Genomic DNA, 57,671 nt, shown 5'->3' with positions numbered 1-57,671 from the left:
GCGGTGGTGGTGGTGTGCGTGCCCTGGCCGGACAGTTCCGACAGCGGGCCGACGCGGGTTTCGACTTCCGGCAGCAGGCTGTTGACCAGCGACGACTTGCCCACGCCCGACTGACCGACGAACACGCTGATACGCCCGTCCAACTGCTGTTGCAGCTGTTCCATACCATTGCCATGGTGCGCCGAGACTTCCAGCACCGGGTAACCCAACTGCCGATAAACCGCGAGCAATGCATTGAGCGCTGGCGCGTTCTGTTCGTCGATCAGGTCGAATTTATTCAATAGCAGCAGCGGGCGGATGCCGGCGTGTTCGGCCGCCACCAGATAGCGGTCGATCAGGTTGGCGTGCGGCTCGGGCAGCGGGGCGAAGACGATGACAATCATGTCGACGTTGGCCGCTACCGGCTTGAGTTGGCCGCGGCTGTCCGGGCGACGCAGTTCGGTGGTGCGCGGCAGCTGCGCGACGATCACCCCGATGCCCTGGTTGCCGGCACGCCAGACGACTTTATCGCCGGTTACCAGTGCCGGCAGGTTGGCGCGCAAGTGGCAGCGGAAAACCTGGCCCGCCAGTTCGCCTTCCAGCGCCTCGACTTCGACCTGCACGCCAAAGTGCGCGATCACCAGGCCCGTTTGCTCGGGGCCCAGGTCGCCACCCTCCAGCGCTTCCACGGCAGAGGATTCACGTTTGGCGGCGCGGGCAGCGCGTTCACCCTGGATCTTTTCGATGCGCCAGTTTTGGCGACGGTTGAGCTGGCGTTTGGCCATTGGTGTTCCGTGTCGATAATGCAAAAGGTTGGGTAAAACGGTCGCGAGTCTAGCACGCCGCCGCCTGCTAAACTGCGCAGCTACGCCAAGGTGCCAAGGAACCACGACATGCAAAACCCACAGAACCTGATTTGGATCGATCTGGAAATGACCGGTCTGAACCCTGACACCGACGTCATCATCGAGATGGCGACCATCGTCACCGACAGCAACCTCAACACCTTGGCCGAAGGTCCGGTGATCGCCATCCACCATAGCGATGCGGTCCTGGCCACCATGGACGAGTGGAACACCCGCACCCACGGCAACTCGGGCCTGACCCAGCGCGTGCGCGATAGCCGTATCAGCATGGCCGAGGCTGAAGCCCAGACCATTGCCTTCCTGGAAAAGTGGGTGCCCAAGGGCAAGTCGCCGATCTGTGGCAACAGCATCTGCCAGGACCGGCGCTTCCTTTATACCCATATGAAGGGGTTGGAGAGCTATTTCCACTATCGCAACCTGGACGTATCGACCTTGAAAGAACTGGCCGCGCGCTGGGCACCGGAGGTCAAGGACAGCTTCCACAAGGGCAGCACCCACCTGGCCCTGGACGATATTCGTGAGTCGATTGCCGAGTTGCAGCATTACCGCAAGCATTTCATCAAGGCTTGATTCTATGGTGTTCGCGATTGGGTGCGACGGGGTCTTTCGCCGCGCGCCCCCTTTTGGTGCCTGCGCCAAATGATTAGACTGCGCGCCTCATTGCAAGGATCGCCATCATGCTGTTGATGCTCTACCTCATTGCCATCACCGCTGAAGCCATGACCGGTGCCTTGTCGGCCGGCCGTCGTGGCATGGACTGGTTTGGCGTGGTGCTGATCGCGTGCGTCACGGCCCTTGGCGGCGGCTCGGTGCGTGATGTGCTGCTCGGCCACTACCCGCTGACCTGGGTCAAACACCCGGAATACCTGGTGCTGACCTCGGTTGCAGCGTTGGTCACGATCTTTATCGCCCCACTGATGCGCCATCTGCGCTCGTTGTTCCTGGCGCTGGACGCCGTGGGTTTGGTGGCGTTTACCCTGATCGGCTGTATGACGGCCCTGGAAATGGGGCACGGCATGCTGGTGGCTTCGGTCAGTGGGGTGATTACCGGTGTGTTTGGTGGAATCCTGCGGGATATCTTCTGTAACGATATCCCGCTGATCTTCCGTCGCGAGTTATATGCCAGCGTGTCGTTCCTGGCCGCCTGGTGCTACATGCTGTGCATCTACCTGGAACTGCCCAGTGAGCAAGCGATCCTGCTCACCCTGTTCAGCGGTTTTCTATTGCGCCTGCTGGCGATCCGCTTTCACTGGGAAATGCCCAAGTTCGTCTACAACGACGAACACTGACGCGTTGCGTGCTGGTTCAGCGCCCACTCCACATGTTCGCGAACCAGCTCCGAAGGGTAATCCCGACGGGCCTTCAAGGCTTCCAGCACTGGAATACTGGAGGGCGCATTGCCCAGGCCCACCGCCAGGTTGCGCAGCCAGCGCTCATAACCGGCACGGCGCAGCGGTGAACCTTCGGTGCTGCTGAGGAATTTATCCTCATCCCACATGAATAACGCGGCCAGTTCGGCGTTATCCAGGTTGTGGCGCGGCTTGAAATCGCTTTCTCCTGAAGGCCGCGCGAAACGATTCCACGGGCAAACGATCTGACAGTCATCGCAGCCAAATACGCGGTTGCCAATCAACGGCCGCAGGTCTTCGGGGATCGCGCTCTTGAGTTCAATGGTCAGGTAGGAAATACAGCGCCGGGCGTCCAGCACATAAGGCCCGACGAACGCATTGGTCGGGCAGATATCCAGGCAGGCGGTGCAGCGTCCGCAGTGTTCGGTGGTGTGGGGCGGGTCGACGGGCAGTGGCAGGTCGACAAACAGCTCGCTGAGGAAAAAGTAGCTGCCGGCCTTGCGGTTGAGGACCAGGGTGTTTTTGCCGATCCAGCCCAGGCCTGCCTGTTCAGCGATGGCCTTTTCCAACACCGGGGCGCTGTCGACAAAGGCGCGAAAGCCAAACGGGCCAATCTGCGCCTGGATGCGATCGGCCAGTTGCTGCACGCGCTTGCGGATCAGCTTGTGGTAGTCGCGGCCCAGAGCGTAGCGGGAGATGTAGGCTTTTTCGGGTTGGGCCAGCAATTGCGCCATTTGCGTGTCGCCGGGCAGGTAATCCATGCGCAGCGAGACCACGCGCAAGGTGCCGGGTACCAGTTCGTCGGGGTGCGAGCGCTTGCTGCCGTGGGCGCCCATGTAGTCCATTTCGCCGTGATAGCCCGCGTCGAGCCAGCGTTGCAGGTGCTGCTCATGCTCGGCCAGGTCCAGGCCGCTGATGCCGACTTGTTGGAAGCCCAGCTCGCGGCCCCAGTCTTTGATCGATTGGGCGAGGGCGGGCAGATCGGTGGTAATAGCAGGCATGAGACGAGAGAAACCGCAGGTTAGATGCGTATAATTCTGCCAGACATCGGAGCTTGAAGACGTATGCCGCAGACAAAACACGAAATAACCGACGTTCAGCCCCTGTTGCCTGGCCATTTGCCGCAACTGGCTGGCCGTTCCCCGGACGCCCACAAGGGCCAGTTCGGCCATGTCCTGGTGATTGGCGGCGACCAGGGTTTTGGCGGCGCGGCCCTGCTTGCTGCCGAAAGCGCGCTGCGCAGCGGTGCGGGCCTGGTGTCCCTGGCGACACGCAGTGAACATATTCCAGCGGCTTTGGCCCGCTTGCCGGAAGTCATGGCGCGTGGCGTGCACTCAGCCAATCAGTTGATGGGCTTGCTGGAAAAAGTCTCGGTGATCGTTATCGGCCCTGGGCTGGGGGACATGGCCTGGGGCAAAAGCCTGCTGTCGGTGGCCGCCAACGCCCGGCAACCTCAGGTCTGGGATGCTGATGCACTGAACCTGCTGGCCGCAGGCCATGTAGACCTGCCAGCCGATTGCGTGATCACTCCCCATCCGGGCGAGGCGGCGCGGTTGATGGGCATCTCGACAGCCGAGGTTCAGGCCGACCGGCTTAAGGTGGCGCGCGCGCTGAGCCAGAAATTCAATGCGGTCACCGTGCTCAAGGGCGCGGGCAGCCTGATCGCCAGCCCGGATGGGCGGGTATCGCGTTGTGATCAGGGGCATCCGGCAATGGCCTCGGCGGGTCTGGGCGATGTGCTTGCCGGCCTGATCGGCGCGTTGCTGGCCCAGGGCATGTCGGCGTTCGAAGCAGCCAGCCTGGCGGTGTGGCTGCACGCCACGGCGGGTGATCGCCAGGGCAGCTTTGGTCGTGGCCTGGCGGCCAGCGACCTGATTCCGGTCATTCGTCAGTTGTTGGAGGAGCAGTCACCGTGTCTGAAGTAACACTGTTTATGGCGGATGAAGAGGCCATGGTGGCTTTTGGTAAACGTATTGCCGAGGTGACTCGCGGCACGGGCCTGATCTTTTTGCACGGCGACCTGGGGGCCGGTAAAACCACGCTGTCGCGCGGCATTATTCGTGGGCTCGGCCATACCGGCGCAGTGAAAAGTCCGACGTTTACGTTGGTAGAACCTTACGAGATCGGTGACGTGCGGGCGTTCCATTTCGACCTGTATCGCCTGGTGGATCCGGAGGAGCTGGAGTACATGGGCATCCGCGATTACTTCGATGGCGACGCTTTATGCCTGATCGAGTGGCCGGACAAGGGCACAGGCTTTTTGCCAAAGCCCGACCTGACCATTACCATTACCCCGCATAACCATGGACGTCAGTTGAAATTGTTGTCCCAGAGCGCGCGCAGTGAGTCCTGGTGCGCCGCTTTGGCTTTGGAATTCTAATAATGGGTGGGTTAGGTATGCGCTTTCGCGCGTTGGTTGCTGTCGTGGGGGTGTTGCTTGCGGCAATGACTGTCAATGCTCTGGCCGCTTCACAGGTAAAAAGTGTGCGCCTGTGGCGAGCGCCGGATAACACGCGACTGGTGTTCGACCTGTCTGGCCCGGTCCAGCACAGTGTCTTTACCCTGACGGCGCCCGATCGCCTGGTGATCGACATCAACGGTGCGACCCTGGCGGCGCCCTTAAAGGTTTCCACCGCCAACACGCCGATTACCGCGATGCGCTCGGCCCAGCGTACGCCGACCGACCTGCGGGTGGTCATCGACCTGAAGAAGGTCGTCACGCCCAAGAGCTTTTCCCTTGCGCCGAACGCCCAGTATGGCAACCGCCTGGTGGTCGACCTGTTTGACAACCCGGCCGACGCCGCGCCAGCCCCAGCGCCGACACCGGCTGTCGCCACGACCCCTGCGGTGCCGGTCAACCCGGCGCAACCCCAGGTCAAGTTGCCACCGCTGCCGCCTGCACCTGCCGGCAAACGCGATATTATCGTAGTGATCGATGCCGGCCACGGCGGCGAAGACCCGGGTGCCTCTGGTTCCCGTGGTCAGCATGAAAAGGACGTGGTCCTGGCCATCGCCCGTGAATTGCAGCGCCAGATCAACGGGATGAAAGGCTATCGCGCCGAATTGACCCGTACCGGTGACTACTTCATTCCATTGCGTGGACGTACCGAAATCGCTCGTAAGAAGGGCGCCGACCTGTTCGTTTCGATCCACGCCGACGCCGCACCGTCGAAGGCCGCCTTTGGTGCCTCGGTATTTGCCCTGTCGGATCGCGGCGCCACGTCCGAGACCGCCCGCTGGCTGGCTGACAGTGAAAACCGTTCCGACTTGATCGGTGGCGCGGGCAACGTGTCCCTGGATGACAAGGACCGCATGCTCGCCGGTGTGTTGCTGGACCTGTCGATGACCGCCTCGTTGACCTCCAGCCTGAACGTCGGGCAGAAAGTCCTGAGCAACATGGGCCGGGTCACGCCGTTGCACAAGCAGCGCGTGGAACAGGCCGGCTTTATGGTGCTCAAGTCGCCGGATATCCCGTCGATCCTGGTGGAAACCGGCTTTATCTCCAACGCCAACGAAGCCAACAAGCTGGCCAGTGCCAGCCACCAGCAGGCCCTGGCGCGCTCCATCAGCTCTGGCGTGCGTCAGTTCTTCCAGCAGAATCCGCCACCGGGCACCTATATCGCCTGGCTGCGCGACTCCGGGAAAATTGCCCAGGGCCCGCGTGACCACCGGGTGCAGCCCGGCGACACACTGGCCATGCTGGCCGTACGCTTCCAGGTGTCGGCCGCCACGCTGCGCAGCGCCAACAGCCTGAAAACCGACGAGCTGAAAGTCGGCCAGGTGTTGACCATCCCCGGCACTGAATTGGCAGCCCAGTAATGAGTGAATCGGTATTGAACAGCGCCTCGCGCATCGAACTGCTCAGCCCGCGACTGGCCAACCAGATCGCTGCGGGCGAGGTAGTTGAGCGCCCGGCTTCGGTGATCAAGGAGCTGCTGGAAAACAGCCTCGACTCCGGCGCCAAGCGCATTGACGTGGATGTCGAGCAGGGCGGCGTCAAGCTGCTGCGGGTGCGCGACGACGGCAGCGGGATTTCTTCCGATGACCTGCCACTGGCCTTGGCGCGACATGCCACCAGCAAGATTCGTGACTTGGAAGACCTTGAGCGGGTGATGAGCCTGGGTTTCCGGGGTGAGGCCCTGGCGTCGATCAGCTCCGTGGCGCGCCTGACCCTGACGTCCCGCACCCGTGGCGCCGAACAGGCCTGGCAAGTAGAGACCGAAGGCCGTGACATGGCGCCGCGGGTCCAGCCGGCGGCTCATCCGGTGGGCACCTCGGTGGAAGTGCGCGACCTGTTCTTCAATACTCCGGCGCGCCGCAAGTTCCTCAAGGCCGAAAAAACCGAATTCGATCACCTGCAAGAAGTCATCAAGCGCCTGGCCCTGGCCCGTTTCGACGTGGCCTTCCATTTGCGCCACAACGGCAAGACCATCCTCAGTCTGCACGAGGCCAACGACGATGCCGCGCGCGCCCGACGCGTATCGGCGATCTGTGGCGCGGGCTTCCTGGAGCAGGCGCTGCCGATTGAAATCGAGCGCAATGGCCTGCATTTGTGGGGTTGGGTCGGCTTGCCGACGTTCTCCCGCAGCCAAGCGGACTTGCAGTATTTCTTTGTGAATGGGCGGGCGGTACGCGACAAACTGGTGGCCCATGCGGTACGCCAGGCGTATCGCGACGTGCTGTTCAATGGCCGGCACCCGACCTTTGTGCTGTTTTTTGAAGTGGACCCGGCGGTAGTCGACGTCAACGTGCACCCGACCAAGCATGAAGTGCGCTTTCGTGATGGGCGCATGGTTCATGACTTCCTCTACGGCACCTTGCACCGTGCTTTGGGCGACGTGCGCCCGGATGATCAACTGGGCGCGCCGATTGTCACGGCCGTCGTCCGCCCGACGGGGCCAGAGGCCGGTGAATTCGGGCCCCAGGGCGAAATGAGCCTGGCGGCCAACCTGCTGCAATCGCCGCAAGCCCAGCCGAGTTACCCGGCGCCGGGTTCTGGCGCGGGTGCGGGTTATCAATATCAGTACACCCCGCGCCCGCAATCGGCTGTGCCGGTGGCCGAGGCCCAGGCGGCCTATCGCGAATTCTTTGCGCCGCTGCCCGGTGCCGAGCCGGGCGCAGTGGCTTTACCCGAAGGTGGCGGTGATGTCCCGCCCCTGGGTTATGCCCTGGCCCAGCTCAAGGGCATCTATATCCTCGCGGAAAACGCCCACGGCCTGGTGCTGGTGGACATGCACGCGGCCCATGAGCGAATCATGTACGAGCGCCTGAAGATCGCCATGGCCAGCGAAGGCCTGAGCGGCCAGCCGTTGCTGGTGCCGGAGTCCCTGGCGGTCAGTCAGCGTGAAGCCGATTGTGCTGAAGAGCATCTGGCGGTGTTCCAGAAGCTGGGCTTTGAATTGCAGCGCCTGGGGCCGGAAACCCTGGCGATCCGTCAGATCCCGGCTTTGCTCAAGCAGGCCGAAGCCAATCGGCTGGTGGCTGACGTGCTGGCGGACCTGATGGAGTACGGCACCAGTGACCGGATCCAGGCGCATATCAACGAACTGCTTGGCACCATGGCCTGCCACGGTGCGATCCGCGCCAACCGGCGCCTGGCCCTGCCGGAAATGAACGGCCTGCTGCGGGACATGGAAAACACCGAGCGCAGCGGCCAATGCAACCACGGCCGACCGACCTGGACCCAAATGGGCCTGGACGATCTGGACAAACTGTTCTTGCGCGGCCGCTGATGAGCTCTCTACCTCCCGCCATCTTCCTGATGGGCCCGACGGCCGCCGGCAAGACCGACCTGGCTATCGAGCTGACCAAGGTCCTGCCCTGCGAGTTGATCAGCGTCGATTCGGCCCTGGTTTACCGGGACATGGACATCGGCACCGCCAAACCGTCCAAAGAACTGTTGGCCGCCCATCCCCATCGTCTGATCGACATTATCGATCCGTCGCAAAGCTACTCGGCGGCGGATTTTCGTACCGACGCCCTCGCGGCCATGGCGCAAATCACTGCGCGGGGCAATATCCCGCTGCTGGTGGGCGGCACGATGCTCTACTACAAGGCATTGCAGGAAGGCCTGGCAGACATGCCACCGGCCGATCCACAGGTGCGCGCCGGCATTGAAGAAGAGGCTGCACGCCTTGGCTGGCAGGCCCTGCACGAGCAATTGGCGGCGATTGACCCGGTGTCTGCGGCACGTATTCACCCCAACGACCCCCAGCGCCTGAGCCGGGCCCTGGAAGTCTGGCGCGTGAGCGGCCAGACCATGACAGCCCACCGCCTCAGACAATCTGCGCAAAGTACTGATGCAGGCACCTCTGGACCGGGACAATTGCCCTATACTGTCGCAAATCTGGCTATCGCTCCGGCGAATCGGCAGGTGCTACATGAGCGAATTGCACAAAGATTCACAATTATGTTGGAACAGGGGTTCGTGGACGAGGTCGTAGCACTGCGTTCAAGAGGTGATCTGCATCCGGGATTGCCTTCGATACGTGCTGTAGGCTACCGCCAAGTCTGGGATCATCTGGATGGCAAGCTGACGTCAGCCGAAATGCAGGAGCGCGGCATTATTGCCACGCGCCAATTGGCAAAGCGCCAGTTCACTTGGCTGCGCAGCTGGACTGACTTGCATTGGCTGGACAGTCTGGATTGCGACAATCTGTCACGCGCCTTGAAATACTTGGGAACGGTCTCCATATTGAGCTGAGTCCTTGCAATTGCCGTCTATCCTTGGGGGTGTGACGGTCACAAACTATCTATTTTTCCGATTTTTTATTATTGATCCTTAAAGGAGTGCGGCACATGTCAAAAGGGCATTCGCTACAAGACCCTTACTTGAATACTTTACGTAAAGAGAAAGTTGGGGTTTCCATCTATCTGGTCAACGGCATCAAGCTGCAAGGTACGATCGAGTCTTTCGACCAGTTCGTTATCCTGCTGAAAAACACCGTCAGCCAGATGGTCTACAAGCACGCTATCTCGACAGTAGTGCCGGTTCGTCCAATTCGTCTGCCTAGCGCAACCGAATCCGAACAGGGTGACGCTGAGCCAGGTAACGCCTGATAGGAGTCTCCTTTGTTCTTTGAGCGCCACGGTGGTGGTGAGCGAGTGATCCTCGTTCACTTGGATGGACAGGACCCTGAGGCGCGCGAAGATCCGCAGGAGTTTCAGGAGCTGGCAAATTCGGCCGGCGCCGAGACCGTCGCGTTTTTTAACGTGCCGCGTCATCGGCCAACCGCCAAATTTCTGATTGGCAGCGGCAAGGTCGAAGAGCTACGCGACCTGGTTCATGCCGAAGAAGCCGATCTGGTGATCTTCAATCACATCCTCACGCCCAGTCAGGAACGTAACCTCGAACGTGTTTTCGAGTGTCGCGTGATTGACCGCACCGGTCTGATTCTCGATATTTTCGCCCAGCGCGCTCGTACCCATGAAGGCAAGCTCCAGGTCGAACTGGCCCAGCTTGACCACATGAGCACCCGCCTGGTTCGCGGCTGGACGCACCTTGAACGTCAGGGTGGCGGTATCGGCATGCGTGGCCCGGGTGAAACCCAGCTCGAAACCGACCGGCGCCTGCTGCGGGTTCGCCTGCGCCAGATCAAGGGCCGCCTGGAAAAAGTACGCAGCCAGCGTGAGCAGTCGCGCCGTGGCCGTACGCGTGCGGATATCCCGACCGTGTCCCTGGTGGGCTATACCAACGCCGGTAAATCCACGCTGTTCAACAACGTGACCAAGTCGGACGTGTACGCGGCGGATCAACTGTTCGCCACCCTCGACCCGACCTTGCGCCGTCTGGAGCTCGACGACCTGGGGCCGATTGTGCTGGCCGACACCGTGGGCTTCATTCGCCACTTGCCCCACAAGCTGGTCGAGGCGTTTCGGTCTACGCTCGAAGAGTCGAGCAACTCCGACCTGCTGCTGCACGTCATCGATGCGGCCGAGCCTGACCGGATGTTGCAGATCGAACAGGTCATGGTGGTACTGGGCGAGATTGGTGCCCAGGACTTGCCGATCCTTGAGGTCTATAACAAACTCGATTTGCTTGAGGGTGTAGAGCCGCAAATCCAGCGCGACGAAAACGGCAGGCCCCAGCGGGTCTGGCTCTCGGCGCGGGACGGTAGCGGTCTGGAACTGCTCGAACAGGCGATTGCCGAGTTGCTGGGCGGCGATTTGTTTGTCGGCACCTTGCGCTTGCCGCAGCGTTTTGCTCGACTGCGTGCTCAGTTTTTTGAGTTGGGCGCCGTACAGAAAGAAGAACACGACGAAGAAGGTGTCAGCCTGCTGGCTGTTCGTTTGCCTCGTTCGGAGCTCAATCGGCTGGTGAGCCGTGAGGGTGTTGTACCGACAGAGTTCCTCGAACAACACACTTTGCAATAAAAGCCTGAGAAAGCGGTTGTGCCGCTGTGGCAGGCATTCTGTAGCATTGGTCGGCGCGCCGTGGGTGCGTCTTTGCTTTATCAGATGGAGAGCGCTATGGCTTGGAATGAGCCGGGTGGCAACTCGAATAATCAGGATCCTTGGGGTGGTAAACGCCGCAATAATGGCGACCGCAAGGGGCCACCAGATCTCGACGAGGCCTTCCGAAAGCTGCAGGAAAGCCTGAATGGGTTGTTCGGTGGTGGAAAAAAACGTGGTGGTGACGACGGCGGTCGCACGAGCAAGGGCGGCGGCTACGGCCTGCTTGGCCTCGGCCTCGTGGCGCTGGCGGCTGTCTGGCTGTACAGCGCGGTCTATGTAGTTGACGAGCAGGAGCAAGCCGTGGTGCTGCGCTTCGGCAAGTACTACGAGACTGTCGGCCCCGGCCTGAATATCTACTTCCCGCCGATCGACAAGAAGTACATGGAGAACGTCACGCGTGAGCGTGCCTACACCAAGCAGGGCCAGATGCTGACCGAAGACGAGAATATCGTCGAAGTGCCGCTGACCGTGCAGTACAAGATCAGCAACCTGCAGGACTTCGTGCTTAACGTCGACCAGCCGGAAATCAGCTTGCAGCACGCGACCGAAAGCGCCCTGCGCCACGTCGTGGGCTCCACTGCGATGGACCAGGTGCTGACCGAAGGTCGTGAATTGATGGCCAGCGAGATCAAGGAGCGCCTGCAACGGTTCCTCGATACCTATCGCACCGGTATCACCGTTACCCAGGTCAACGTACAGAGCGCAGCGGCACCGCGTGAAGTGCAGGAAGCCTTCGATGACGTGATCCGTGCCCGTGAAGACGAGCAGCGTTCGCGCAACCAGGCTGAAACCTACGCCAACGGCGTCGTGCCGGAAGCCCGTGGTCAGGCCCAGCGCATCATCGAAGATGCCAACGGTTACCGCGACGAAGTCGTGTCCCGCGCCAAGGGTGAGGCTGACCGCTTCACCAAGCTGGTGGCCGAGTACCGCAAGGCACCGGAAGTCACCCGTGAGCGTCTGTACCTGGACACCATGCAGGAAGTCTTCAGTAACACCAGCAAGGTTCTCGTGACCGGCAACAAGGGTGGGCAGAACAACCTGCTGTACCTGCCGCTGGACAAGATGATCGAAGGTGGTCGTAGTGCCGGCAGTACTTCGTCTTCCGCCAGTTCGACTGCCGCTGCCAACGAAGCGAGCGCCCGTGCGGCCGCTGACTTGCAGCAACAGCAAACACGTTCCAGGGAGAGTCGTTGATGAGCAATAAATCGCTGACCGCCCTGATTGTGGGTGTCGTCGTGGTCATCGCTGCCTGGAACTGCTTCTACATCGTGGCTCAGACCGAGCGTGCGGTGTTGCTGCAATTCGGTCGCGTGGTCCAGGCGGATGTCCAGCCAGGTCTGCATGTGAAGGTCCCTTACGTCAACCAGGTGCGCAAGTTCGACGCCCGCCTGATGACCCTGGATGCACCGACACAGCGTTTCCTGACCCTGGAAAAGAAAGCCGTGATGGTTGACGCCTACGCCAAGTGGCGCGTCAAGGATGCCGAGCGCTTCTACACCGCAACTTCCGGCCTCAAGCAGATTGCCGACGAGCGTTTGTCCCGTCGTCTGGAATCGGGCCTGCGTGACCAGTTTGGTAAACGCACCCTGCACGAGGTGGTATCGGGTGAACGTGATGCGCTGATGGCTGACATCACGCGTTCGTTGAACACCATGGCGGAAAAAGAGCTGGGCATCGAAGTAGTCGATGTTCGGGTCAAGGCCATTGACCTGCCCAAGGAAGTGAACCGCAGCGTGTTCGAGCGTATGAGCACCGAGCGTGAGCGTGAGGCTCGTGAGCACCGCGCCAAGGGTAACGAACTGGCTGAAGGTATCCGTGCGGATGCCGACCGTCAGCGTCGCGTACTGTTGGCAGAAGCCTATCGTGAGTCTGAAGAGGCTCGCGGTGACGGTGATGCTCAAGCCGCATCGATCTACGCCAAGGCTTATGGCCAGGACCAGGAGTTCTACGCGTTCTACCGTAGCCTGCGCGCCTACCGTGAAAGCTTTGCGAACAAAACCGACGTCATGGTGCTGGACCCAAGTAGCGATTTCTTCCGCTACCTGGAAAAGTCCAAGTAACCCGCTGACTGGCTGGTTCCACTCCGTCGGGCGGCTAAAACGCTCGGCGGGGTGATCCTTTCGGAAAACGGGTGTATGATGCGGCAGCCGGGAAATTCCCGGCTTTTTTGCGTCTGCATGTTTGATTGTTGTTGTGCGATGCAGGCGTGACAGGTTTTTCGAGGAAAGTGCCCGACGAGGCCGTTTACAGGCCATTCGTCACGTCGCTCTTGCGCGTGGTTTATGCAGGGGCCGGGTATTTTCTGCTTCACTCAAGGCTCGCCCAAGGGCTGGCCGGGTCATAGGGGAATGGCGTAATGGCAACGGTAGACCGCTGGCTGCTGCCAGATGGCATCGAAGAAGTACTGCCACCAGAGGCTGCGCGTATTGAAATCGCGCGCCGCCAGGTGTTGGATCTGTTCCAGAGCTGGGGTTACGAGTTTGTCGTGACTCCCCATATCGAGTACCTGGAATCCTTGCTGACCGGCGCGGGCCAGGACCTGGATCTGCGCACCTTCAAGGTCATCGACCCGCAGTCGGGCCGGCAAATGGGCTTTCGCGCCGACATCACGCCGCAAGTGGCGCGCATCGATGCGCATACCCTGCGTCGTGAAGGGCCGAGCCGCCTGTGCTACGCCGGCAGCGTGCTGCATGCCCAGCCGCGCGCCTTGTCGTCGTCCCGTAGCCCGATCCAGCTGGGTGCCGAGTTGTACGGCGATGCGAGCCCGAGCAGCGACGTCGAAGTCATCAGCCTGATGCTGGCGATGCTGCAATTGGCCGATGTGCCGGATGTGCACATGGACCTGGGACATGTCGGTATCTACCGTGGTCTGGCCCGTGCGGCTGGTTTGTCCGGTGAAGTGGAACAACAGTTGTTCGATGCCCTGCAACGCAAGGCCATCGATGAAGTGATCGCCCTGACCGAAGGTGTGCCTGCCGACCTGGCTGGCATGCTGCGTGCGCTGGTGGATCTGTGTGGTGGTCGTGAAGTGCTGGCCGCCGCCCGTGATCGCCTGGCCAAAGCGCCAGCGCCTGTATTGGCGGCGCTGGACGACGTGCTGGCGATTGCCGAGCAGCTGTCGGCGCGCTTCCCGCAGTTGCCGCTGTATTTTGACCTGGGTGAGTTGCGCGGCTACCACTACCACACCGGTGTGGTGTTCGCGGTGTTTGTGCCGGGTGTTGGCCAAGCCATCGCCCAGGGCGGTCGTTATGACGATATTGGCGCCGACTTCGGTCGTGCCCGTCCGGCGACTGGTTTTTCTACCGATTTGAAAACCCTGGTGACCCTGGGGCGTGCTGAAGTCGAGTTACCGTCTGGCGGTATCTGGATGCCAGACAGTACGGACGCGGCACTCTGGCAGCAGGTCTGCCAGTTGCGCAGCGAGGGTCAGCGTGTCGTCCAGGCCTTGCCTGGGCAGCCATTGGCCGCCGCCCGTGAAGCGGACTGCGACCGGCAATTGATTCAGCAGAACGGGCTTTGGCAAGTATCGCCACTGGCTTCTTGAGTTTTCCTGCCGGCCAACGCCGGCACCAAGTTTGCGCGAATGAGGACAAGTGTTATGGGTAAGAATGTCGTAGTCCTGGGCACCCAATGGGGTGATGAGGGCAAAGGCAAGATCGTTGATCTGCTGACCGAACATGCTGCCGCCGTAGTGCGCTACCAAGGTGGCCACAACGCTGGCCACACCCTGGTCATCGATGGCGAAAAAACCGTCTTGCACCTGATTCCGTCGGGCGTCCTGCGCGAAGGCGTGCAGTGCCTGATCGGCAACGGCGTGGTGGTTGCACCTGACGCCCTGCTGCGCGAGATCATCAAGCTGGAAGAGAAAGGCGTACCGGTGCGCGAGCGCCTGCGTATCAGCCCATCCTGCCCGCTGATCCTGTCCTTCCACGTGGCGCTGGACCAGGCCCGTGAAAAGGCCCGTGGTGAGCTGAAGATCGGTACTACCGGTCGCGGCATCGGCCCGGCCTACGAAGACAAGGTTGCACGTCGTGGCCTGCGTGTGGGCGACCTGCTCAACATGCCGCGCTTTGAAGACAAGCTGCGTGAACTGGTGGATTACCACAACTTCATGCTGGTCGGTTACTACAAAGAGCCTGCCATTGAGTTCGACAAGACCCTGGCTGAGTGCAAAGAGTACGCTGAACTGCTCAAGCCGCTGATGCTGGACGTGACTGCCGAGCTGCACGACCTGCGTCGCGCTGGCAAAGACATCATGTTCGAAGGCGCCCAGGGTTCGTTGCTGGACATCGACCACGGCACCTACCCGTACGTGACCAGCTCCAACACCACCGCTGGTGGCGTGGCGACCGGTTCGGGCGTTGGCCCGATGTTCCTGGACTACATCCTGGGCATCACCAAGGCCTACACCACTCGCGTTGGTTCGGGTCCGTTCCCGACTGAACTGTTCGACGAAGTTGGTGCGCACCTGGCCAAACAAGGTCACGAGTTCGGCGCGACTACCGGCCGTGCTCGTCGTTGTGGCTGGTTCGACGCCGTTATCCTGCGTCGCGCTATCGATGTGAACAGCATCTCGGGCATCTGCCTGACCAAGCTGGACGTACTCGATGGCCTCGAAACCATCAACATCTGCGTCGGCTACAAAGATGCAAATGGCAATGATGTCGCCCCGACTGATGCTGACAGCTACGTCGGCCTGCAGCCGGTTTACGAAGAAGTGCCTGGCTGGACCGAATCGACCGTGGGTGCCAAGACCCTGGAAGAGCTGCCAGCCAACGCCCGTGCTTACATCAAGCGCGTGGAAGAGCTGATCGGCGCGCCAATCGACATTATTTCGACAGGCCCGGACCGCAACGAGACCATCGTTCTGCGTCACCCGTTCGCTTAATAAGCTGTTGATGTAAAAAGCAAAGGGCCCCTTCGGGGGCCCTTTGTCGTTTCTGTCTCGGGCACGGCACGACCCTTGCTATGTTTCTCTCTTTCGCGGTGCTATCAATTTAATGGCACCCGTGGTGGAGGGATTCCCGATGTCTGCCGTTCTCTCATTGTTACAAAGCCGTCTATTGCGGCCGGTGTTCGTTACCCTTGGTATCGCTCTTTTGGTGCAAGTGCTGGTGGCGGTCGCCCTGACCCGGAGCACCGTCACGGCCCTGGAAGCCGATTTGGGCAAGCGCCTGGGTGTGGACAGCCAGAAACTGTCGGGCGAATTGACCCAGGCGGGCAAGGAAGTGACCTCCAGCCTGGACAGCCTGTCGACCAGCACCCGTGACCGCCTGACTGCCGGGCTTTCTGCGCGGTTGAAGCAAGAGCAGCAGCAACTGCGTACGACCCTGGAAAAGGACCTGAAGGACTCCGCCAACGACATGGCGCAGTTGCTGGCCTCGGTTGCCCCGCGTGCGATGTGGGACAGTGATGTTCCGGCGCTGTCGGAATTCGCCCGGCGCGCCCAGCGCAATCCTAATGTGCTGTTTGTGGTGTATGACGATGCCGCCGGCCAGCACCTGACCCGCTATTTGAATCGGGAAAATCCGATCAACAAGGCGCTGTTGGAAAAGGGTGAGGGCGAACGTGCGCTGGACAAAGTGTTGAGCGCCGCGAAAAACGACCCTTCGGTGTACTACGTTGAGGCGTCCATCAGCCCCAATGGCGTAGAGATCGGCAAGGTCCTCATGGGCGTTTCGACCGCGGCGGTGGAGGCTGACCTGACGGCGCTGGACCAGCGCTTTGCCGCGTTGATCGCCAGTGGCGGTCAATTGGTCGGGGACAGCCTCAAGGGCGCTGCGGCTGACAGTGCGGCGGCCATGGGGGCTCGTTTGCAGTCAGCACAGGTCACGGCCACCGAAATGACCGCCAATACCTCCAGCGCCGTACAAGAGGCTGCGCAAGCCCTGCGCTGGCGCATCGGCCTGGGCCTGGCGGTGGTTGGCCTGGGCGTGTTGTTGCTGATTGCCGTGGTGCTTGGGCGGCGTGTGGTCAACCGCTTGAAACTGCTGATTGCGGCCATGGATGATCTGGCGGCGGGTGAGGGCGACCTGACCAAGCGCGTACAGATCAACAGCCAGGATGAAATCGGCGCCATGGCTTCGGCGGTCAATCGCTTTGTGGATAAGTTGCAGCCGATTGTGCGTGAGGCGGGCGATGTGGCCCAGCGAACCGGGGTGGAAATCGGCGCGATGACCCTGCGCAATGCCGGTGCCGATGCGGCGGCGGGGTTGCAGCGCGATGAAGTGGCCGAAAGCCTGCGGGCCCTGTCGCAAATGGCCGATGAGGCTCAGGCCGAAAGTCATGCCATGCAGGCCGCGTTGCAGCAGGTGGTGGATATCCGCCAGGCCACCGATGAAAATTCCCGCACCTCGGCCGAGGTCGGCAGTCTGATCGAGGCATTGGCAGGCCAGGTGCAGGCCGGCTCCAAGGTGATTGAGCGTCTGGCCCAGCAAAGTGAGCAGATTGAAGTGGTGCTGACAGTTATCCACGGCATTGCCGAGCAGACCAACCTGCTGGCGTTGAATGCGGCCATCGAAGCGGCACGTGCCGGCGAGACCGGGCGTGGTTTTGCGGTGGTGGCGGACGAAGTGCGGGCGCTGGCCAGTAAAACCCAAAGCTCCACTGGCGACATCCAGGCGCATATCGTGGCGTTGCAGCAGGGCGCGCGTGAGGCGGTGGAAACCATCGGCAAGGCCGGGCGCCAGGCTAGCGAAGGTTTGTTGGTGCTGCGTGACAGCGTGCGTCTGCAGCAAACGGTGCAGGCCTCGGTGGAGCAGGTGCATGCGGCGATTGGCCTGGCGACTCGGGCTGCCGAGCATCAGGCCCAGGGCGCGCATGCGGTGCGTGGTCGGGTCGAGGTGATCCACGCCCAGGCCGAGCGTGCGGCGCAGGCGGTGGTGGAGACTACGGCCAGTGGCAAGGTGCTGGATGGGTTGGCGGCGCAGTTGAAGGCCAGCCTGGGGCAGTTTCGGGCTTAGTGTTGTCTGATCTGGTGTTATCGCGAGCAAGCCTGCTCCTACAAGAGATCGCACACACCTGTAGGAGCGGGCTTGCCCGCGATTGCGGTCTCAGCGGCTCAGATACATCCGCGTCGTGAGCAGATACACGGGCAACCCCGACACCACAATCAATAACGCCGCATAAGGCGCCGCCGCCGCAAACTCCACATTCGAGGTATGCGCCCATACGGCAGTGGCCAAGGTGTTCAGCCCGGTCGGGCTCAGCAGCAGTGTTGCCGTCAACTCCTTCATCGCATCCAGGAACACCAGCGCAAACGCCGCCCCCAATGCGGGAAAGATAATCGGCAGGGTCACCCGGCAGAACGCGCTGAACGAAGACGCCCCCAATGTCCGCGCAGCTTCCTCCAGTTGTGGCGCCGCCTTGTTCAGCGCGGTCCGGATCGGCGCCTGGGCCAGCGGCAAGAACAGCAATGCATACGCGATCAACAGCAGTGCCGAGGTCTGATACAGCGCCGGCACGTAATGCAGGGCGAAATACACCAGGGTCAAGGCAATCACCAGGCCGGGCAGGGCGTGCAGCAGGTAGGGCAGGCGTTCAGCCCAGAGCGCCAGTTGGCCCTTGTAGCGCACCACCAGCAAGCCGACGGGCACTGCCAGCGCCAGGCAGAGTGCGGCGCCGCCCAGGGACAAGGCCAGGGAGGACAGCAACGCCTCACTGATTTGCGCAACCGGGAAGGCGGCCGAAGACCCCACGGCCAGCCAGTAACCGAGCATCCCCAGTGGAATGCCGCTGCCAATGATCGCCAGCATCAAGCAATAAAGCTGACCCAGTGGTGCCCATTTACCCAGTCGAACCTGCTCGGCATGCCGCGCCGCGCCTTGCCCGGTGCGCACATGGCGGCCCTTGCCGCGCACGCGCAATTCCAGCCAGAGCAGAGTCAGGCACATCATCAGCAACACCGCAGACAGCATCGCCGCATTGGCATTGCTGAACTCCAGCTCGAACTGCTGGTAGATCGCCGTTGTGAAGGTTTGCAGGCCGATGATCGACAGGGCGCCGAACTCCACCAGCATATGCAAGGCAATCAACAGGGCGCCAGCCAGCAGCGATGGCCATAGCAGCGGCAGGGTAATGCGAAAGAACACGCTCCAGCGATTCAGGCCCAGGGTGCGCGCCGACTCTTCCAGGGACGGATCCAGGTTGCGCAGGGTGGCTGCCACCGGCAGGAACACCAGTGGGTACTTGGACAGGGTCATCACCAGGATCGCCCCGCCAAGGCCTTCGAACTGGGCGCTCAATGACACCCAGGTGAAGCTGCTGACAAATGCCGGTACGGCAAACGGCAGGCACAGAATGACCCCCCAGATCCGCCGTCCCGGCAGATTGCTGCGTTCCAGCAGCCAGGCCAGGGACAGGCCGATCACGGCGCAGGCCACGGTTACGCCGATCATCAGTGCCAAAGTGTTGCGCAGCAATCCGAACACATACGGTCGCCACAGCAGATGCACTGCCTCGGCCCACCCGGCTTGCCAGGCCTTGAGGCCGACATACACCAATGGCAACAGGCTCAGGCCCACCAATAGCAAAACCGGCAACAGCAACCAGATTGACGGGCGCTTGCGCCTTGGACTAAAACCCCCGCGCAAGGCGGGGGTTGGTAGCGGCGGGTTCATCAGTTCAGGCCAACCTCACGTTCCAGCTCCAGGGCTTCTTCGGCATTGCCCAGGTCGGCAGGGGTGATTTTCGGTGGTTGCAGTTCGCTGAAAGGCTTGAGGCCGCGATTGGATTCCATGCCTTTGCGCAACGGGTATTCGGCGGACGTGTTGGTAATCACGCGCTGGCCTTCTTCGCTGGCCATGAACGCCAGCAACTGCTGGGCTTCCTTGGGATGTTTGCTGGACTTCAGTGCTGCCGCTGCGGATACGGTAATCAGACCGCCAGCATCGCCATCGGTGAAGTAGTGCAGTTGCGAATCCAGGTTGGTCTTTTCCTTTTTCAGGGCAAACCAGTAGTAGTTGTTCACCAGCACTGTGGCTACTTCGCCATTTTCCACGGCTTTTAGCGCAACCATATTGTTGCTGTAGACCTTGCCGAACGCGCGCAGGCCGGTCAGCCATTCTTCGGCGGCGTCGCGCCCGTGCATCTTGAGGATGGCGACGGCTTGTTCCTGGAAGGCACCGCTGGTGGGAACGAAGCCAACCTTGCCTTGCCACTCTGGCCCGGCAAAATCCAGTACCGACTTGGGCAGCTCTTCTTCCTTGATCAGTTTCGGGTTGAAGGCCACGACGCGGGTACGTGCGGTTACGCCCATCCAGGCGCCGTCGGCGGCTACGTATTCCTTGGGCAGGACATCAAGCGTGCTGGCATCGATGGTCGCGAGCAGGCCTTGTTCGCCGAGCTTGTTCAGTGGTGGCGATTCTTCGGTGTAGATCACATCGGCGGGGGAGCGTTCGCCTTCTTCGACGACCTGGCTGGCCAGCTGATTGCTGCTGCCCTTGCGCACATTGATGTGAATGCCGGTCTTGGCTTCGAAGGCCTTGGCGAGTTCATCGCCGACCTCCTTGTGCTGGCCGTTGTACAGGGTCAGTTCAACCTTGTCGGCGGAATAGGCGGTGGGCGAGAGCAGGCTCAGGCCGAGCAGAGTGATGGTCAGGCCACGCAGAAGGGATGTCTTGAGACGGGTATCGCGGATCATCATCCGGGGTGTTCCTCACTTGTATGCAACAAATTCTTACAAGGATAAACGATAAACCTTCTCAAGTCCGGTAGGGCTGGAATGGCTGGCGGGGTTTTTAAACCCCGGAAACGAAAAAACCCGCTTTCGCGGGTTTGATCTGAATTTGGTGCCCAGGAGAAGACTCGAACTTCCACGACCTTGCGATCACCAGCACCTGAAGCTGGCGTGTCTACCAATTTCACCACCTGGGCATTATCAAGCAACGTTGCCGCTGTTGATGGGACGAACTATACGGAGGGCTTTTTGATCTGTAAACCCCTGATTTGATTTTATAAATCAACTTTTCAGTTAAAAATCAAAGGCCTGTAACGCAAAAACCCGCTTTCGCGGGTTTTTGTGAAACTCAAGGATGACCTTGAGTTTTGAATTGGTGCCCAGAAGAAGACTCGAACTTCCACGGCCTTGCGGCCACCAGCACCTGAAGCTGGCGTGTCTACCAATTTCACCATCTGGGCAGTATCTTCAACGTTGCCGTCGTCGATGGCGCGCACTATACGGAGTGCCTTTTGAGCTGTAAACCCCCGTCATCAAAAAAGCCTGGAAAAATTCGCAGGCGGTCGCGCAAGGTGGTTTCCCGGGGCTATAAAACGCATTTCCCGGCTAGTTATTGCTGGAAATTTCCCGTTTCAATACGCGTATGCCAAACTAACCCGCATATAGACAAGGTGAAAACTCTCTAATGGCCGATTGGCAGTCCCTCGATCCCGAGGCCGCTCGTGAAGCGGAAAAATATGAAAACCCTATTCCTAGCCGTGAACTGATCCTGGCGCACCTCGCCGATCGGGGTTCGCCTGCTAGCCGCGAGCAGCTGGTTGAAGAATTCGGTCTGACCACCGAAGACCAACTCGAAGCACTGCGCCGCCGCCTGCGCGCCATGGAGCGCGATGCACAGTTGATCTACACCCGTCGCGGTACTTACGCGCCGGTGGACAAGCTCGACCTGATCCTTGGCCGCATTGCCGGTCACCGTGATGGTTTCGGCTTCCTGATCCCTGACGATGGCAGCGATGACCTGTTCATGAGCCCGGCGCAAATGCGCCTGGTGTTCGATGGCGACCGTGCCCTGGCGCGCGTGTCGGGCCTGGACCGTCGCGGTCGCCGTGAAGGCGTGATCGTCGAAGTGGTGTCCCGTGCCCACGAGTCCATCGTCGGTCGTTACTTCGAAGAAGGCGGCATCGGCTTTGTGATTCCGGACAACCCGAAGGTCCAGCAGGAAGTGCTGGTAACCCCGGGCCGTAATGGCGCCGCCAAGGTCGGTCAGTTCGTCGAGGTGAAAATCACCCACTGGCCAACCCCGCGCTTCCAGCCGCAGGGCGATATCGTCGAAGTGGTCGGCAACTACATGGCGCCGGGCATGGAAATCGACGTTGCGCTGCGCACCTACGATATCCCCCACGTCTGGCCTGAGGCCGTGCTTAAAGAAGCCGCCAAACTCAAGCCGGAAGTCGAAGAAAAAGACAAAGAAAAACGCATCGACCTGCGCCATCTGCCGTTCGTCACCATTGACGGCGAAGATGCCCGCGACTTCGACGATGCGGTCTACTGCGAAGCCAAGCCTGGCAAGCTGCGCCTGTTCTCCGGCGGCTGGAAGTTGTTCGTCGCGATTGCCGACGTATCCAGCTACGTGAAGATCGGTTCGGCCCTGGATAACGAAGCCCAGGTGCGCGGCAACTCCGTGTACTTCCCTGAGCGCGTGATCCCGATGCTGCCTGAGCAGCTGTCCAACGGCCTGTGCTCCCTGAACCCGAAAGTCGACCGTTTGGCCATGGTGTGCGAGATGACTATCTCGAAAACCGGCGAAATGACCGATTACCAGTTCTACGAAGCGGTGATCCACTCCCAGGCGCGCCTGACCTACAACAAGGTCAGCACCATCCTGGAAACGCCGAAAACCAGCGAAGCCAAGGCTTTGCGCACCCAGTATGCAGACGTAGTTCCGCACCTCAAGCAGCTCTACTCGCTGTACAAGGTGCTGTTGGGCGCACGTCATGTGCGTGGCGCGATCGATTTTGAAACCCAGGAAACCCGGATCATCTTCGGTTCCGAGCGCAAAATCGCCGAGATCACGCCGACTACCCGTAATGACGCGCACAAGCTGATCGAGGAATGCATGCTGGCGGCCAACGTGGCCACCGCCGAGTTCCTGAAAAAGCACGAGATTCCTGCGCTGTATCGGGTCCACGATGGCCCGCCGCCGGAGCGCCTGGAAAAACTGCGCGCCTTCCTCGGTGAGCTCGGCCTGTCCCTGCACAAAGGCAAGGACGGTCCGTCGCCGAAGGACTACCAGGCTCTGTTGGCCAGCATCAAGGACCGTCCGGATTTCCACCTGATCCAGACCGTGATGCTGCGCTCCTTGAGCCAGGCGGTGTACAGCGCCGATAACCAGGGCCACTTCGGCCTGAATTACGAGGCGTACACCCACTTCACCTCGCCGATTCGCCGTTACCCGGACCTGCTCACGCACCGCGCAATCCGCAGCGTGATCCACTCCAAGCAAAACACCCCGCACGTCAAGCGCGCCGGTGCCATGACCATTCCGAAGGCGCGGATCTATCCGTACGACGAAGCGGCCCTGGAACAGTTGGGCGAGCAGTGCTCCATGAGCGAACGCCGTGCCGACGAAGCCACCCGTGACGTGGTGAACTGGCTCAAGTGCGAGTTCATGAAGGATCGCGTGGGCGAGTCGTTCCCGGGCGTGATCACCGCCGTGACCGGTTTTGGCCTGTTCGTCGAGCTGACCGACATCTACGTCGAAGGCCTGGTGCATGTCACCGCCTTGCCGGGTGACTACTACCACTTCGACCCTGTGCATCACCGCCTTGCGGGCGAGCGCACTGGTCGTAGCTTCCGTTTGGGCGATACCGTGGAAGTACGGGTCATGCGCGTCGATCTCGACGAGCGCAAGATCGACTTCGAGATGGCCGAAAAAACCATCGAGGCGCCGATTGGTCGCAAAAAGCGCGGCGCTGAAACCACCGCTCCGGCAAAAAAAGGCGCGCCTGCAAAGGCTGCCGCCGCCGAGCCTGCAGCTGCCAAGCCTGCTCGTCGTTCTTCGACCAAGGAAAAAGCCAGCGACGCCTACCGTCCTAGCGATGCCGCGGCGAAAAACGCCGAGCTGCGCAAAAGCCGTGAGTTGAAGCAACAGTTGCTCAACGAAGCCAAAAGCGGTGGTAAAGCGGCGTCTGGGGGAAAGTCCCAGGGCGCCGACAAGCCGTCGAGCAAACCGAGTAAACACCGTAAAGGCCCGCCTAAAGCGGGTTCGGCCCCCGCGAAAAGCGGCGGGTCGCGCAAACCTAAGGCCAAGTCATGAGTCTGGAAAAAATCTACGGCGTGCACGCCGTAGAAGCGTTGCTGCGTCACCACCCTAAGCGCGTCAAGCAGGTATGGCTGGCGGAAGGTCGCAGTGAGCCGCGCGTGCAAGCGCTGGTCGAACTGGCCAACCAAAACAAGGTTGCCATCGGCCAGGCCGAGCGTCGTGAAATGGACGTCTGGGTCGAAGGCGTGCACCAGGGTGTGGTTGCGGACGTGAGTCCGAGCCAGGTCTGGGGCGAGGCGATGCTCGACGAGCTGCTCGACCGTACCGAAGGCGCGCCGCTGTTGCTGGTGCTGGACGGCGTGACCGACCCACACAACCTCGGCGCCTGCCTGCGTTCGGCAGATGCTGCCGGCGCGTTGGCGGTGATCGTGCCTAAAGACAAGTCGGCTACCTTGACGCCGGTTGTACGTAAAGTTGCCTGCGGCGCGGCGGAAGTAATTCCGCTGGTGGCCGTGACCAACCTGGCGCGCACCCTGGAAAAACTCCAGCAGCGCGGTTTGTGGGTCGTGGGCACGGCGGGGGAGGCTGAGGTCAGCATTTATGACCAGGACCTCACCGGCCCGACCATCCTGATCATGGGCGCCGAAGGTAAGGGCATGCGTCGCCTGACCCGCGAGCATTGCGACTACCTGGTGCACTTGCCGATGGCCGGTAGCGTCAGCAGCCTCAACGTTTCAGTCGCAACGGGCGTCTGCCTGTTCGAAGCCCAGCGCCAGCGTGGCGCCAAGGCCAAGACCAAGAAGTAATCCGGTCTGGCGCAGGTCCAAATGTGGGAGCGGGCTTGCTCGCGAATGCGCAGTGTCAGTCGCCATAAATGTTGGCTGGCCTAACGTATTCGCGAGCAAACCCGCTCCCACACTGGTTTTGCAGTGTTTGAAAGATTGTTCAAATAATCACCAATTGCCTTGCGCCCTTTCTCCCCCTTCTCTACAATTGCGCCCCTTGCCTTCCCGGCGGGCACGCATGTGCCTCCCAGTGGCAAGATTCCTAAGTGTCATTCACTCCTTGTCTGACCGTTTTTGAGCGGCAGGCTACAACCCGTAAGGAGCATTCATGCGTCATTACGAAATCATCTTTTTGGTCCACCCGGATCAAAGCGAGCAAGTCGGCGGCATGGTTGAGCGTTACACCAAGCTGATCGAAGAAGACGGCGGCAAAATCCACCGTCTGGAAGATTGGGGCCGTCGTCAACTGGCCTACGCAATCAACAATGTTCACAAGGCTCACTACGTGATGCTGAACGTTGAGTGCACTGGCAAGGCCCTGGCCGAGCTGGAAGACAACTTCCGCTACAACGATGCAGTGATCCGTAACCTGGTCATCCGTCGCGAAGAAGCCGTTACCGGCCAATCCGAGATGCTCAAGGCTGAAGAAAACCGCAGTGAGCGCCGTGAGCGTCGCGACCGTCCTGAGCACGAAGGCGCTGAAAGCGCTGATAGTGATGACAGCGACAACAGCGATAACGCTGACGAGTAATCCACGGACCTTATTAAGGAGCCTATCAAATGGCACGTTTCTTCCGTCGTCGTAAGTTTTGCCGCTTCACCGCTGAAGAAGTGAAGGAGATCGACTACAAAGATCTCAACACTCTGAAAGCCTACGTATCCGAGACCGGCAAAATTGTTCCAAGCCGTATCACCGGTACCAAAGCTCGTTATCAGCGTCAGCTGGCCACCGCTATCAAGCGCGCCCGCTTCCTGGCCCTGCTGGCCTACACCGACAGCCACGGCCGCTGAGACCGGGCAGTCGACAAGTAGTAAGGGATTGAATGCATGCGCGCCTTAGCTGAGTTCATCATGCGCGGTCGTGTGCAGGCCACTCTGGTAGTGGCTGGATGTGCAGCGTTACCGTTGTTGTATTGGTTGGGTGCTGCCGCAGGAAGCCTTGTGCTGCTGCGGCGCGGTTTGAAGGACGCCTTGGGCGTCCTTGCCCTGGGGTTGCTGCCGGCCTTGATCTGGTGGCTGCAATTCGACGATCCACGGGTACTTCTGGTACTGCTGGGGTCGTCGAGCCTTGCGTTGGTTCTGCGCGCAAGTGAGTCCTGGGTCCGTACGCTGCTGGTCAGCGTGGCATTGGGAGTGGTGTATTCAGTGGTGCTTGGCGCGGCTTTCCGCCCGCAAATCGAGGCGCTGTCGCAGGATTTGGTAAAAATCCTGCCACTGGCCCTCGGGGATCTCTACCAGCAATTGTCGGTAGATGAGCGAGCGCGCATGGCCACACTGATTGCCCCGGTCCTGACCGGCCTGATAGCGGCACTGTTGCAGATCGTCAGTGTGCTGAGCCTGATTCTTGGGCGCTACTGGCAGGCGTTGTTGTATAACCCGGGTGGTTTTGGTCGCGAGTTTCGCAGTATCAGAATCCCCGCAGGCCCAGCGATGTTGCTGCTGGCGTGCATGCTTGTAGGGCCGAACTTCGGCCCGCAAATGGCCATGTTGACGCCGTTGTGCAGCGTACCGCTGGTGATTGCCGGGCTGGCCCTGATACACGGGCTGGTGGCGCAGAAGCGCCTGGCCAAGTTCTGGCTGGTGGGGTTGTACGTGACGCTGTTGCTGTTTATGCAACTGATCTATCCGTTACTCGTGGTCTTGGCCATTGTCGACGGCCTGATTGATTTTCGCGGTCGTCTGGCGCCGAAAGACGCCGATAACGCGAACGGTGAAGGTTAAAAGTTAGAGGATTTTCACATGCAACTGATCCTTCTGGAAAAAGTCGCCAACCTGGGCAACCTGGGCGACAAAGTAAACGTTAAGGCCGGCTACGGTCGTAACTACCTGCTGCCATACGGCAAAGCCACCGCTGCAACCGCTGCCAACCTGGCCGCGTTTGAAGAGCGTCGCGCTGAGCTGGAAAAAGCTGCAGCAGACAAGAAAGCTTCGGCTGAAACCCGTGCTGCCCAACTGGCCGAGCTGGAAGTGACTATCACTGCCACCGCTGGCGACGAAGGCAAGCTGTTCGGTTCGATCGGTACTCACGACATCGCTGATGCACTGACCGCCTCCGGCGTTGAAGTGCAGAAGAGCGAAGTTCGTCTGCCGAACGGCACCATCCGCAACGTAGGCGAATTCGACGTAGCCGTGCACCTGCACGCTGAAGTTGAAGCCACCGTACGCGTTGTCGTGGTAGCAGCTTAAGAAGCACCTAACTGACTGGCACCTCGCGTGTCAGCCAGTTAACATCGGGCACGATCCTGTTTACAGGTCGTGCCTTTTGTTTTTTCAGACCCCCTAATTTCAAGTGGCCATGAACGATATCTCCGCTCCTGAGCAATACGATCTGCAAACCGCTGCCCTGAAGGTGCCGCCGCATTCCATCGAGGCCGAACAGGCCGTGCTCGGTGGCTTGATGCTGGACAACAACGCCTGGGAACGTGTGCTCGATCAAGTCTCGGACGGTGACTTCTATCGCCATGACCACCGCCTGATCTTCCGTGCCATTGCCAAGCTGGCCGATCTGAACTCCCCCATCGACGTCGTGACCCTTGCCGAGCAATTGGACAAGGAAGGTCAGACCTCACAGGTGGGCGGTCTCGGCTACCTTGGTGAACTGGCGAAAAACACACCGTCCGTCGCCAACATCAAGGCCTATGCGCAGATCGTCCGTGCACGGGCCACCTTGCGGCAGTTGATTGGCATCGCTACGGAAATCGCCGACAGCGCCTTCAACCCTGAAGGGCGTACGGCAGAAGAGATTCTCGATGAGGCCGAACGGCAGATCTTCCAGATCGCCGAAGCGCGACCGAAGACTGGCGGCCCTGTCAGCGTCAACGACCTGTTGACCAAGGCCATCGACCGAATCGATACCCTGTTCAACACCGACAACGCCATTACCGGCCTGTCCACTGGCTACACCGACCTCGACGGCATGACCAGTGGCCTGCAACCGGCTGACTTGATCATCGTCGCCGGTCGTCCGTCCATGGGTAAGACCACCTTTGCCATGAACCTGGTGGAAAACGCGGTACTGCGCAGCGAGAAAGCCGTACTGGTGTACTCCCTGGAGATGCCAGGTGAATCGCTGATCATGCGGATGCTCTCGTCCCTGGGCCGCATCGACCAGACCAAGGTGCGTGCCGGTCGCCTCGAAGACGACGATTGGCCGCGCCTGACCTCGGCGGTCAACCTACTCAACGACCGTAAGCTGTTCATCGACGACACCGCTGGCATCAGCCCGTCGGAAATGCGCGCGCGTACTCGGCGCCTGGTCCGTGAACACGGCGACGTCGGCCTGATCATGATCGACTACCTGCAATTGATGCAGATCCCTGGCTCTGGCGGCGACAACCGGACCAACGAGATTTCTGAAATCTCGCGCTCCCTCAAAGCCCTGGCCAAGGAATTCAACTGCCCTGTGGTTGCGCTCTCGCAGCTCAACCGCTCCCTGGAGCAACGCCCGAACAAGCGCCCGATCAACTCTGACTTGCGCGAATCCGGAGCGATCGAGCAGGATGCTGACGTAATTATGTTCGTTTACCGGGATGAGGTTTATCACCCGGAGACCGAGCATAAAGGCATCGCCGAGATCATTATCGGCAAGCAGCGGAACGGCCCGATCGGCACCACGCGCCTGGCGTTTATCGGCAAGTACACGCGTTTCGAAAACCTTGCGCCGGGCAGCTATAACTTCGACGACGAATAAGCGCCATCCAATGTGGGAGCGGGCTTGCTCGCGAAGGCGGCGGATCAGTCAATAGATGTATTGACTGACACACCGCTTTCGCGAGCAAGCCCGCTCCCACATTTCAAATGTATTCACAATTCAGGGCACTCCACAATTCCGACCATTACCGTCGGAATTGGTCAAAATTTGTGCTATATTCCGCGCCCGCGATTTTTCATCTCAACACCGGTCACCGTCATGCAAACAGCCAAGCCGTTATTTGACTATCCCAAGTACTGGGCCGAATGTTTCGGTCCAGCGCCATTCCTGCCGATGAGCAGGGAGGAGATGGATCAGCTTGGCTGGGATTCATGCGACATCATCATCGTCACCGGTGATGCGTACGTTGACCATCCGTCGTTCGGCATGGCAATCATCGGCCGGCTGCTGGAGTCCCAGGGCTTTCGCGTCGGGATCATTGCCCAGCCCAACTGGCAGTCCAAAGACGATTTCATGAAGCTCGGCGAGCCGAACCTGTTCTTCGGCGTCGCGGCCGGCAACATGGACTCGATGATCAACCGCTACACCGCCGACAAGAAAATCCGTTCCGACGACGCCTACACCCCGGGCGGCATGGCCGGCAAGCGTCCGGACCGCGCCAGCCTGGTGTACAGCCAGCGCTGCAAGGAAGCCTACAAGAACGTGCCGATCGTACTCGGCGGCATCGAGGCTTCCCTGCGCCGCATCGCCCATTACGACTACTGGCAGGACCGGGTGCGCAACTCGATCCTGATCGACGCCACCGCCGATATCCTGCTGTACGGTAACGCCGAGCGGGCGATTGTCGAAGTCGCCCAGCGCCTGTCGTGGGGCCACAAGATCGAAGACATCACCGACGTGCGCGGCACTGCGTTCATTCGCCGTGATACGCCTGAAGGCTGGTACGAGGTGGACTCCACCCGTATCGACCGTCCGGGCAAGATCGACAAGATCATCAACCCGTACGTGAATACCCAGGACACCCAGGCCTGTGCCATCGAGCAGGAAAAGGGACCGGTTGAAGATCCGGAGGAGGCCAAGGTCGTACAGATCCTGGCCAGCCCGCGCATGACCCGTGACAAGACGGTCATTCGTCTACCCTCCGTGGAAAAAGTCCGTGGCGACTCCGTGCTGTATGCCCACGCCAACCGTGTGCTCCACCTGGAAACCAACCCTGGCAACGCCCGCGCCCTGGTGCAGAAGCATGGTGAAGTGGACGTGTGGTTCAACCCGCCGCCCATTCCCATGACCACCGAAGAAATGGACTACGTGTTTGGCATGCCTTACGCGCGTGTCCCGCATCCTGTGTACGGCAAGGAGAAAATCCCGGCCTACGACATGATCCGCTTCTCGGTGAACATCATGCGTGGCTGCTTCGGCGGCTGCACCTTCTGCTCGATCACCGAGCACGAAGGCCGGATCATCCAGAACCGTTCCGAAGAGTCGATCATTCGCGAGATCGAAGAGATCCGTGACAAGGTCCCGGGTTTCACCGGTGTGATTTCCGACCTCGGCGGCCCGACCGCGAACATGTACCGCATCGCCTGCAAGAGCCCGGAAATCGAATCTGCGTGCCGCAAGCCATCCTGCGTGTTCCCGGGCATCTGCCCGAACCTGAACACCGACCACTCCTCCTTGATCCAGCTGTACCGCAGCGCCCGTGCGTTGCCGGGTGTGAAGAAGATTTTGATCGCTTCCGGCCTGCGCTATGACCTGGCTGTCGAGTCGCCGGAGTACGTCAAGGAGCTGGTGACCCACCACGTCGGTGGCTACCTGAAGATCGCCCCGGAACACACCGAGGAAGGTCCGCTCAACCAGATGATGAAGCCGGGCATTGGCAGCTATGACAAGTTCAAGCGCATGTTCGAGAAGTACACCAAGGAAGCGGGCAAGGAACAGTATCTGATCCCGTACTTCATCGCCGCCCACCCGGGCACCACCGATGAAGACATGATGAACCTGGCCCTGTGGCTCAAGGGCAATGGCTTCCGTGCCGACCAGGTGCAGGCGTTCTACCCCTCGCCGATGGCCACCGCCACCGCGATGTACCACTCGGGCAAGAACCCGCTGCGCAAGGTCACCTACAAGAGCGATGCGGTGACCATCGTCAAGAGCGAAGACCAGCGCCGCCTGCACAAGGCCTTCCTGCGCTACCACGACCCGAAGGGCTGGCCGATGCTGCGTGAAGCACTGACCCGCATGGGCCGCGCCGACCTGATCGGGCCGGGCAAGGACCAGTTGATCCCGCTGCACCAGCCGAGCACTGACAGCTACCAGAGCGCCCGTCGCAAGAACTCGACGCCGGTGGGCAGCCATAAGGTCGCCAAGGAAACCACCACCAAGATCCTCACCCAGCACACCGGCCTGCCACCCCGTGGCAGCGACGGTAGCAACCCGTGGGACAAGCGCGAACAGGCCAAGGCCGCAGCTCAGGCGCGTAACAAGCAGGCGGCCAAGGAGCGCGCTGATGCGGCCAAGGGCAAGGGCGGCAAGCCTGCGCGCAAGCCGGTAGTGCCGCGTTGATTGCAGCCTGAAATGCCAAACGCCAGCCTCCGTGCTGGCGTTTTGCTTTCTAGCGGCAGGGAAACCTGTTTGTTAAGGTGGCGCCCGTTAAACCGCCATACCTGTAGGAGCGAGCTTGCTCGCGAAAAACGTCAACAATAACGCGAGCTGCCTGGACAAACGCGGCGCTTGTGAGTTTTTCGCGAGCAAGCTCGCTCCTACAGGAATGAGGCCTCTGCGGCCACTCGAACCCGTCAAGGAAGAACACCCCATGAGCAACCCCCTGCTCAACATCGGCATGGACTCCAACCGCTCCCAGTTCATGGCGCGCCAGCGCATCGAAAGCCAGATCAACCTGCCCCGCCTGTTCGCCGCCATCGACGCCGACCCCGGCATCGTCGGTGCGGGCGTGGTGTATATCGATGCGGACTTCAATGTCGTGACTCTGCGCGAGTTCAAGCCGATCTGCAGCATCAAGCCCAAGCGCATCATTTTACGTGAGGCGCAGAGGTACATTGCGCCGGCGCAGTTTGCCCAGCAGGTGACAAACAACCCGCGTGAGTCTCGGTTGGTGGGGGAAGCGGTCAATACGACCCTGTCTTGTGCGGGTGCAATCCTCGGTTGGATTGTCGTGTTCAGCGGCACAGTCGCCGTGCCTTTCACGGGGGGCGCGAGCCTGGTGGTGACGGGCATCGGCGCGACTGCTGCAGCGGCCAGTACTGCGCAATGTGTAGTCGGGGGCATGAGAACTATCAACGAACTAAATGACCCGGCAGCCAACGACGATATGGATAGCGAAGACTGGTATCGCTATGCAATGCCGGTATTGGACGCCGCTTCACTGCTGGGTGCCGGCGCCTCAACTCTGACGACTCTTCGGCTGCTGCAGGCTCGAAAGGTGACGACTGGCAGAAGTTGGTACGAGTTGTCCAAGGGGTTGACCCGTCAGCAACGCAAGGCGCTCACCAAGGAGTTGCTAAGCCTGAAAGATCCAAGCTTGAGCAATAAGCTCTTGAAACTGCGCCAGCGCTCCGGTGAGTTGAGCAAGCGCTATTCGGCGACCGAGATCAATCACGCTACTGTGACGCAGATCAGAGATTCCCTGGGCGCTGCCATTGGTTTTACCGGGAGCGCCTTATCAGGCAACATTCGAACTGTTGCAGTTGGCCTGTATGAGGAGCTTGAGTGATGGATCGCCAAGGTTCGCTGAAAGCTTTTTTAGCCCAGTATTTTCCAGCGTTTATATGCGCATTTTTCCTTGCCTGCTTCTCTCTCTCTGTCGCAATTTCACTGGCATCAAGTACATTTTTTCGCAGTGACCCAGAGCGGGCGCGCTATTCTTTTCTGGCGGCAGTTTTCTTGGGATTGCTCTTGGCGTTCAGCCATTTCGTCATGATTAGAGGGCGAGAGTGGGGGGCTTGGGCCATCGCAGCCTTCTACGTTGTCTGTTTTCTGGTCGTGCTGCCGACCTATAGCTATCGGCCACATATGGCTGCGTATGTAATAGGGCTGTTGTTTCCGTTGCTGGGGCTGTTGTTGTTCAATAGTCAACGTCATAGGGAAATGCGCCGTCAGCTTCTGGAGATCCGTCGTCTGCGCCAATCCTTGAAATCACAGCGCAAAAAATGATGCCCCCTCACAACCTCAACATTATTCAGAAGGTAGCAACTGCTGTGGCCTGCACTAGGAACGCGAGCAATGAATGAGCTGCCCAGCATTCGTAGTTTTCTGTCGAAGTATTTTCCGGTCTTTATGGGGGCTATATTCGCGTCCATTTTTACTCTGGTGTTTGCGGTCCCGTTGTTTTTCGACAGCTATTTGCCAAGCCTTTCCATGGCAGACAACACCAAGTATTCCTTCCTGGGGGGCATAGCGCTCACTCTGTTCATCGTGCACTGCAACTTTATGATTGCGCGCGGGCGTCCACAATGGGTGTGGCCGCTGGTGGTGCTTTTGGGGCTGTGTTTCCTGGGTGTGTTACCCGCCATCAGTGATCGGCAGCATTCGTTAATCTATGGTTTGAGCCTACTGTTTCCATTGCTGGCGCTACTGCTGCTCAATAGCAAGCTCCATCGCGTAATGCGTCAGAAGTTTTTCGACATTCGTCAATTGCGCAAGGCTGCAATCGCCAGGCAAAAAACACGGTAGGCAAGACCAACTGAGGGGGGGCAAACACCTTGGCTCATACCTTCAGATTTTGATGTTTTCGCGAATATTCCAGCCGAACTTGATAGCCCCACCATCCTTGCCGCCATCGGACTTCTGCGGCTGATAGCTGACTTCGATCTTGGCGAAGTTCAGGTTGATCATTTCGCTCAGTACATCCTTGGTGGTGACCGCGTCGCTCTGATAGGACGCGATCATGACTTCTTTCATCGTGATCACCAGATACTCCACAGCGCTGGCCCCGCCGGCCTTGCGCACGGTTAATCTGGCCTCTGGATAATGCTTTCCGGTGGCGCAGGCCATCATCAGGTTGGGCGAGGATTTGTCCACGGTTTTGGTGATGGACAGGTTCTGCATGTTGACCTTGCCCGCGCCACCACCGGTTCCGCTGTGCATGGATCCGGATTGCGACATCCCCCAGCTCCATTCGCTGACGTCGATTTCATCGCGATGCGCCTGGTCCCCGGATTCACCCTTGATGTCCCCCAGTTTCAAAAACATATCCGTTGCCATCGTTGCTCCCTGCCTCAGTATTTGTCGTTAAGGACGCGCACTTTTTCCCATCCTCGGTAAGGCCCGCAAGGCCTTGAGGTACGTTCAGGAAGTGGCTGTCTGAAGAAAGGAAAAAATCCGACATTCTTGAGCGATGCACTGTCTTTACGCTCGGCGCTCTTGTGTACTCAGGAGTAAAAGGATGACTTCCAGTGTATTGAGGGATGGTTTCTCCATCGACCATTCCATGACGCGGCAGCGGGTTGAAAGCAGTATTGACCTACGCCGATTGTTTGCGGCCATCGACGCTGATCCCGCTATTGTCGGGGCCGGGGTGGTGTATCTCGATGCGCAAATGCGCGTGGTGGTGTTGCGTGAGTTTCAGCCGATTTGCAGCATTGCGCCGAAGAAGGTGATTTTGCGGGAAGCTCCCAGCTATATCGGGCGGGTGGAGTTTGCTCGGCGGCTGGAGAACGAGCCGCGAGAGTCGCAGGTGTCGTTTGAAGCGGTTAATGCGGCGTTGGCGTGTAGTTCGGCGGTGATCAGTTGGTTGGTGATATTGGGGGGCTCGGTGCTGAGTCCTTTTACCTTCGGGGCGACGGGTGTGGTTGCTGTGATTAGTTATACGTCAGTAGTAGCCAGTTCGATCCAGTGCGTGATTGGCGCTCGCCGGACCAGGAATGAAATGACTGACCCTGCCCGTAATGACGCTCTGGATAGCGATCAATGGTATCAGGCCGTAACGACCGGATTGGATGCTGCTTCGTTGTTAGGTGCTGGTAGCACAGCGCTGTCGACGATTCGGTTCGTCAGCATGCTCAAAAAGGCAACGGGGAAAAACACACACAAGGTACTCAAGGGGCTGAGTCGATAGGAGCGGGTAAAGCTCACCAGGGAGTTACTCAGTATCAACCATCCGGAATTGACCCGGAAAATGATCAAGCTGAAACAAATGGCTGGAGAGATGCCAAAGCGCTACACCTCGGCTGAAGTAAGGCGCGGGACCATCATGCAGATGCTTGATGCCCTTGGCGCCGTATCGGGCATTACTGGCAGCATGCGTTCCGGCAACATCCGGACTATTGCGGTCGGACTCTACGAGGAGACATCAGAATGAAGTTTCTCGTGCCACTTCGTCCTTTTTTGGTCCGTAATTTCCCCGTGTTTATTGGCGTAATTTTTTCAGGTTTCTTCGGCAGTACTGCTGTTGTCGTGTTGGTGGAAAATTATTATTTACCATCGTTATCAAATGCTGCTGCTGAAAATGCCTGCGTGGTCTTGGCTTTATTTATCACACACTGCAACTTCATGATCGCCTATGGGCGACCGAAGTGGGCCAGGGGCATGTATGGCCTTTTCATCGCCTGTCTATTGGTTGCCTTGCCAGGTTTTCAGTTCTCGCCGCACCCATTCATTTACGCAGAAAGCTTCTTTTGGCCGGTACTTGGGCTGCTGCTGCTGCTGCGCAGTAAACGCCATCGAGAAATGTGTGCAAAAGCCGTAGAGCTTCACCATATGCGCCGGAAAGTATCGGCGGCCATTAGCAAGCGACGTAAACATGAGCGGGCAATAATAAGGAAGTCGAGGTGATTCCCCACCCCATTGGCCGCCAAACCGATACCGCCCCACCCACATTCGCCACAATAGTGTGCAACCCTTGCACCATTACCGCAGCCGTGGCGCCGTTTTGGTGCTGTACTGCACCGGCTCCCTCGATAAAACGCAATGACCGCCGCTCTGGCATAAGTCTTGCGCGCTTTGTTTCCATGCCCTGGCTCGCAGGAGGCCGCCGTGTCGATTCATGTCGCGTTGCACCATGTTACGCATTACCGCTACGACCGCGCTGTGGAGCTTGGCCCGCAGATTGTGCGCCTGCGCCCGGCGGCCCATAGCCGCACGCGGATCCTGTCCTACGCGCTGAAAGTGCTGCCCGAGCAGCATTTCATCAATTGGCAGCAAGACCCCCAGGGCAATTACCTGGCGCGGCTGGTTTTCCCGGAAAAGACCGATGAGCTGCGCATCGAGGTGGATCTGGTCGCCGAGATGGCGGTGTTCAACCCGTTCGATTTCTTCCTTGAGCCCTACGCTGAAAAAATCCCCTTCAGTTACGCCGCCGATGAGCAGCGCGAGCTGGCGCCGTACCTGGAAACCTTGCCGCTGACGCCGAAGTTCGCCGCGTACCTGGCCGGTATCGACCGCACGCCACTGCCAGCCGTGGACTTCCTGGTTGGCCTCAATCAGCGCCTGGCCGCCGATATCGGCTACCTGATCCGCATGGAGCCCGGCGTACAGACCCCGGAGTTCACTCTGGAAAACGCCAGCGGCTCGTGCCGCGATTCGGCCTGGCTGCTGGTGCAATTACTGCGCAACCTGGGCTTGGCGGCGCGGTTTGTTTCCGGTTACCTGATTCAGCTCACCGCCGACGTCAAGGCCCTCGACGGCCCCTCGGGCACCGAGGTGGACTTCACCGACCTGCACGCCTGGTGCGAAGTGTATTTGCCTGGCGCGGGCTGGATTGGCCTGGATGCTACGTCCGGGTTGTTCGCTGGTGAAGGGCATATCCCGCTGGCCTGTAGTCCTGATCCATCGTCAGCGGCGCCTATCAGTGGTCTGGTCGAGCCCTGCGAGTGCGAATTTACCCACGAGATGTCGGTGGAGCGCATCTGGGAAGCGCCACGTGTCACCAAGCCCTACACCGAAGAGCAGTGGCTGGCGATCCAGGCGCTGGGGCGGCAGATTGATGGCGACCTGCTCAAGGACGACGTGCGCCTGACCATGGGCGGCGAACCGACATTTGTCTCCATCGACGACCCCGACGGCGCCGAGTGGAACACCGCCGCCCTGGGCCCGGACAAGCGTCGGCTGTCTGCCGAGTTGTTCCAGCGCATGCGCAAGCACTATGCGCCCAAGGGGCTGGTGCATTTCGGCCAGGGCAAGTGGTACCCCGGCGAGCAATTGCCGCGTTGGTCCCTCAACTGCCATTGGCGTCGCGATGGCGTGCCGGTCTGGCACAACAGCGCGTTGATCGCCGATGAACAGCAGGACTACGGCGCCGATGAGGTGATGGCCGGGCGCTTTCTGGCCAGTGTCGCCGAGCGCCTGAAGTTGCCGGCGCGCTTTGTGTTCCCGGCCTACGAAGACAATTTCTACTACCTGTGGCGCGAGGGTGCGCTGGCACAGAATGTCAGTGCCCAAGACCCGCGACTGGACGACGAACTGGAGCGTGCGCGACTGCGCAAGGTGTTTACCCAGGGCCTGGATAAAGTCATTGGCCAGGTTTTACCGCTGGCGCGCACGGCGGCCAATGATCGCTGGCAAAGCGGTCGCTGGTACCTGCGCGACAACCATTGTCGGCTGGTGCCTGGGGATTCGCCGCTGGGCTATCGTTTGCCACTGGCCTCGCAGCCGTGGGTGACGGCGGCCGACTACCCCTTCGTGCATCCGACCGATCCCAATCAGGATCTGCCGCCATTGCCTGTCACGGCGCCGGCCCCTGGCGAGCCTGCTCCCAGTGAAGAGCGGGTGCCCAGGATCGACGAGTCGGCTGACTGGCTGACGCGTACCGCCTTGTGTGCCGAGGCGCGGGAAGGTCGGCTCTATCTGTTTATGCCGCCCCTGGAGCGGGTCGAGGATTACCTGGAGCTGGTGGCGGTCATCGAGGCCTGCGCCGAAGAACTGCATTGCCCGGTGCTGCTGGAAGGCTACGAGCCGCCAAGCGATCCGCGCCTGAGCAACTTCCGCGTCACGCCCGACCCCGGCGTAATCGAAGTCAATGTGCAGCCGTCCGCGACCTGGGATGAATTGGTGGAGCGCACCGAGTTCCTCTATGAAGAGGCCCGGCAAACCCGCCTGACTACCGAAAAATTCATGATCGACGGGCGTCACACCGGCACCGGTGGCGGTAACCACTTTGTGCTCGGCGGCGCCACGCCCAAGGACTCACCGTTCCTGCGTCGCCCGGACCTGTTGCGCAGTTTGATCAGCTATTGGCACAACCATCCGTCCTTGTCGTACCTGTTTTCCGGCCTGTTTATCGGCCCGACCTCCCAGGCGCCACGGGTGGATGAGGCGCGCAACGATGCGCTGTATGAACTGGAAATCGCCTTCGCGCAGATGCCCGAGCCTGGGGAGGAATGCCCACCTTGGTTGGTGGACCGGCTGTTGCGCAACCTGCTGATTGACGTCACCGGCAACACCCATCGCGCCGAGTTTTGCATCGACAAGCTCTACTCCCCCGACGGCGCCACCGGGCGCCTGGGCCTGCTGGAACTGCGTGCCTTTGAAATGCCGCCCCACGCGCGCATGAGCCTGACCCAGCAGTTGCTGCTGCGGGCATTGGTGGCGCGCTTTTGGCGTGAGCCCTACGCGCCGCCGGAACTGGCGCGCTGGGGCACGGAACTGCACGACCGTTTCCTGCTGCCGCACTTTATCGAGCAGGACTTTGCCGACGTTATCGTCGACCTCAACGCGGCCGGCTACCCGCTGCGCGCCGAGTGGTTCGCCGCGCACCTGGAGTTCCGCTTTCCCAAGGTCGGCGACTATGCCGTCAGCGGTATCGAACTGGAACTGCGCCAGGCCCTGGAGCCCTGGCATGTGCTGGGCGAGGAGGGCGCGGCGGGCGGGACGGTGCGTTATGTGGACTCATCCCTTGAGCGTTTGCAGGTGAAACTCAGCGGCTTGCCGCCGCAGCGTTATGTGCTGACCTGCAACGGCGTGGCCGTGCCGCTGCATGCCACCGGGCGTGTGGGTGAGTTTGTCGCCGGCGTGCGCTATCGCGCCTGGCAACCGGCCAATTGCTTGCAGCCGACCATCCCGGTGCATGCGCCGCTGGTGTTTGATCTGCTCGATACCTGGATGCAGCGTTCCCTGGGCGGCTGCCAATACCATGTGGCCCATCCGGGCGGGCGCAATTACGACAGCCTGCCGGTCAATGCCAATGAAGCCGAGAGCCGGCGCATGGCGCGGTTTTTCCGCTTGGGGCATAGCCCCGGGAAGCTGCCAGTACCGCCGGTGGTCGTGAACGACGAGTTGCCAATGACCCTGGATCTGCGGCGGTTTCCCCATAAAAATGACTAAACACAATCCTACTGTAGGAGCCGGCAAGCCAGCTCCTACAGTAGATTTGCAGTGTTTGTGAGTTAATCTGAGCCCCCATGCCTCTGCCGAGCGTTCCATGTCCGACTTGCTCGACCGTTACCCGCTGACTGCGGGCACTTATCACGAACTGCTGGACGACAGCGGTGCCGTCCGTACCCATTGGCGGCGCTTGCTTGACCATCTGCAGCGCAGCACCCCGGCACAACTGGCCCAGCGCCAGGCGTTGCTGACCCGCCAGATCCAGGAAAACGGCGTGACCTACAACGTCTACGCCGACCCCAAGGGCGCGGACCGCCCCTGGGAGCTGGACTTGCTGCCGCACGTATTGGCGGCGGATGAGTGGGCGCATTTGTCCGCGGGCATCGCCCAGCGCGCACGGTTGCTCAACGCCGTGCTGGCCGACCTGTACGGCCCGCAACGTCTGATTGCCGAAGGTTTGCTGCCAGCAGAGCTGGTGTTCGGGCATAACAATTACCTGTGGCCGTGCCAGGGCATCCAGCCGCCCGATGGCGTGTTCCTGCACCTGTATGCGGTGGACCTGGCGCGCACCCCGGACGGTCGCTGGTGGGTCACGGCGGATCGCACCCAGGCGCCGTCCGGCGCCGGCTACGCCCTGGAAAACCGGACCATCGTGTCCCGTGCGTTCCCGGACCTGTATCGCGACTTGCAAGTGCAGCACCTCACCGGTTTTTTCCGCACCCTGCAGGAAACCCTGGCCCGCCAGGCGCCGGGCGATGACCAGCCGCCGCTGATCGTGCTGCTGACCCCGGGGCGGTTCAACGAAAGCTATTTCGAACACCTGTACCTGGCCCGCCAGCTCGGTTACCCACTGGTAGAAGGCGGCGACCTGACGGTGCGCGACAGTACGGTGTACCTCAAGACCCTCAGCGGCCTGCGCCGTGTACACGCGATCATGCGGCGGCTGGACGATGATTTTTGCGACCCGCTGGAGCTGCGCACCGACTCGGCCCTGGGCGTGCCCGGCCTGTTGGATGCGGTGCGCCAGGGCAATGTACTGGTGGCCAACGCCTTGGGCGCCGGCGTGCTGGAGTCCCCCGGCTTGCTGGGTTTTTTGCCGAAGATCAATCAGTTTCTGTTTGGCGAAGAACTGATCCTGCCGTCCATCGCCACCTGGTGGTGCGGCGAGGCGCCGGTGCTGGCTGAAGCCCTGGAAAAGCTCCCGGAGCTGCTGATCAAGCCGGCGTTTCCCTCGCAAAGTTTTGCCCCGGTGTTTGGTCGCGACCTGAACCAGGAACAACGCCAGGCTCTGGCTGAACGAATACAGGCGCGCCCCTATGCCTACGTCGCGCAAGAGTTGGCGCAACTGTCCCAGGCGCCGGTCTGGCACACGGTGGACGATCATCTACAGCATCGCGCCATCGGCATGCGCGTGTACGCGGTGGCCAGCGAAGACGGCTACCGGGTGTTGCCGGGCGGCCTGACCCGTGTGGCGGCGCAGGCGGACGCAGAAGTGGTGTCGATGCAACGTGGTGGGGCAAGCAAGGACACCTGGGTCCTGGGCGAGCGCGCCCCAGGTGGCGAACAATGGCGGGCGCAGCGAGTGATTGGCGCTCACGACCTGGTGCGCCGCGACCCGTACCTGCCCTCGCGGGTGGTGGAAAACCTGTTCTGGTTCGGCCGTTACTGTGAGCGCTGTGATGACAGTGCACGCTGGCTGCGCATCGTCCTCGCCCGCTATGTCGACGGTGACGATCCGCTGGCCTTGCAGGCCGCCGTGGAGCTTGGAGAAAGCCTGCGCCTGCTGCCGGAGGAGGGTGAGTTGCCAGAGCGGCTGCTGGAAGCCCTGCTCGGTGATGACTGGCCGTCGAGCCTGCGTGCCAATTTGCAGCGTTTGCAGTGGGCGGCGTCCCAGGTGCGCGGCAAGTTGTCCCGGGAGAACTGGCAGGCTCTGGTGGAGTTGCAGCGCGAGGCCATGGAGCTGGAAAGCGAGACCCCGGACTTTGGCCAGTTACTGGACTTCCTCAACCGTCTGGTGATGTCCCTGGCGGCCTTGTCCGGTTTTGCCCTGGACGACATGACCCGCGACGAAGGCTGGCGTTTCTTGATGATGGGCCGGCGTATCGAGCGCCTGCAATTTCTCAGCAGCAGCCTCGCGGCCTTCCTGCGCGGCGTGGCGGTGTTCGATCAGGCCGGGCTGGACTGGTTGCTGGAGCTGGGCAACAGCAGCATCACCTACCGCTCGCGCTACCTGGCGGTGCCGCAATTGATTCCGGTGCTGGACCTGTTGCTACTGGATGAACAGAACCCCCACGCAGTGCTGTTCCAGCTCAAACTGGTGAGCCGCACCCTGCGCCGGCTCAACGATGACTTCGGTGTGCCGCGGGAGACCGGCCTGGCGCCGCTGGTGGAGCGCCTGTCGCGCTTTGACCTGGGTTGCCTGGAGAACCCGCTGTTTGGCGACGCCGGCGTACGTGCGGCCCTCGATGGCCTGGCGGACCTGTTGCAGGCTGTCGCCGATGAAAGCGGGCAAGTTTCCGATCGCCTGGCCTTGCGCCATTTTGCCCATGTGGATGATGTCAGCCAGCAAACGGTGTCTGTGTGATGAGTGCGCGCTACCAGATTTTCCACGATACCCATTACCACTACGACAGCCCGGTGTCCCTGGCCCAGCAGCTGGCGCACTTGTGGCCGCGCCCCTGTGCCTGGCAGCGCTGCACTTCGCGGCAATTGGAGATCAGCCCCGAACCGACTGCGCGCCGCGATGAGCTGGACGTGTTTGGCAACCCGATCACCCGGCTGGCGTTCGAGCGGCCCCATGATGAGTTGTTGGTCAATGCCGGCTTGACCGTCGAAGTGCTGGCCCGGCCGGTGCTGGATTTCAGCCAGTCACCGCCCTGGGACCAGACTCGCGACAGCCTGACCTACAGCAGCCAGCCGTTGTCGGCAGAGGCCATCGAGGCGTGCCGTTATCGTTTTGAATCGCCCTACGTGCATCTGAAGAAAACCTTCGTCGAGTTCTCCGAGAGTTGTTTTCCTGCCGGTCGTCCGCTGTTGTTGGGCGTGCAGGCGTTGATGGAGAAGATTTTCAGCGAGTTCACCTTCGATGCCGAAGCCACCCAGGTCGCCACGCCGCTGGTGGAGGTGCTGGAGCGCCGACGGGGGGTTTGCCAGGACTTTGCCCATCTGATGCTCGCTTGCCTGCGCTCACGGGGCCTGGCGGCGCGTTACATCAGTGGCTACCTGCTGACCCAGCCGCCGCCTGGCCAGCCACGGCTGATCGGCGCCGATGCGTCGCACGCGTGGGTGTCGGTATTTTGCCCGGTGTCAGGTTGGGTGGATTTTGATCCGACCAACAACGTGCAGCCGGCACTGGAGCACATCACCCTGGCCTGGGGCCGGGATTTTTCCGATGTCTCGCCGTTGCGGGGGGTGATTCTGGGGGGAGGGAACCATGACCCGGAAGTGCGGGTAACGGTGATGCCATTAATGTAGGAGCGAGCTTGCTCGCGAAAAACGCAAGGGCACCGCATAAAGCCAGGATGTCCGCGTTATCGTTGTAACGCTTCGCGAGCAAGCTCGCTCCTACAGGTGTTATTCAGCCGGGTCTTTCGCGGTCTCGGTGTCATCAGCAGCCACTTCACCTTCGGCATCCGGGTTCAGTGCGCCAGCTTCTTCGTCAGCTGCAGCTTTCTTGCGTTGCAGCTTTTCCTCTTTCTTCTGTTCCTTGGCCAAGTCTCTCTGACGTTTGGCGAAGGAGTAATTAGGTTTTGCCATGGGCGATCCTCTGGGGTCGAAGGTGAGGTTGAGCGGCGGCTATTCTGCCTTTAAACGCGCCCCAAGGGGTAATCGGGTTTCAGAATCGCCTCTCAAGATTAAACGTTAGTCGACATTAACCGTTTCGTAAGTACCACTGGCGCCACAGGCGTAAGTGGCAAGCAGGCTGCGCAACAGGCTATTGAGATGCATGGCTCGGACTCCAAAAGGGGGTGATGGACCGATCTTAGGCTGCGTGCGGCACTTTGGCTGGTTGATTCTGTCGATCAGTCTGATAGCCTAAAGTTGTATACAATTTGTTGATTCAGATCATTGGAACATCTGCCTGCCTCAGGCACCCTTGTCGCATATGCGTTTTCTAAACCCTGCCTTGGAGATTCACATGTTTGCCAAAATCGTTGCTGTTTCCCTGCTGACTCTGGCTAGCGGCCAGTTGCTTGCTGCAGAGTGCAAGGTCACCGTCGACTCCACCGACCAGATGTCCTTCAACACCAAAGCCATTGAAATCGACAAGAGCTGCAAGACGTTCACCGTTGATCTGAAACACTCCGGCAACCTGCCGAAGAACGTCATGGGTCACAACTGGGTGTTGACCACTGAGGCTGATATGCAGCCGGTTGCAACCGATGGCATGGCCGCCGGTATCGACAAGAACTACTTGAAAGAAGGCGATACCCGCATCATCGCCCATACCAAGATCATCGGCGCTGGTGAAACCGACTCGGTGACCTTCGACGTGTCCAAGCTCAAGGCTGATGGCAAATACATGTTCTTCTGCTCGTTCCCAGGCCACATCTCGATGATGAAAGGTACTGTGACCCTGAAGTAAGACTCAAGACCGCGTTATCGTTCATCGCAGGCAAGCCAGCTCCTACATTTTGATGTGTGAATACATTCAAATGTGGGAGCGGGCTTGCCCGCGATAGCGGTCTGACAATCAATACACAACCACCCGGCCTACCTCACGGCGCAAACGGCATCACCCGCTTGTGCTCAGTCTTGCGATAGGTATCGCAGATAATCCTGAACGCCTCTTCACGCACCGGCTCACCGTGCAGGAACGCATCGATCTCGGTATAGGTCACGCCATGGGACGCTTCATCCGGCTTGCCCGGTGACAGGTCTTCCAGGTCGGCGGTCGGGATCTTCTCCACCAGCGACTCAGGCGCACCAAAGTGCCGGGCAATCGCTCGTACCTGGTTTTTCACCAGGCCGCTCAATGGTGCCAGGTCGCAGGCGCCGTCCCCGAACTTGGTGAAAAAGCCCATCACGGCTTCCGCCGCATGGTCGGTACCGATCACCAGGCCGCTCGCCGCGCCGGCGATGGTGTATTGCGCGACCATGCGCATCCGCGCCTTGGTATTGCCCAGCACAAAGTCACGGGACACCGCCGCCTTGCCTTCGAAGGCCGCCACTTCATTGGCCAGGGCCTTGACCGCCGGGCCGATATTGACGGTGTGGCGCTCGTCCGGGTTGATAAAGTCGACGCTGGCCTGGGCATCGTGTTCGTCGAACTGGGTCTCGTAAGGCAGGCGCACCGCGATAAAGCGGTAAGCGTCATCGCCTTTGAGGGCGCGCAGCTCTTTCATTGCCCGTTGGGCCAGGAGGCCGGCGGTCAGGGAGTCGACGCCGCCGCTGATGCCCAGCACGAGGGTCTTGAGCCCCGAATTGAGCAGACAGTCCTGGATAAAGGTAATCCGCCGGGCCACTTCCGCTGCAAGGGCGGCGTGGTCCTGGAACGGTGGTTGAACCTTGAGCTGTTGGGCAATCTCACGCTGTACGGCTTGCATGATTCACTCCTCGCTAGAGATGGCAGGTACTTTGAAAACGTGGCGCAAATAGGCGACGAAGTTCGGATCCGTGCAATGGGTCTTGCCCGCTTCATCGGAGATCTTCGCCACGGGCTGGCCATTGCAGGCGGTCATTTTAAGCACGATGCTCATCGGTTCCACACCTGGAATGTCACAGGTCAGGTTGGTACCGATGCCAAAGCTGACATTGATCCGCCCGCGCAGCGCCCGGAAAATCTCCAGGGCCTTGGGCAGCGTCAGGCTGTCGGAGAACACCAGGGTCTTGCTCATCGGCTCGATGCCCAGCTTGTGGTAATGGGCGATGGCCTTTTCGGCCCACTGCACCGGGTCGCCAGAGTCGTGGCGCAGGCCGTCGAACAGTTTGGCGAAGTACAGATCGAAATCGCTGAGGAAGGCATCGGTGGTGATGCAATCGGTCAGGGCGATACCCAGCAGGCCACGGTACTCGCGGACCCAGCAATCGAGGGCGGCGATCTGGCTGTCGATCAGCCGCGGGCCCAGTTGCTGGTGGGCCATGATCCATTCGTGGGCCATGGTGCCCAGCGGCTTCATGTCCAGCTCGCGGGCCAGATGTACGTTGCTGGTACCGACGAAACGGCCGGGGAAGTCGTGCTTGAGCACATTCACCACTTCCTCCTGCACGCGGTAGGAGAAGCGCCGCCGGGTGCCGAAGTCCGCGACCTGCAATTCGGCCAGCTCATCGCTGCTGGCGTTGGCGCTCAGCCAGTCGAACTTGCGATACAGCTGTTCGCGCGCCTGCTCCAGGATGATGGTCTGGTAGCGATAGCGGTTGCGCACTTCGCTGACGATGGCCAGCAGTGGCACTTCAAACAGGATCACATGCAGCCACGGGCCGCGCAGGCGGATAAACAGCTCGCCGTTCTCGATGCCGGTCTGCACATAGCGCAGGTTGAAGCGAAACAGACCGAGGAAGCGCAGGAAGTCCGGCTTCATGAAGCTGATACGTTCCAAAAAGCCCAGTTGATCCGGGCTCAGGCTCAACTCGGCCAGGCGCTCGATCTGGTAGCGGATTTCTGCCAGATAAGGGCGCAGGTCTTCGCTGTTGCGGCAACGGAATTCCCATTCAACTTCCACATTGGGGTAGTTGTGCAGCACCGCCTGCATCATGGTCAGCTTGTAGAAGTCGGTGTCGAGCAGGTTCTGCACGATGCGATCGGCAAACACACTCTCGCTCATAACGGGAATCTCCAAACAAGAATGGCGCTAGTGGCGCATAGACCTGTGTTGTTTTGCCAGAGGTTTTTTTGTTGTGGCCTCTGGCGCTATCGCTGGCAAGCCAGCTCCTGCGGGGGAATGCATTCCAAATGTGGGAATCAATCAACCTGCTCCATCATCCACTTCACAAAGTCCCGCACCTTGGGCACCTCCGCCGAATGCTCCGGGTACGCCAGGTAGTACGCATCCTGGCTGGGCATTGCGTGCTGCCAGGGGATCACCAACTTGCCATCCGCCAGCTCTTCTTCCACCAAAAACCGTGGCAACAGCGCCACGCCACAACCCACCTGGGCCGCGCGGATACACATATAGAAGGTATCAAAGCGCGGCCCATGGTAGCTGTGCTCGGTCTGGTAACCGAGGCTGGCGAACCAGTCGTGCCAGCCCTGGGGGCGCGAGGCATTTTGCAGCAGCACCAGGTTGCTCAGTTGCGTGGGGTCAGTGAAAGGCTGGGTGGGCAGGCTCTCTGGGGCGCACACCGGCACCAGTTCCTCACTGAACAGCTTGAGGCTCTCGGTGCCCGGCCGCGAGCCTGCGCCGAAGTAGAAGGCCAGGTCTGCCTTGCCTTGCAGCAGTTCATCCGGCGTCTGCTCGTTGCACAGGTCCAGGTGGATCTGCGGGTGGCGCAGGCGCCAGCCCTTGAGCCGTGGGACCAGCCAGCGCGCGCCGAAGGTGTAGGGCGTGGACACCCGCAGTACTTCGGTCTCGCCGCCGTAGGAGCGCAGGTAGTGGGTCGACATTTCCACCTGGCTGAGGATCTTGCGCACTTCCACCAGATACAGGTCGCCCGCAGGGGTCATCTGCAAGCGGCGGCGCACCCGGCGAAACAGCAGGTGCTGCAGCAACTCTTCCAACTGCGCGACCTGTTTGCTGACGGCGCTCTGCGTGAGGTTCAGCTCCTCGGCGGCGCGGGTGAAACTCAGGTGGCGGGTCACGGCCTCGAAGCACTGCAGGGCGGTGATCGAGGGCAAATGTCTTTTATTGAGCACGGCCTGCCTCTTTTTTGTTTTGGCATGAATAAACGGAATGATATCTCGCCTAATCGTCGTTTGTTGGTAAGTCCCGGGCCGGCTACAAATAAGGCCTGGATCGCCGTGTTGGCCGCGGCGCAATTTTTGTGTGGATTGAAGGAGTGACCCATGGTTGCCGCATTGCTTGATCGTCTCGGCGTAGACCCAGCGTTGTACCAGGCCGGTAAACAGCCTGTGCATTCACCCATCGATGGCAGCCGCATCGCCAGTGTGCACTGGGAAGGGGCCGCCGAGGTCGAGCAGCAGGTCAGTCGCGCCGAGCATGCATTCGACGCCTGGCGCAAGGTGCCGGCACCCCGTCGCGGTGAGCTGGTGCGCCAGTTCGGCGACTTGCTGCGTGAGTACAAGACCGACCTGGGCGAACTGGTGTCCTGGGAAGCCGGCAAGATCACCCAGGAAGGCCTGGGTGAAGTGCAGGAAATGATCGACATCTGCGACTTCGCCGTGGGCCTGTCGCGCCAGTTGTACGGCTTGACCATCGCCTCCGAGCGCCCGGGCCACCATATGCGTGAGACCTGGCACCCGCTGGGCGTGGTTGGCGTGATCAGCGCTTTCAACTTCCCGGTCGCGGTGTGGGCGTGGAACACCGCGCTGGCGCTGGTGTGCGGTAACGCGGTGATCTGGAAACCTTCGGAAAAGACCCCACTCACCGCCCTGGCCTGCCAGGCCTTGTTCGAGCGGGTAGCGAAGAACTTCAGCGACGCGCCACCGTACCTCAGCCAGGTGGTCATTGGCGGTCGCGATGCCGGCGCGGCCCTGGTGGACGACCCACGCGTAGCGCTGATCAGCGCCACCGGCAGCACGCGCATGGGCCGCGAAGTGGCGCCCAAGGTCGCCGCGCGGTTTGCCCGCAGCATTCTTGAACTGGGCGGCAACAACGCGATGATCCTCGGCCCAAGCGCCGACCTGGACATGGCCGTGCGCGCCATCCTGTTCAGCGCGGTGGGTACCGCTGGTCAGCGTTGCACCAGCCTGCGTCGGTTGATCGCCCATGAATCGGTCAAGGAGGAGATCGTCACGCGTCTCAAGGCGGCGTATTCCAAGGTGCGCATCGGCCATCCGCTGGAAGGCAACCTGGTCGGCCCGCTGATCGACAAGCACAGCTTCGACAACATGCAGGACGCCCTGGAACAGGCCTTGAGCGAAGGTGGTCGGGTGTTCGGTGGCAAGCGCCAGTTGGAAGATAAGTTCCCCCATGGCTACTACGTCTCGCCAGCGATTGTGGAGATGCCCGAGCAGAGCGATGTGGTACGCAGCGAAACGTTCGCGCCGATCCTCTACGTGATCGGCTACCGCGATTTTGCCCAAGCCCTGCGCCTGAACAACGAAGTGCCCCAGGGGCTGTCGTCATGCATCTTCACCACTGATGTGCGCGAAGCCGAGCAATTCATGTCGGCGGTAGGCAGCGACTGCGGGATCGCCAACGTCAATATCGGCCCGAGCGGTGCAGAGATCGGTGGCGCGTTTGGTGGCGAGAAAGAAACCGGTGGCGGGCGTGAATCGGGCTCGGATGCGTGGCGCGGGTACATGCGCCGCCAGACCAATACCGTGAACTATTCGCTGGAGTTGCCGCTAGCGCAGGGCATTACCTTCGACTGAGCCTCCAGCCCAAATGCGGTCAATGTGGGAGCTGGCTTGCCTGCGATGGCGATGGCGAATCCAATACCGCTATCGCAGGCAAGCCAGCTCCCACAGTTGATCGGGTTTGCCGTTCAACAATTGTTTGTTAGGTCTCATCCCGGAGTCTGGCAATGCCATTACGCGAAGCGTGTTTGTGGGAACAACTGACCCCTGGCCGGCCGGATCGCGCCGCGCTCAAGGGCGAAGTAAAAGCCGATGTGTGCGTGATCGGCGCCGGTATCACCGGTTTGTCAGCGGCCATCCATCTGCTGGAGCAAGGTAAAAGTGTGTGCGTGCTGGAGGCCCATCGTACCGGCCATGGCGGTTCGGGGCGTAACGTTGGCTTGGTCAATGCCGGGCTGTGGATCCCCCCGGACGAGATCGAGGCCGGTTTCGGCACGGCGGTGGGTAGCCAGCTCAACCGCATGCTCGGTGCGGCACCGTCCCTGGTGTTCAGCCTGATCGACAAGTACAAGATTGATTGCCAGTTGCGCCGTGAGGGCACCTTGCACATGGCGCACAACGCCCGTGGCGAAGCCGACCTGCGCAGCCGCGAGGAACAATGGAAGCGCCGCGGCGCGCCCGTCGAACTGTTGACCGGTGCTGCGTGCGAGCAGGCCACCGGCACCAAAAAGATCGCCGCCGCCTTGCTCGACCGGCGCGCCGGTACCTTGAACCCGATGGCCTACACCAGCGGCCTGGCCAATGCGGCGGTGGGCCTGGGCGGGCAGTTGTTCGACCATTCCCCAGTGACTCAATTGGAGCGCCAGGGCCAGCACTGGTCTGTGCAAACTGCCCAGGGCGCGGTGCAGGCTGCACAAGTGGTGATCGCCTCCAATGCCTACACCGAAGGTGAGTGGACGGATTTGCGGCGCAATTTTTTCCCCGGCTATTACTACCAAGTGGCTTCGGCGCCATTGAGCGATGACGCCGCGCAACAAATCCTCCCGGGCGGCCAGGGTTCCTGGGATACGCGCCAGGTGCTGAGCAGCATCCGCCGCGATGCCGAGGGGCGTTTGTTGCTGGGCAGCCTGGGCAATGGCAACCAGAAGCCGGCGTGGTTCCTCAAGGCCTGGGCTGACCGTGTGCAGCAGCATTATTTCCCGTTTCTCAAGGCGGTGGATTGGCAATACACCTGGACCGGCTGCATCGCCTTCACCCCGGACCACTTGATGCGCCTTTTCGAGCCTGCACCCGGCTTGGTGGCGGTCACTGGCTACAACGGGCGTGGTGTGACCACGGGCAGTGTAGTGGGCAAGGCATTTGCCGATTATTTGTGCCACCAGGATCCCCAGGCCCTGCCAATTCCGTTCGCCCCCATGCAACCGCTGGCCGGGGTGGGCCTGCGCAGTTGCCTGTACGAGGCTGGGTTTTCGCTGTACCACGCCGGCCAATGCCTGCGAATTGTCATCTGATCAGCGAAATACCCCTCAAAAGCCGGCATTTTCTTAGCCGGCTACTAATCTGTATTGGTGCGAGTCGTAGCAGTGACGCACTGTAAATGTGCACTTCCGTTACGCCCATGGTTACAGATGATCAAGGGTTCGCTTGATGGCTGGCTGACATCAGTTTTTCGAGTGGGTTTCACCCTTTTTGTCCATTGGTTGCACCTTTGCGGGCTAGACGGTTGCACGTCCCGCCAAAAAGGCACCGAAACACCTGTAATAACAATGACACCGTGTCTTTCTGAAATAAAAAAACGCAATGGCACGCTGCTTGCTCTGAGCTTTTAGTGAAGGTTTCAAGTGAAAGTTTGAAGTGAAATTGCAGTGCCCATTCAACAAAAAACTCGGAGCACCACTCATGTCCCAGACGTTTTACAAGAAAGGTTTCCTGGCCCTCGCGGTAGCTGCCGCGCTGGGTGTTTCTACGTTTGTTCAAGCTGATGTGAAGATTGGCGTAGCGGGGCCGATGACCGGCGCCAACGCTGCCTTCGGTGAGCAGTACATGAAAGGTGCCCAGGCGGCAGCTGACGTTATCAACAAGGCCGGCGGGATCAACGGCGAGCAGATCAAGCTGGTGGCCGGCGACGATGCGTGCGAGCCCAAGCAGGCCGTGGCCGTGGCCAACCGCCTGGCCGACCAGGACAAAGTGATCGGTGTGGTCGGGCACTTCTGCTCGTCGAACACCATTCCTGCCTCCGAGGTGTATGACGAAGCGGGCATCATCGCAATCACTCCAGGCTCCACCAACCCACAAGTCACCGAGCGTGGCCTGGGCGCCATGTTCCGCATGTGCGGGCGTGACGACCAGCAAGGCATCGTGGCCGGTGACTACATCGTCGATGTGCTCAAGGGCAAGAAAGTCGCGGTCATCAACGACAAGGACACCTACGGCAAAGGCCTGGCCGATGCCACTGCGGCACAGTTGACCAAGCGCGGCGTCAAGCCGGTGCTGGAAGAAGGCCTGACCCGTGGCGAGAAAGACTTCAGCGCCCTGGTCACCAAGATCCGTTCCCTGGGCGCCGACGTCGTCTACTTCGGCGGCTTGCACCCGGAAGCCGGTCCACTGGTGCGCCAGATCCGTGAAGCGGGCCTCAAGGACGTCAAGTTCATGTCCGACGATGGTGTAGTGACCGATGAACTGGTCGCCACTGCCGGTGGTGCGCAGTACGTCAATGGCGTCTACATGACCTTCGGTGCTGACCCGCGCCTGCTGCCCGATAGCAAGGCGGTGGTGGAAGAGTTCCGCAAGAATGGCACTGAGCCAGAAGGCTACACCCTGTACGCCTACGCTTCGATCCAGGCCCTGGCAGCTGGCTTCAACGGCGCCAAGTCCAACAAGGGCGAAGACGCGGCCAAGTGGCTGAAAGCCAACCCGGTGCAAACCGTGATGGGCAAGAAGGAGTGGGACACCAAGGGTGACCTGAAGGTCTCCGATTACGTGGTTTACCAGTGGGACAAGGACGGCAAATACCACCAGTTGGAAAAGCAGAAGTAATCCGAACTGACGGCATCTTCCTGTAGGAGCGAGCTTGCTCGCGAAGAGCGTTAACGATGACGCAGGCATCCTGAATGCCGCATCGCTCTCGGGTTTTTCGCGAGCAAGCTTGCTCCTACAAGGAGCGTTGCTAAGCCTCTGTTTTCCTCCAGAAGGGCCGCACACCCAACGGTGTGCAGGTCCTCACCGCGTGAGATTGCGTTATGGATGGTATTTTCCTGCAGCAACTGGTCAACGGCCTGACCCTCGGGTCGGTCTATGGCCTGATCGCCATCGGCTACACAATGGTCTATGGCATCATTGGCATGATCAACTTCGCCCACGGCGAGGTTTATATGATTTCCGCTTACCTCGCGGCGATCAGTCTGGCACTGCTGGCTTACTTCGGCCTCGAATCCTTCCCGCTACTCATCCTTGGCACGTTGATATTCACCGTGGTGGTCACCGGCGTCTACGGTTGGGTCATCGAGCGTGTCGCCTACAAACCGTTGCGTAACTCCACCCGCCTGGCCCCGCTGATCAGCGCCATCGGTATTTCGTTGATCCTGCAGAACTACGCGCAGATCGCCCAGGGCGCCAAGCAACAAGGCATTCCGACCCTGCTGGCCGGCGCCTGGCGCGTCGATATCGGCACTGGGTTCGTGCAGTTGACCTACACCAAGGTCTTTATCCTGGTCGCGGCCTTTGCCGGCATGGCACTGCTGACCTACATCATCAAGTACACCAAGCTCGGCCGCATGTGCCGCGCGACCCAGCAAGACCGCAAGATGGCCTCGATCCTGGGGATCAACACCGACCGCGTGATCTCCTACGTGTTTGTCATCGGTGCCGCCATGGCGGCCCTGGCCGGTGTGCTGATCACCCTGAACTACGGCACGTTCGACTTCTATGCCGGCTTCATCATCGGCATCAAGGCATTTACCGCCGCAGTACTTGGCGGCATCGGCTCCCTGCCCGGGGCGATGCTGGGCGGGATCATCCTGGGGATTTCCGAGTCGCTGTTCTCGGGGTTGATCAACTCTGACTACAAAGACGTGTTCAGTTTCTCCCTGCTGGTGGTGATTCTGATTTTCCGTCCCCAGGGCCTGCTTGGTCGCCCACTCGTGGCGAAGGTGTAAACATGTCTGCAGCCAAATCTATCGATATCAAGAAAAGTGTGGTCGATGCAGTCCTCGCCGGGCTGATTTCCCTGATCGTGTTCGGGCCCATCGTCGGCGTGGTCCTGGACGGCTACAGCTTCAACCTGGAACCGGCCCGCGTGGGCTTGCTGGTGGCCATCGTGATGGTCGGGCGCCTGGTCATGAGCCTGTTCCTGCAAACCCCCAAGGGCTTGAAGATTCTCCAGGGTTTTGAAACCTCGGGCTCCGGCGTGCATGTGCTGGCGCCGGACTACAAGTCGCGGTTGCGCTGGATCATCCCGGCGCTGATCGTGATCGCCATCGTCTTTCCGTTTTTTGCCAACAAGTACCTGCTGACCGTGGTGATCCTCGGGCTGATCTACGTGTTGCTCGGCCTGGGCCTGAACATTGTGGTCGGCCTGGCCGGGCTGCTCGACCTGGGTTACGTGGCGTTCTACGCCATCGGCGCCTATGGCCTGGCCCTGGGTTATCAATACCTGGGCCTGGGGTTCTGGACGGTGCTGCCACTGGCGGCCATCGCTGCTGCGCTTGCGGGGTGCATACTGGGCTTCCCGGTGTTGCGAATGCACGGTGACTACCTGGCCATCGTGACCCTGGGTTTTGGTGAAATCATCCGCCTGGTGCTCAACAACTGGCTGTCGTTCACCGGCGGGCCGAACGGTATGCCGGTGCCATCGCCGACGTTCCTCGGCCTGGAATTCGGCCGGCGTGCCAAGGAAGGCGGGGTGCCGTTCCATGAGTTCTTCGGCATTGCCTACAACCCCAACGTGAAATTCCTGTTCATCTACATCGTGCTGTTTCTGGTGGTGCTGCTGGTGCTGTACATCAAGCACCGCCTGACCCGCATGCCAGTGGGTCGCGCCTGGGAGGCCTTGCGCGAGGATGAGATTGCCTGCCGTTCCATGGGCCTGAACCACGTGCTGGTGAAACTTTCGGCGTTCACCATTGGTGCGTCCACTGCTGGCCTGGCCGGGGTGTTTTTTGCCAGCTACCAGGGCTTCGTCAACCCGTCGTCGTTTACCTTCTTCGAGTCGGCGCTGATCCTCGCCATCGTGGTGCTGGGCGGCATGGGTTCGACGGTGGGCGTGGTGATTGCCGCGTTCGTGCTGACCGTGGCACCTGAACTGCTGCGCAGCTTCTCCGAGTACCGCGTGCTGCTGTTTGGCGTGCTGATGGTGGTGATGATGATCTGGCGCCCACGCGGCTTGATCCGGATCAGCCGAACCGGGGTGACACCACGCAAGGGGGTGGCGCCATGAGCAAGGAAGTCGTTCTCAACGTGGAACACCTGATGATGCACTTCGGTGGCATCAAGGCCTTGAGCGATGTGAGCCTCAAGGTCGAGCGCAACTCGATCTTCGCCCTGATTGGCCCCAACGGTGCTGGCAAGACCACGGTGTTCAACTGCCTGACCGGTTTCTATACGGCCAGCGGCGGCAAGATCGAACTCAACATCCGTGGCAAGCAGACCAATGTGATCCAGTTGCTTGGCGAGCGCTTCAAACCCACCGACTTTGTTTCGCCCAAGAGCTTTTTCAGTCGGGTGTACTACAAGATGTTCGGCGGTACCCACCTGGTGAACCGCGCCGGCCTGGCCCGGACGTTCCAGAACATTCGCCTGTTCAAGGAAATGTCGGTGGTGGAAAACCTGCTGGTGGCCCAGCACATGTGGGTCAACCGCAACATGCTGGCAGGCATTCTCAACACCAAGGGCTACCGCAAGGCGGAAAGCGATGCCCTCGACCATGCATTCTACTGGCTGGAGGTGGTGGACCTGGTGGACTGTGCCAACCGCCTGGCTGGCGAGTTGTCCTACGGCCAGCAGCGCCGCCTGGAAATCGCCCGCGCCATGTGCACCCGGCCGCAGATCATCTGCCTCGACGAACCGGCCGCGGGCCTCAACCCCCAGGAAACCGAAGCCCTCAGCGCGATGATTCGCCTGCTGCGCGACGAACACGACCTCACAGTGGTCTTGATTGAACATGACATGGGCATGGTGATGAGTATTTCCGACCACATCGTGGTGCTGGACCACGGCAACGTCATCGCCGAGGGCGGGCCGGAAGCGATCCGCAACGACCCGAAAGTGATCGCGGCCTACCTGGGCGCCGATGAAGAGGAGTTGGTATGAGTACACCTATCCTCGAAATGAAGGACCTGGACGTATTTTATGGCCCGATCCAGGCCTTGAAGAAAGTCTCGTTGCACATCGACGAAGGCGAAACCGTCAGCCTGATCGGCTCCAACGGCGCGGGCAAGTCCACGCTATTGATGTCGATCTTTGGCCAGCCACGGGCCGAGTCGGGGCAGATCCTGTACCAGGGCGTGGACATTACCCACAAGTCGTCCCACTACATCGCTTCCAACGGTATCGCCCAGTCTCCGGAAGGGCGGCGAGTGTTCCCCGACATGACCGTCGAGGAAAACCTGCTGATGGGCACCATCCCCATCGGTGACAAGCACGCCAGCGAAGATATGCAACGCATGTTCGAGCTGTTTCCACGGCTCAAGGAACGGCGCAACCAGCGCGCAATGACCATGTCCGGTGGCGAGCAGCAAATGCTCGCCATCGCCCGGGCGCTGATGAGCCGGCCCAAGCTGTTGCTGCTCGATGAGCCGAGCCTGGGGCTGGCGCCGATCGTGGTGAAGCAGATTTTTGCCACCCTGCGCGAACTGGCCGCCACCGGCATGACCATCTTTTTGGTGGAGCAGAACGCAAACCACGCGTTGCGCCTGTCTGACCGGGCGTATGTGATGGTCAACGGCGAGATTCGCCTCACAGGCAGCGGCAAGGAGCTGCTGGTCAACGAGGAAGTGCGCAACGCCTACCTCGGTGGGCATTAATCCGCCACCACCCTAGGCGCCAGCTTGTGTGGGAGCTGGCTTGCCTGCGATGCATACACCTCGGTATTTCAGGTAAACCGAGGTGATGCCATCGCGGGCAAGCCCGGCTCCCACATAAAGTTGGCTCTTACATTCTTGGGGCGTGCGCAGACCCTCCGGCAAATTGTGGAAAACAAATCCACACACCTCCCAAAGCGCGACATATAGCCGCCGCAAATCCCTGTTTTGTCACACAAATGACTTGTCCCCATCCGCTGTGGAACCGGCTGTGGGTAACATGGGAGTAGCTGGCTGCAAGCCTTTATTTACGAGGCTTACAGCGCGGTGGTTGTTTTTTGAACAGGCGCTTTTTTGTGGGGCCCGGCAGGTTTTGTCAACCTGTTCAAAGACACAGGTGAATGACCGAAAGATGACGCTCAGGCCTGTGGATAAGTCTGTGGTTAAACTCTGGAAAGACCTCCGTAGAGGCCGGTTTTACTGGCCTGGAGCCATGCCCCTCGACACATCCGTTTGCAGAGGCCTACATATGGCTGGTCCAAGGTCAAGCAAAAAACTTTTTGAATCGCCCTGAAAGCCTCGTACTCAGTGGCCTGCAGGGTTTCGTACTTGCCCCCAAAGACTGTGGGCGCAGCTGTGGATAACCTGCGCGCACATGGCTGTAAGCCACGGTTCATGGGGTATTGGTCGAGATGGTTAAAAAATGATCAGGGGTGTATCAAGTTGTGTGCTTAGCGGTTGCCGGGACGGCGGGGTAAGGGCATTCTGCTGGCTGATTTTTTCCCGATGCCCGCAAGGAGAACACCATGTCCAACACGCTGTTTATTACTGGCGCAACCTCAGGTTTCGGCGAAGCCTGTGCCCGTCGCTTTGCCGAGGCCGGCTGGAAACTGGTGCTCACCGGTCGTCGTGCCGAGCGCTTGAATGCCCTGGTCGAAGAGCTTTCCAAGCAGACCGAGGTGCATGGCCTGGTGGTGGACGTGCGTGACCGCAAGGGCATGGAAGAGGCGATTGCCAGCCTGCCACCGTCGTTCAGCAAGCTGCGCGGGCTGATCAACAATGCGGGCCTGGCGGTGGGCACGGATCCTGCGCCCAAATGCAGCCTCGACGATTGGGAAACCATGGTCGACACCAATATCAAAGGCCTGCTGACCACCACCAGCCTGCTGCTGCCGCGCCTGATCGCCCATGGCCGTGGCGCTGGGATCATCAACCTGGGCTCCATCGCCGGCAATTACCCATACCCGGGCAGCCACGTGTATGGCGGCTCCAAGGCGTTCGTCAAACAGTTCTCCCTGAACCTGCGCTGCGACCTGCAAGGCACCGGCGTGCGCGTGACCAACATCGAACCGGGGCTGTGCGAAAGCGAGTTCTCCCTGGTGCGCTTTGGCGGTGACCAGGCGCGTTACGACGCCACCTACGCCGGCGCCGAGCCGATCCAGCCGCAGGACATTGCCGACACCATCTTTTGGGTGATGAACACCCCGGCGCACGTGAACATCAACCGCCTGGAACTGATGCCGGTGAGCCAGACCTGGGCTGGGTTTGCGATTGAGCGTGGGGCCAAGTAAGGCTTGAGACCGCGCCGCCTGTTTCGCGAGCAAACCCACACACACACATTCGACTGCATTCAAAAATCCAAATGTGTGCGGGCTTGCTCGCGAAGGCGTCAGATCGGTCAAAACAGGGCATAAGGTACACTCCACTCCTGAAAACCCCACCGCACCCAGCGGTTTAAAGGTTTTGACAGGAGGATATGTGAGTAACCGAGGTGAGCAGGCACTGCTCAAACAATCGACCATCCTGATGTTCGCCGTGGCGATCGCCGGGATTGTCACGGGTGTGATATCAGGCGCCCAATCCATTTTGTTCGATGGCTTTTTCTCGCTGATCGCAACCCTTATCAAGGTGCTGATGCTGATCACGGCCAAGCTGATCGCCAAGAAAAGCAACGAGCGCTTCCAGTTCGGCTACTGGCACCTGGAGCCCATGGTGTTGCTGATCGAGGGCAGTTTCCTGCTACTGATTGCTATCTACGCGTTTCTCAACGGGGTGTTCGGCATTATCAATGGCGGGCGCGAGATCGAGTTGGGGCTGGTGATCATCTATGCCGCGGTGTTTACCGTGGTCGAGTTCGCCTATTTCTTCTACGTGCGCTACCGCAATCGCACGCTCAAGTCGTCGTTGATCCAGTTCGACAACATCAGTTGGCTGGTGGACGCCATGCTCTCCGTGGGCCTGCTGGTGAGCTTCCTCGCTGCGTTGCTGCTCAAGTCCCAGGGCTATGGCGAGTGGGCGGTGTATGTCGACCCCTTGATCCTGATCCTGCTGGCCCTGAGCATGCTGGCGCCGGCCTTGAAGATCCTGCGCCCGGCCTTGCGCGATGTGCTGGGGATTGCCCCGGACCAGTTGGACGACAAGGTGCGCGAAGTGATGGATGCGGCCCAGGCACGGCATGGCTTCGATGACTATGTGTCCTACGTGCAGAAACACGGGCGGGCGCGGTTTATCGAGATTCATGTGGTGTTGCCGGCCGATTACCCGGTGGATAAGGTTGCGACACTCGATGAGCTGCGTGAAGAGATATCCACAGGGCTGGGCGCGGCGGACAAGGCGCGCTGGTTGACCATCAGCTTTACCGGGGATCGCAAGTGGATTGCCTGATAGTCAGTTAGACCGAGGTGAGGCTATCGCAGGCAAGCCAGCTCCTACATTTTGATGTGTGAACCCATTCAAGTGGACTGCCCCCAAGAAGTTGGACACCAATCCAATTTCTTGGG

Annotated in this window: 48 protein-coding genes, 2 tRNA genes and 1 pseudogene (1 of these 51 running past the window's edge); 40 read left to right on the top strand and 11 right to left on the bottom strand. The window is 60.3% G+C overall.

Annotation, left to right across the window (positions count from 1 at the left end; translation table 11 throughout):
• On the bottom strand, nucleotides 1-764 hold the 5' portion of the coding sequence (rsgA, locus tag H097_RS20440) for a small ribosomal subunit biogenesis GTPase RsgA (RefSeq protein ID WP_032862057.1). 268 nt of this gene lie to the left of the window's left edge; only the first 764 of its 1,032 coding nucleotides appear in the window; the start codon lies at nucleotides 762-764; its stop codon lies off the left edge, out of view.
• Nucleotides 765-872: 108 nt separating this feature from the next.
• Between rsgA and orn the strand changes: the two genes are divergently transcribed.
• Nucleotides 873-1,415: an oligoribonuclease gene (gene orn / locus H097_RS20435; RefSeq protein WP_003188046.1), complete on the top strand. Its 543-nt coding sequence runs from the start codon at nucleotides 873-875 to the stop codon at nucleotides 1,413-1,415.
• Nucleotides 1,416-1,519: 104 nt separating this feature from the next.
• A complete protein-coding gene (locus tag H097_RS20430; RefSeq protein ID WP_169851492.1) occupies nucleotides 1,520-2,134 on the top strand; it encodes a trimeric intracellular cation channel family protein in 615 nt (204 codons plus the stop codon).
• On the opposite strand, the gene queG is transcribed toward H097_RS20430, so the two are convergent.
• Entirely contained in the window at nucleotides 2,116-3,195 is a 1,080-nt protein-coding gene (gene queG / locus H097_RS20425; RefSeq protein ID WP_032862054.1) for a tRNA epoxyqueuosine(34) reductase QueG, read from the bottom strand. The two genes, H097_RS20430 and queG, sit on opposite strands and share 19 nt — an antisense overlap.
• A gap of 63 nt (nucleotides 3,196-3,258) precedes the next feature.
• Here queG and H097_RS20420 point away from each other — a divergent pair, with 63 nt between their 5' ends.
• The 12 genes from H097_RS20420 to H097_RS20365 all read left to right on the top strand — a co-directional run bounded on the left by H097_RS20420 (nucleotide 3,259) and on the right by H097_RS20365 (nucleotide 17,610).
• Complete coding sequence (locus H097_RS20420) at nucleotides 3,259-4,119, top strand: NAD(P)H-hydrate dehydratase (protein ID WP_032862052.1); 861 nt, start codon at nucleotides 3,259-3,261, stop codon at nucleotides 4,117-4,119.
• Entirely contained in the window at nucleotides 4,107-4,574 is a 468-nt protein-coding gene (gene tsaE / locus H097_RS20415) for a tRNA (adenosine(37)-N6)-threonylcarbamoyltransferase complex ATPase subunit type 1 TsaE (protein ID WP_032862051.1), read from the top strand. The genes H097_RS20420 and tsaE overlap by 13 nt, the downstream gene beginning before the upstream one ends.
• A 17-nt stretch (nucleotides 4,575-4,591) precedes the next feature.
• Nucleotides 4,592-6,013, top strand: coding sequence for an N-acetylmuramoyl-L-alanine amidase (locus H097_RS20410; protein ID WP_032862336.1), 1,422 nt, complete (start codon nucleotides 4,592-4,594; stop codon nucleotides 6,011-6,013).
• A 14-nt stretch (nucleotides 6,014-6,027) separates the two neighbouring features.
• Nucleotides 6,028-7,926, top strand: a complete 1,899-nt coding sequence (gene mutL, locus H097_RS20405) for a DNA mismatch repair endonuclease MutL (protein ID WP_162237655.1) — start codon at nucleotides 6,028-6,030, stop codon at nucleotides 7,924-7,926.
• Nucleotides 7,926-8,897: a tRNA (adenosine(37)-N6)-dimethylallyltransferase MiaA gene (gene miaA, locus H097_RS20400; protein ID WP_032862049.1), complete on the top strand. Its 972-nt coding sequence runs from the start codon at nucleotides 7,926-7,928 to the stop codon at nucleotides 8,895-8,897. Before mutL ends, miaA begins: the two co-directional genes overlap by 1 nt.
• A 95-nt stretch (nucleotides 8,898-8,992) precedes the next feature.
• Nucleotides 8,993-9,253 (top strand): RNA chaperone Hfq, encoded by a 261-nt coding sequence (gene hfq, locus H097_RS20395; RefSeq protein WP_010221594.1) that lies wholly within the window; start codon nucleotides 8,993-8,995, stop codon nucleotides 9,251-9,253.
• Nucleotides 9,254-9,265: 12 nt separating this feature from the next.
• Nucleotides 9,266-10,567 carry a ribosome rescue GTPase HflX gene (gene hflX, locus H097_RS20390; protein ID WP_029299582.1) on the top strand — a complete coding sequence of 434 codons (1,302 nt, stop codon included), beginning with the start codon at nucleotides 9,266-9,268 and terminating at the stop codon, nucleotides 10,565-10,567.
• 96 nt (nucleotides 10,568-10,663) lie between these two features.
• A complete protein-coding gene (hflK, locus tag H097_RS20385; protein WP_032862048.1) occupies nucleotides 10,664-11,842 on the top strand; it encodes an FtsH protease activity modulator HflK in 1,179 nt (392 codons plus the stop codon).
• Nucleotides 11,842-12,708: a protease modulator HflC gene (gene hflC / locus H097_RS20380; RefSeq protein WP_017849753.1), complete on the top strand. Its 867-nt coding sequence runs from the start codon at nucleotides 11,842-11,844 to the stop codon at nucleotides 12,706-12,708. The genes hflK and hflC overlap by 1 nt, the downstream gene beginning before the upstream one ends.
• A 296-nt stretch (nucleotides 12,709-13,004) precedes the next feature.
• Nucleotides 13,005-14,192: an ATP phosphoribosyltransferase regulatory subunit gene (locus H097_RS20375; RefSeq protein ID WP_032862046.1), complete on the top strand. Its 1,188-nt coding sequence runs from the start codon at nucleotides 13,005-13,007 to the stop codon at nucleotides 14,190-14,192.
• Nucleotides 14,193-14,246: 54 nt separating this feature from the next.
• Nucleotides 14,247-15,536, top strand: a complete 1,290-nt coding sequence (locus H097_RS20370) for an adenylosuccinate synthase (RefSeq protein WP_032862045.1) — start codon at nucleotides 14,247-14,249, stop codon at nucleotides 15,534-15,536.
• Between the two features lie 139 nt (nucleotides 15,537-15,675).
• Complete coding sequence (locus tag H097_RS20365; protein WP_032862043.1) at nucleotides 15,676-17,610, top strand: methyl-accepting chemotaxis protein; 1,935 nt, start codon at nucleotides 15,676-15,678, stop codon at nucleotides 17,608-17,610.
• Between the two features lie 90 nt (nucleotides 17,611-17,700).
• Here H097_RS20365 and H097_RS20360 read toward each other — a convergent pair whose 3' ends face one another.
• The 4 genes from H097_RS20360 to H097_RS20345 form a co-directional block, all read right to left on the bottom strand.
• Nucleotides 17,701-19,266: an iron ABC transporter permease gene (locus H097_RS20360; protein WP_032862042.1), complete on the bottom strand. Its 1,566-nt coding sequence runs from the start codon at nucleotides 19,264-19,266 to the stop codon at nucleotides 17,701-17,703.
• Nucleotides 19,266-20,291, bottom strand: a complete 1,026-nt coding sequence (locus tag H097_RS20355; RefSeq protein WP_032862041.1) for an extracellular solute-binding protein — start codon at nucleotides 20,289-20,291, stop codon at nucleotides 19,266-19,268. The genes H097_RS20360 and H097_RS20355 overlap by 1 nt, the downstream gene beginning before the upstream one ends.
• Nucleotides 20,292-20,434: 143 nt before the next feature.
• A tRNA-Leu gene (locus H097_RS20350) sits at nucleotides 20,435-20,521 on the bottom strand.
• Nucleotides 20,522-20,698: 177 nt separating this feature from the next.
• Nucleotides 20,699-20,785: transfer RNA gene (locus H097_RS20345), tRNA-Leu, on the bottom strand.
• A gap of 224 nt (nucleotides 20,786-21,009) precedes the next feature.
• Here H097_RS20345 and rnr point away from each other — a divergent pair.
• The 11 genes from rnr to H097_RS20290 all read left to right on the top strand — a co-directional run bounded on the left by rnr (nucleotide 21,010) and on the right by H097_RS20290 (nucleotide 32,931).
• Nucleotides 21,010-23,640 carry a ribonuclease R gene (gene rnr, locus H097_RS20340; RefSeq protein ID WP_032862040.1) on the top strand — a complete coding sequence of 877 codons (2,631 nt, stop codon included), beginning with the start codon at nucleotides 21,010-21,012 and terminating at the stop codon, nucleotides 23,638-23,640.
• Nucleotides 23,637-24,392, top strand: coding sequence for a 23S rRNA (guanosine(2251)-2'-O)-methyltransferase RlmB (gene rlmB / locus H097_RS20335; protein ID WP_032862039.1), 756 nt, complete (start codon nucleotides 23,637-23,639; stop codon nucleotides 24,390-24,392). The genes rnr and rlmB overlap by 4 nt, the downstream gene beginning before the upstream one ends.
• A gap of 307 nt (nucleotides 24,393-24,699) precedes the next feature.
• Nucleotides 24,700-25,122, top strand: coding sequence for a 30S ribosomal protein S6 (rpsF, locus tag H097_RS20330; RefSeq protein ID WP_003217491.1), 423 nt, complete (start codon nucleotides 24,700-24,702; stop codon nucleotides 25,120-25,122).
• 29 nt (nucleotides 25,123-25,151) lie between these two features.
• Nucleotides 25,152-25,382: a 30S ribosomal protein S18 gene (rpsR, locus tag H097_RS20325; protein ID WP_003171373.1), complete on the top strand. Its 231-nt coding sequence runs from the start codon at nucleotides 25,152-25,154 to the stop codon at nucleotides 25,380-25,382.
• A 36-nt stretch (nucleotides 25,383-25,418) separates the two neighbouring features.
• Entirely contained in the window at nucleotides 25,419-26,312 is an 894-nt protein-coding gene (locus tag H097_RS20320) for a hypothetical protein (RefSeq protein WP_032862038.1), read from the top strand.
• A gap of 18 nt (nucleotides 26,313-26,330) precedes the next feature.
• A complete protein-coding gene (gene rplI, locus H097_RS20315; RefSeq protein ID WP_003171376.1) occupies nucleotides 26,331-26,777 on the top strand; it encodes a 50S ribosomal protein L9 in 447 nt (148 codons plus the stop codon).
• 109 nt (nucleotides 26,778-26,886) lie between these two features.
• Nucleotides 26,887-28,281, top strand: coding sequence for a replicative DNA helicase (gene dnaB / locus H097_RS20310; protein ID WP_032862036.1), 1,395 nt, complete (start codon nucleotides 26,887-26,889; stop codon nucleotides 28,279-28,281).
• A 219-nt stretch (nucleotides 28,282-28,500) separates the two neighbouring features.
• Entirely contained in the window at nucleotides 28,501-30,804 is a 2,304-nt protein-coding gene (locus H097_RS20305) for a YgiQ family radical SAM protein (RefSeq protein WP_032862035.1), read from the top strand.
• Between the two features lie 250 nt (nucleotides 30,805-31,054).
• Nucleotides 31,055-31,972, top strand: coding sequence for a hypothetical protein (locus H097_RS20300; protein WP_032862033.1), 918 nt, complete (start codon nucleotides 31,055-31,057; stop codon nucleotides 31,970-31,972).
• A complete protein-coding gene (locus tag H097_RS20295; RefSeq protein WP_032862032.1) occupies nucleotides 31,972-32,412 on the top strand; it encodes a hypothetical protein in 441 nt (146 codons plus the stop codon). Before H097_RS20300 ends, H097_RS20295 begins: the two co-directional genes overlap by 1 nt.
• A 69-nt stretch (nucleotides 32,413-32,481) precedes the next feature.
• The gene (locus tag H097_RS20290) at nucleotides 32,482-32,931 is read left to right on the top strand and encodes a hypothetical protein (RefSeq protein WP_032862030.1); all 450 of its coding nucleotides are present in this window, start codon (nucleotides 32,482-32,484) and stop codon (nucleotides 32,929-32,931) included.
• A 42-nt stretch (nucleotides 32,932-32,973) separates the two neighbouring features.
• Here the strand turns inward: H097_RS20290 and H097_RS20285 are convergent, their stop codons facing one another.
• Entirely contained in the window at nucleotides 32,974-33,462 is a 489-nt protein-coding gene (locus H097_RS20285) for a type VI secretion system tube protein Hcp (RefSeq protein ID WP_032862028.1), read from the bottom strand.
• A 181-nt stretch (nucleotides 33,463-33,643) separates the two neighbouring features.
• Here H097_RS20285 and H097_RS20280 point away from each other — a divergent pair.
• The 5 genes and pseudogenes from H097_RS20280 (at nucleotide 33,644) to H097_RS20260 (ending at nucleotide 41,991) form a co-directional block, all read left to right on the top strand.
• Nucleotides 33,644-34,558, top strand: a pseudogene (locus H097_RS20280) (NAD synthetase).
• On the top strand, nucleotides 34,555-35,031 hold the full coding sequence (locus tag H097_RS20275) for a hypothetical protein (RefSeq protein ID WP_229752211.1): 477 nt from the start codon (nucleotides 34,555-34,557) through the stop codon (nucleotides 35,029-35,031). The pseudogene H097_RS20280 and the gene H097_RS20275 overlap by 4 nt, the downstream one beginning before the upstream one ends.
• Nucleotides 35,032-35,232: 201 nt before the next feature.
• Nucleotides 35,233-38,517 carry a transglutaminase family protein gene (locus H097_RS20270; protein WP_032862027.1) on the top strand — a complete coding sequence of 1,095 codons (3,285 nt, stop codon included), beginning with the start codon at nucleotides 35,233-35,235 and terminating at the stop codon, nucleotides 38,515-38,517.
• Nucleotides 38,518-38,614: 97 nt separating this feature from the next.
• Nucleotides 38,615-41,101 (top strand): circularly permuted type 2 ATP-grasp protein, encoded by a 2,487-nt coding sequence (locus H097_RS20265; protein ID WP_032862026.1) that lies wholly within the window; start codon nucleotides 38,615-38,617, stop codon nucleotides 41,099-41,101.
• Nucleotides 41,101-41,991 (top strand): transglutaminase family protein, encoded by an 891-nt coding sequence (locus tag H097_RS20260; RefSeq protein ID WP_032862025.1) that lies wholly within the window; start codon nucleotides 41,101-41,103, stop codon nucleotides 41,989-41,991. Before H097_RS20265 ends, H097_RS20260 begins: the two co-directional genes overlap by 1 nt.
• 99 nt (nucleotides 41,992-42,090) lie before the next feature.
• Here the strand turns inward: H097_RS20260 and H097_RS20255 are convergent, their stop codons facing one another.
• A complete protein-coding gene (locus H097_RS20255; RefSeq protein ID WP_032862024.1) occupies nucleotides 42,091-42,273 on the bottom strand; it encodes a hypothetical protein in 183 nt (60 codons plus the stop codon).
• A 382-nt stretch (nucleotides 42,274-42,655) separates the two neighbouring features.
• On the opposite strand from H097_RS20255, the gene azu reads away from it, so the two are divergent.
• Nucleotides 42,656-43,102 (top strand): azurin, encoded by a 447-nt coding sequence (azu, locus tag H097_RS20250; RefSeq protein WP_032862023.1) that lies wholly within the window; start codon nucleotides 42,656-42,658, stop codon nucleotides 43,100-43,102.
• 133 nt (nucleotides 43,103-43,235) lie between these two features.
• Here the strand turns inward: azu and nadE are convergent, their stop codons facing one another.
• The 3 genes from nadE to H097_RS20235 form a co-directional block, all read right to left on the bottom strand.
• On the bottom strand, nucleotides 43,236-44,063 hold the full coding sequence (nadE, locus tag H097_RS20245; RefSeq protein ID WP_032862022.1) for an ammonia-dependent NAD(+) synthetase: 828 nt from the start codon (nucleotides 44,061-44,063) through the stop codon (nucleotides 43,236-43,238).
• Nucleotides 44,064-44,066: 3 nt separating this feature from the next.
• Nucleotides 44,067-45,281, bottom strand: a complete 1,215-nt coding sequence (gene pncB / locus H097_RS20240; protein ID WP_029300515.1) for a nicotinate phosphoribosyltransferase — start codon at nucleotides 45,279-45,281, stop codon at nucleotides 44,067-44,069.
• A gap of 137 nt (nucleotides 45,282-45,418) precedes the next feature.
• Nucleotides 45,419-46,309, bottom strand: coding sequence for a LysR family transcriptional regulator (locus tag H097_RS20235; protein ID WP_032862020.1), 891 nt, complete (start codon nucleotides 46,307-46,309; stop codon nucleotides 45,419-45,421).
• Nucleotides 46,310-46,459: 150 nt separating this feature from the next.
• On the opposite strand from H097_RS20235, the gene H097_RS20230 reads away from it, so the two are divergent.
• From H097_RS20230 to H097_RS20190, 9 genes are all read left to right on the top strand, one after another.
• Entirely contained in the window at nucleotides 46,460-47,950 is a 1,491-nt protein-coding gene (locus H097_RS20230; RefSeq protein WP_032862018.1) for an aldehyde dehydrogenase family protein, read from the top strand.
• Nucleotides 47,951-48,102: 152 nt separating this feature from the next.
• On the top strand, nucleotides 48,103-49,386 hold the full coding sequence (locus tag H097_RS20225; RefSeq protein ID WP_032862016.1) for an FAD-binding oxidoreductase: 1,284 nt from the start codon (nucleotides 48,103-48,105) through the stop codon (nucleotides 49,384-49,386).
• 388 nt (nucleotides 49,387-49,774) lie between these two features.
• Nucleotides 49,775-50,911 (top strand): branched-chain amino acid ABC transporter substrate-binding protein, encoded by a 1,137-nt coding sequence (locus tag H097_RS20220; protein WP_032862014.1) that lies wholly within the window; start codon nucleotides 49,775-49,777, stop codon nucleotides 50,909-50,911.
• Nucleotides 50,912-51,114: 203 nt separating this feature from the next.
• Nucleotides 51,115-52,029 carry a branched-chain amino acid ABC transporter permease gene (locus H097_RS20215; RefSeq protein WP_029300506.1) on the top strand — a complete coding sequence of 305 codons (915 nt, stop codon included), beginning with the start codon at nucleotides 51,115-51,117 and terminating at the stop codon, nucleotides 52,027-52,029.
• 2 nt (nucleotides 52,030-52,031) lie between these two features.
• Nucleotides 52,032-53,309: a high-affinity branched-chain amino acid ABC transporter permease LivM gene (gene livM / locus H097_RS20210; protein ID WP_032862010.1), complete on the top strand. Its 1,278-nt coding sequence runs from the start codon at nucleotides 52,032-52,034 to the stop codon at nucleotides 53,307-53,309.
• Nucleotides 53,306-54,181 carry an ATP-binding cassette domain-containing protein gene (locus H097_RS20205; protein WP_029300504.1) on the top strand — a complete coding sequence of 292 codons (876 nt, stop codon included), beginning with the start codon at nucleotides 53,306-53,308 and terminating at the stop codon, nucleotides 54,179-54,181. The genes livM and H097_RS20205 overlap by 4 nt, the downstream gene beginning before the upstream one ends.
• Nucleotides 54,178-54,894 (top strand): ABC transporter ATP-binding protein, encoded by a 717-nt coding sequence (locus H097_RS20200; protein WP_032862008.1) that lies wholly within the window; start codon nucleotides 54,178-54,180, stop codon nucleotides 54,892-54,894. Before H097_RS20205 ends, H097_RS20200 begins: the two co-directional genes overlap by 4 nt.
• A gap of 803 nt (nucleotides 54,895-55,697) precedes the next feature.
• Nucleotides 55,698-56,462 carry an SDR family oxidoreductase gene (locus H097_RS20195; RefSeq protein WP_032862006.1) on the top strand — a complete coding sequence of 255 codons (765 nt, stop codon included), beginning with the start codon at nucleotides 55,698-55,700 and terminating at the stop codon, nucleotides 56,460-56,462.
• A gap of 187 nt (nucleotides 56,463-56,649) precedes the next feature.
• On the top strand, nucleotides 56,650-57,555 hold the full coding sequence (locus tag H097_RS20190) for a cation diffusion facilitator family transporter (protein WP_032862004.1): 906 nt from the start codon (nucleotides 56,650-56,652) through the stop codon (nucleotides 57,553-57,555).
• Nucleotides 57,556-57,671: the final 116 nt, after the last annotated feature.

The organism is Pseudomonas sp. FH4 (assembly GCF_000510915.2).
GTDB lineage: Bacteria > Pseudomonadota > Gammaproteobacteria > Pseudomonadales > Pseudomonadaceae > Aquipseudomonas > Aquipseudomonas brenneri.
This window is presented reverse-complemented; position numbering and strand designations above follow the sequence as displayed.

What these genes read in the sequence shown, in the direction of transcription:
- orn (WP_003188046.1), top strand. Translation starts at nt 873, where the DNA reads ATGCAAAACCCACAGAACCTGATTTGGATCGATCTGGAAATGACCGGT.
- queG (WP_032862054.1), bottom strand. Translation starts at nt 3,195, where the DNA reads ATGCCTGCTATTACCACCGATCTGCCCGCCCTCGCCCAATCGATCAAA.
- H097_RS20420 (WP_032862052.1), top strand. Translation starts at nt 3,259, where the DNA reads ATGCCGCAGACAAAACACGAAATAACCGACGTTCAGCCCCTGTTGCCT.
- H097_RS20410 (WP_032862336.1), top strand. Translation starts at nt 4,592, where the DNA reads ATGCGCTTTCGCGCGTTGGTTGCTGTCGTGGGGGTGTTGCTTGCGGCA.
- miaA (WP_032862049.1), top strand. Translation starts at nt 7,926, where the DNA reads ATGAGCTCTCTACCTCCCGCCATCTTCCTGATGGGCCCGACGGCCGCC.
- hfq (WP_010221594.1), top strand. Translation starts at nt 8,993, where the DNA reads ATGTCAAAAGGGCATTCGCTACAAGACCCTTACTTGAATACTTTACGT.
- hflK (WP_032862048.1), top strand. Translation starts at nt 10,664, where the DNA reads ATGGCTTGGAATGAGCCGGGTGGCAACTCGAATAATCAGGATCCTTGG.
- hflC (WP_017849753.1), top strand. Translation starts at nt 11,842, where the DNA reads ATGAGCAATAAATCGCTGACCGCCCTGATTGTGGGTGTCGTCGTGGTC.
- H097_RS20375 (WP_032862046.1), top strand. Translation starts at nt 13,005, where the DNA reads ATGGCAACGGTAGACCGCTGGCTGCTGCCAGATGGCATCGAAGAAGTA.
- H097_RS20370 (WP_032862045.1), top strand. Translation starts at nt 14,247, where the DNA reads ATGGGTAAGAATGTCGTAGTCCTGGGCACCCAATGGGGTGATGAGGGC.
- H097_RS20365 (WP_032862043.1), top strand. Translation starts at nt 15,676, where the DNA reads ATGTCTGCCGTTCTCTCATTGTTACAAAGCCGTCTATTGCGGCCGGTG.
- H097_RS20360 (WP_032862042.1), bottom strand. Translation starts at nt 19,266, where the DNA reads ATGAACCCGCCGCTACCAACCCCCGCCTTGCGCGGGGGTTTTAGTCCA.
- H097_RS20355 (WP_032862041.1), bottom strand. Translation starts at nt 20,291, where the DNA reads ATGATGATCCGCGATACCCGTCTCAAGACATCCCTTCTGCGTGGCCTG.
- rnr (WP_032862040.1), top strand. Translation starts at nt 21,010, where the DNA reads ATGGCCGATTGGCAGTCCCTCGATCCCGAGGCCGCTCGTGAAGCGGAA.
- rlmB (WP_032862039.1), top strand. Translation starts at nt 23,637, where the DNA reads ATGAGTCTGGAAAAAATCTACGGCGTGCACGCCGTAGAAGCGTTGCTG.
- rpsF (WP_003217491.1), top strand. Translation starts at nt 24,700, where the DNA reads ATGCGTCATTACGAAATCATCTTTTTGGTCCACCCGGATCAAAGCGAG.
- rpsR (WP_003171373.1), top strand. Translation starts at nt 25,152, where the DNA reads ATGGCACGTTTCTTCCGTCGTCGTAAGTTTTGCCGCTTCACCGCTGAA.
- H097_RS20320 (WP_032862038.1), top strand. Translation starts at nt 25,419, where the DNA reads ATGCGCGCCTTAGCTGAGTTCATCATGCGCGGTCGTGTGCAGGCCACT.
- rplI (WP_003171376.1), top strand. Translation starts at nt 26,331, where the DNA reads ATGCAACTGATCCTTCTGGAAAAAGTCGCCAACCTGGGCAACCTGGGC.
- dnaB (WP_032862036.1), top strand. Translation starts at nt 26,887, where the DNA reads ATGAACGATATCTCCGCTCCTGAGCAATACGATCTGCAAACCGCTGCC.
- H097_RS20305 (WP_032862035.1), top strand. Translation starts at nt 28,501, where the DNA reads ATGCAAACAGCCAAGCCGTTATTTGACTATCCCAAGTACTGGGCCGAA.
- H097_RS20300 (WP_032862033.1), top strand. Translation starts at nt 31,055, where the DNA reads ATGAGCAACCCCCTGCTCAACATCGGCATGGACTCCAACCGCTCCCAG.
- H097_RS20295 (WP_032862032.1), top strand. Translation starts at nt 31,972, where the DNA reads ATGGATCGCCAAGGTTCGCTGAAAGCTTTTTTAGCCCAGTATTTTCCA.
- H097_RS20290 (WP_032862030.1), top strand. Translation starts at nt 32,482, where the DNA reads ATGAATGAGCTGCCCAGCATTCGTAGTTTTCTGTCGAAGTATTTTCCG.
- H097_RS20285 (WP_032862028.1), bottom strand. Translation starts at nt 33,462, where the DNA reads ATGGCAACGGATATGTTTTTGAAACTGGGGGACATCAAGGGTGAATCC.
- H097_RS20275 (WP_229752211.1), top strand. Translation starts at nt 34,555, where the DNA reads ATGAAGTTTCTCGTGCCACTTCGTCCTTTTTTGGTCCGTAATTTCCCC.
- H097_RS20265 (WP_032862026.1), top strand. Translation starts at nt 38,615, where the DNA reads ATGTCCGACTTGCTCGACCGTTACCCGCTGACTGCGGGCACTTATCAC.
- H097_RS20260 (WP_032862025.1), top strand. Translation starts at nt 41,101, where the DNA reads ATGAGTGCGCGCTACCAGATTTTCCACGATACCCATTACCACTACGAC.
- H097_RS20255 (WP_032862024.1), bottom strand. Translation starts at nt 42,273, where the DNA reads ATGGCAAAACCTAATTACTCCTTCGCCAAACGTCAGAGAGACTTGGCC.
- azu (WP_032862023.1), top strand. Translation starts at nt 42,656, where the DNA reads ATGTTTGCCAAAATCGTTGCTGTTTCCCTGCTGACTCTGGCTAGCGGC.
- nadE (WP_032862022.1), bottom strand. Translation starts at nt 44,063, where the DNA reads ATGCAAGCCGTACAGCGTGAGATTGCCCAACAGCTCAAGGTTCAACCA.
- pncB (WP_029300515.1), bottom strand. Translation starts at nt 45,281, where the DNA reads ATGAGCGAGAGTGTGTTTGCCGATCGCATCGTGCAGAACCTGCTCGAC.
- H097_RS20230 (WP_032862018.1), top strand. Translation starts at nt 46,460, where the DNA reads ATGGTTGCCGCATTGCTTGATCGTCTCGGCGTAGACCCAGCGTTGTAC.
- H097_RS20225 (WP_032862016.1), top strand. Translation starts at nt 48,103, where the DNA reads ATGCCATTACGCGAAGCGTGTTTGTGGGAACAACTGACCCCTGGCCGG.
- H097_RS20220 (WP_032862014.1), top strand. Translation starts at nt 49,775, where the DNA reads ATGTCCCAGACGTTTTACAAGAAAGGTTTCCTGGCCCTCGCGGTAGCT.
- H097_RS20215 (WP_029300506.1), top strand. Translation starts at nt 51,115, where the DNA reads ATGGATGGTATTTTCCTGCAGCAACTGGTCAACGGCCTGACCCTCGGG.
- livM (WP_032862010.1), top strand. Translation starts at nt 52,032, where the DNA reads ATGTCTGCAGCCAAATCTATCGATATCAAGAAAAGTGTGGTCGATGCA.
- H097_RS20205 (WP_029300504.1), top strand. Translation starts at nt 53,306, where the DNA reads ATGAGCAAGGAAGTCGTTCTCAACGTGGAACACCTGATGATGCACTTC.
- H097_RS20200 (WP_032862008.1), top strand. Translation starts at nt 54,178, where the DNA reads ATGAGTACACCTATCCTCGAAATGAAGGACCTGGACGTATTTTATGGC.
- H097_RS20195 (WP_032862006.1), top strand. Translation starts at nt 55,698, where the DNA reads ATGTCCAACACGCTGTTTATTACTGGCGCAACCTCAGGTTTCGGCGAA.